This is a genomic window from uncultured Maricaulis sp. (assembly GCF_947259345.1).
GTDB lineage: Bacteria > Pseudomonadota > Alphaproteobacteria > Caulobacterales > Maricaulaceae > Maricaulis.
In genome coordinates this window covers 1-56,537 of record NZ_CAMYLS010000020.1, presented here as the reverse complement: position 1 = coordinate 56,537, position 56,537 = coordinate 1, and the positions used below count along the sequence as shown (strand labels likewise).

Below are 56,537 nucleotides of genomic sequence, written 5' to 3'. Positions count from 1 at the left end.
GCCGTCGAATAGGCCGCCTGTCCCGCCGGCGCGACAATCCCGAAAATACTGGAAACATTGACGATATGCGCCTCGTCAACCGCCCGCAGGCGAGGCAGGAAAGCGCGGGTCATTCGGATGACGCCGTAGAGATTGATGTCGAGAAGGCGTTCGAAATCGGCCATGTCGACCTCCTCGAACAGCCCGCCCAGTGCAATACCGGCATTATTGATCAGGAGATGGATGGGTTCACCGGCCGCTTCGACGGCTTTGGCGAGCCCCGTGATGGCCGCCGCATCCGCCATATCCACGACATGCGTTGCGACAGCATGACCCGACTGGCGCAGGGGCTCGGCCACCGCCTCCAGGCCTTCGGCATTGATATCGGCAAGGATGAGATGCGCCCCGCGTGCCGCAAGTTCCGCCGCCAGCGCCGCGCCAATCCCGCTCGCTGCACCGGTGACCAGGGCCGTGCGCCCGGCATACCCAAAACGCCCGCTCATTCCGCCGCCGCCTTCATGGCTTCATCGGAAACCGGATCCGGTGCCCGCGAGAAGTTCATGTAACCATCCTCGAGCTTTCCGAAGCGGATGGTGAGCATGTCCTGGACATAGTTCTGATAGGTCTTCCAGGGCGCGCGATCGCCCTGTTTGGGCAGGTGCGCGATGGCGCGCTGGACGTAGCCGGACGAGAAATTCAACAAGGGTTCCGGCGTGATATCATCCGGCACTTGCGGCACCGCGATATCGGTGCCGGTCTTTTTCATATGGTTGAGCATGCGGCAAACGCGTTCGCAGGTCAGATCCACTTTCAGCGTCCAGGACGCATTGGTATAGCCGAACGCCAGCGCCAGATTGGGCACCTCGCCCAGCATCATGCCGCGATAGGTATAGAGGTCAGCCGGGTCGACCCCCTCACCATCGAGCGAGATTTGCGCTGCACCGGCCAGCTGCATTTCCAGACCGGTCGCCGGGACGATGATGTCCGCCTCGATATGCTCGCCTGAGGCCAGCTGGATGCCGGTCTCGGTGAAGCGCTCGATCTGGTCAGTGACGATGTCCGCCTTGCCCGATTTCAGCGCCTGGAAAAAGTCGCCATCCGGCGCCAGGCAGAAACGCTGGTCCCAGGGGTTGTAACTGGGCGTGAAATGCTTCTCGACGTCGAAGCCCTCGCCCAGCTCGTCCTTCACCGCCTTGATCACCGCCTTCTTCACAAAGCCCGGCCAGCGCTGGGAGAGCTGGTAAACATAGATGGCCAGGCCGATATTCTTGATCCGCGCCAGAAGGTAGGCGAGCTTCGCGGGCAAGGCCTTGCGCAGGGTCTCCGCGATCGCATCGCGGGAGGGGCGCGCGGCGATATAGGTCGGTGAGCGCTGCAGCATCGTCACGTGGCCCGCGGTCTCGGCCATGGCGGGAACCAGGGTCACCGCGGTCGCGCCGGAGCCGATGATCACCACTTTCTTGCCGGCATAATCCAGTTCGCTGTCCCAGTGCTGGGGATGCGCGATCGCGCCCTTGAAGTCCTCATAGCCGGCGAATTCCGGCAGATAGCCTTGCGAATAGCGGTAATAGCCGGAACACAGCATGACGAAGCGCGCGGTGAAAACCTGCTCTGCCCCGTTTGCATCCTTCGCCGTGACCTGCCAACGCGCCGTGGCGCTGTCCCAATTGGCCGAGACCACCGTGTGACCAAAATGGATATGGCGGTCGATCCCGTTCTCGCTGGCCGTATCGCGCACATATTGGCGGATCGACGGCCCATCCGCGAAGGCTTTGCCGCCGGTCCAGGGACGGAAGGCATAGCCGAATGTGTACATGTCGCTATCCGATCGGATACCGGGATAGCGAAACAAGTCCCAGGTCCCGCCGATCGCATCACGTGCCTCGAGAATGGCATAGCTGCGGCCGGGACAGCGCGTCTGCAGGTGATAGGCCGCGCCAATACCGGACAGGCCAGCCCCGACTATCAGGACATCAAGATCGTGATCGGACATGCTTCCTCCGTACCGCATCTTCGGCCGACCCGAAAAGTGAACACCGTTTTCTTTTTGGCGCAAGTGGCGCGTGTCGCCCGGTCAGCGGAAGTCAGGCCCGTCCCCTGCACGGCCGAGCGCCTGCGCGCGCAGGGCTCCAGCCCAAAACAATCCACCCAGTCCGACGAGGACATCATCGGCCCGGCAAAGGCGGCGCGCAGCGTTCAGCGTTGCCCCCGCATCCTCGCAAACCGCCAGAATCTCGATTTCCGGCCGCAGGACGCTGACACGCTCGGCCAGCGCGTGCGGCGCGACGCCGTTATGGCCAGCCCCGACAATGACGCGTGCAAAAAGCGGCAGAATGCGCGACAGCATGCCGTCAACATCCTTGCTCGCCGACATGCCCAGCAAAAGCAGGGCCTTGTGGAGATCAAGCATCTCACCGGCGGCCGCAATCGCCGCCTCGACAGCGGCCGGGGTGTGGCCAACATCGATCAGAATCGGTGGCTCACCGGGCAGGACTTCCAGCCGTCCCGCACACCGCGCCCGGGCTAGGGCAAAGGTGGCGAGGCCTGGCCAGGCTTCGTCCGCGATATCGGGCCGCACGGCCCGGGCCAGTTCCAAAGCCAGCAGCGCATTATCGGCTTGGCGGGGCCCGTGCAGTGTCAGGCTCAGATCGAGGGCACCCAGGCGCGCATGATGCGTTGATATCCGATGGCCGGACAGAGAGTCGTCGCGCCGCATTGGCGCATAGTCGGCCAGGGCCTCGACCAGCGTGCGCCCGTCCGACGCACAGGCGCCCTCCAGCTCAGCACGCACATCACCGAAGCCTTGGCCCAGGAAGACCTGCGCGCCGGGCGGCGCCGCGTCCAGCTTGTCCAGCGCAATCGCCGCCCGCGTTTCGCCCAGCAGGGCTGTGTGTTCAAGATCAAGGCTGACGATCGCTGTCACCGGCGCCTGCAAGAGCCGACAGGGATCATAACGCCCGCCAATTCCCGCCTCGATCACGAGCCGGGTGCAGCCTGCTCCGTCGAAGAGACAAAGCGCGGTCACAAACCAGGCTTCGAACTCGCCGAACTGCTCCTCGGGGTGATCAGCACGATCGGCCTCTATCGCGGCAGCCACACGGGCCTCGGCCGCCACCAATGGCGCATCCTCGACCGGAACACCGTTGAGGCAGAAACGCTCATTGAAAGCAAAGAGGTGCGGGGAGGTAAATGTCCCGACACTCTCGCCGGCCTCACACAACAGCGCCGTTAGCAGGCTGGCCGTGCTGCCCTTGCCATTGCTGCCGGTGATCACGACCGAGCGCCGGCCCAAGGCGGGCAGATCCAGACCCAGGCGTCCGGCCAGACGCGCCGTGCGGGTCAGACCGGTACCGGCCCCGAAACGCGGCAGGTCCAGCGTGGTTCGCTTCATGGCGCAACGCTCAGGGCACGGGCAAAGATGTCGGCCCAGATCTGCCGGGCGAGCGCCGCCTCGCCGAGCGCCTCCAGCGACGCAAAGCTTGGATTGGCATTGACCTCGAGCATGAGCGGCGCACCGCCTTCAGGCCGGAAAAGATCGACTCCGGCAACGTCCAGACCGAGCGCTTCGGTCGCGGCGATGGCGAGGCGGGCCAGATCGGCCTCCACCTGCTCGGTGAAATCAACAGGATGACCGCCCGTCGCCAGATTGCGCCGACCGGGCAGTTCGAGCCACGCGCCCTCGTCCGATATCGCCTGCGCGCGCAGGCCGGCGCGTTCGAGTGCGCCGTCAAAATGGCTCCGAGGCACCGGGCTCAGCGCCTCGCGCGCCAGGTCCGCATTCAACCGCTCGAACACGGCCTGCCAGGTCTCACCCGCCGCTCCGGCCAGCCCGCCCTCGGCCTTTCGGTACTGGAAGCGCGCCTGGCCACCGACGACCAGGACCCGGTATTCCGGCGCATCGACAACCGGCTGCACGACAATCTGGTCGTGCCGCCGCGCGGCGCGCTCGAGATAGTCGGCCAGCGCGACATGATCGGCGACCCTCTCAGCAAAATCCCCATGCGCGCCACGATTGGGTTTGACGAAGAGCGGGAAATCCAGCCGATCCGCACGCGCCAGCAGGTCCTCGCCCTCCCGACCTGGCGCCCGAAGGTGACGCCGCGCACTCTCCAGGAAGACCAGGTCGGTGGGAATGCTGGCCAGCCCAACCGCTTCCAGCGCGGCGTGGGTGAAGGCCTTGTCGCGGGCGATCGTGTAGCCACTGGCCGGATTGGTCGGATAGGCACAGATGGCGCCACTGCCCGACAGGACACGGCGCCCGTCATGCTCGACGGCAAAGAGATAGCCCGCGCCATCATCCAGATCGACAAACTCCCAGCCCCGCTCTTCGCAGACTTGCGCCACCAGACGGGCATTGAAAGGCCGGGAATCGGGTGGGGAGGGTGACGCCATGCAGCTTTGTACCGAGCCGACCGGACTGCGCCTAGCCTGTGCATTCGGCCTCGCCTGCGTGCCGGATCACGCTGCACCGCCGCAAAATGCATGGATGAAATACATACCGAAGGGTCGATTTTGTCGCGAACTTCCCTAACTGATGGCGCAGTTCATATCGCGAGGATCACCGCATGTCTGCCACTGACGCTCTTTTCCGCCCCTTCTCCCTGGGCTCGCTCACCCTGCCCAACCGGATCGTCATGGCGCCGATGACGCGGTCGAAAAGCCCGGCCGGCGTGCCCGGTCAGCCGGTCGTCGATTATTATCGCCGCCGGGCCGAGAACGCGGTCGGGCTCATCATCACGGAAGGCACGACGGTTGATCGTCCGGGCGCCAGCTTCGATCCGGCCATACCGAATTTTCATCAGCCGGACTCACTGGCCGGTTGGGCGCGCGTCGTGGAGGCTGTCCACGCCGCCGGCGGCAAGATCGCCCCGCAGCTCTGGCATGTCGGCCTGGCGCGCAAGCCGGGCACTGGCCCGCACCCGGAGGCCAAGTCTGATAGCCCGTCCGGCATCGTCCCCGGTGGCAAACAGGTCGGCGAAGCCATGAGCGCCGAGGATATTGCCGACACGATCTCCGCTTTCGCCAAGGCCGCCAAGGCGGCGGCCGAAATCGGCTTTGACGCCATCGAGCTGCACGGTGCCCACGGCTATCTGCTCGATCAATTCTTCTGGGAAGGCATGAACCAGCGCGATGACCGTTTCGGCGGCGGGCTGGTCGAGCGCACCACCATCGTCCAGGAAATCGTCAAGGCCGTCCGCGCGGAAATCCCCGCCGACCTGCCGCTCATCCTGCGCTACTCGCAGTGGAAGCAGCAGGACTATAATGCCCGCCTCGCGGAAACGCCGGACGCACTGGGCGAATTCCTCGGCCCGCTTTCGGACGCCGGCGTCGACATCTTCCACGCCTCGACCCGCCGTTTCTGGATCCCGGAATTCGAGGGCTCCGACCTCAACCTCGCCGGCTGGACCCAGAAACTCACCGGCAAGCCGGCCATCACGGTCGGCTCGGTCGGTCTGAACTCGGACTTCATCGGCGCCTTCATGGGCGAGAATTCACCCGCCTCGTCACTCGACGGACTGATCGAACGCCTTGAACGCAACGAGTTCGATCTCGTCGCCGTCGGCCGCGCCCTCATCTCCGACCCGGAATGGGCCGCCAAGGTCCGCGATGGCCGCTTCGACGAGCTGGAAGATTTCAGCGCAGAGAAACTGAAGGAATTGGTGTGATCGAGGAGCGCGCCGCGTCCAACCACACATTGCATAAGATATTCGGAGAATATCACCCAAAAATTTCAACTATATGATGCATCCAGAACAACAAAGGGCCGCTCTCGCCCGAACACAACAATCTGCCTTTAATCGATCGCGCAATAGATTGGCATGCTCCGCGTGTTTTGCAGGTTGGCACGATGAACGAAGATGTTCTCCAGAAAATCAAGCGCGCCCTCGCTGAGAAGGGCGGCGTGGATATCGGCCATTTCCAATGGATCAACCTTGACATGGTCAAGGACGAGGTGGGCGAGCGGTGGATCAGCATCCGCAAGAAAATCTACAGCGCAGCTGCCAACCACCTGGAAAAGCGGCTGGGGCCGGGTGACGTCCTCCTGCGGTGCCGTGGGGGGTTTATACTTGTCTATGCGGATCTGACTGGAGACGCCGCGGTGGCCCAAACCGCGTCCCTGGCGGAGAGCGTGAACCGCTTTTTCCTTGGTGATCGCATTCTGCGAAATCTCGACATTCTCGCCAAAACGACAAGGCTTGATGCGACTGAACTTAGCGATTTTCTTAAGCGAAGTGACCTGCAGGATTCGACCGAGCCGTCACGGGAATCGGCCGTCGACACTGCAGAGCCTGCACAGACGGAGGGCGAAAAATCCGGCTGGCAAGCATTCAGGTCCGGGACCTCATCCCCCAATGAAGTCATCGCGCGTGACCGTCGGCTGGAGGAAAGACCAGCAGCGGCCGCGAGCAAAGAGGGGTCCATTGCCCAGTCCAGTCATGTGACAGTCGGCGCCATTATCGACGCGACCGGTGAAATCAAAACCTTCGACAGCCTGGCGTTTGAGGTGCCCGAGCCGATCTGGGATGACATCATCTTCAAGCCCTGCTGGGACGTGAAGTTCAATCACCTCACGGCAAGCTTCTGCCTGCCACGCCGGATCCATAAGGGTGACACGCTTTACGGCTTGCAGACTTTGCTCGGCAATCGCGATCGAGCCATCCTGCACAGTATGGATCATGCTGTTGCGGTCACTGCACAACGTGGGTTTCTCAAGCAATCTGCGGCCGGACGGAAGTGTGCGGTGGTCATACCGGTGCAGTATGAAACAGTCATCGGCACCCAGGACCGCATCCGCTATTTCTCTATCCTTCAGAAGGTACCACAGCGGGCCCGCAAGTATTTTTACCTAAGGATCGACAATATTCCGGACGGCGCGCCAATCGGTCAGATGGAAGAATTATTCAGGTCCATGCGCATTTTCGGGTCCAACCTCCTGGCCAAGATTCCGCCCGGTACAATCCAGCTTGACCGTTTCGACAATTGCTCGATCGCAATCTACTCGACCTCGCTTGAGCGGGAATGGGCCCGGGCCGGCCTGCCTGATCACATTGCGCGGAAACTCGCCGAACAGGCTGTCTCGATAAGCCGAAAATCCAAACGGGGCGCCCTCACCCAGGTCGATACACTGGGCGAGCTGAATTTCGGGCTTGATGCTGGCTACGAAATATTCACTGGCGCGGTCATCGGGACCGATCGCCCGCTACCATGCCCGCTCTTGCCCGTGACACTGGACGACATCACGAGAGCAGCCCGATCAGCTGCCTGACTGCCAAGGTCGCGAGTGGAATGACAGAAAAAATGGTGCCCGGGGGCGGAATTGAACCACCGACACGCGGATTTTCAATCCGCTGCTCTACCCCTGAGCTACCCGGGCACCGTGTCGAACAACTGCCGCGGCAGTCAATCGAGAGCGCGGTTTATAGGTCGGGCATGGATGCGTGTCCATCGCCCTTTTCAGCAAAATCACAACCGGTGGCAGTCACCATCGCACCATGGCCCCGCGCGTGCCCCTACTGATCTTCTTCGCTGGCGGGATTGTCCTCGGCGACGTCGGCGGGCTCGCCGGGAATGGCGTAGGCACCGCTGACCCATTTGCCCAGATCGACATCCGCGCAGCGCTTGGAACAGAAGGGTTTGAACGCGGGGTCAGCCGGCTGGCGGCAAATCGGACATTTCATCTTGTGTCTCCTTTGCGGGAGCGGATTGGCAGGACGCGGATCAGGCGCGCGATACGCGGCACTCATCGCGCTCAAGATCAGCCTGTTCAACCAGTTCGAAACGCGGACCGATCCGGTCCGCCAGAGCGGCGCGCCAGGCGATGGCATCGCCGTCGAGCCAGGCAAACACCTCGCTCGGGACGGCCAAGCGCAGCTTGCGCGACCGGTCATGACGGGCCTCGCCTTCCAGGCGTCGCAGGGCGGCCAGCGCAGCCGTCTCGATGGTGAGACGGCCATCGGCTTCCAGCATGATTTCCGACAGGGTGCGCCCGCGGCGCTGACGGGCAACCTCGCCAATGCAAAATTGCGAGAGCGGGGCGACATCGACCTTGGCGCGATCACGGCGGAAAGCGCCGCGCAGGGTTTGTTCGACCGCCTTGCGGTCCGGCTGGCCACGCATGTGCACGAAATCGATCGCCAGCAGGCCGCCAATCCCGCGCATACGGGCCTGGCGGGCCGCTTCCTTGGCGGCTGAATTATTCAGCTGGACGGCGAGCTGGGCGGCATTGCCCTGGCCCTTGCGGCCATCAGCATCGACATCAAACGTCGTCATCGCCCGCGTGGTCTCGATATAGAGCGAACCACCGCCCGGGATCGCGACCTGTGGCACCAGAGCTTCATCAAAGGCCGCAGCGAGATCATGATCGGTCTCGTCCGCCCACACCGCTTCGGCATCGCCGAACACGCGGACCAAGCGCTGGGCAATGATCTCGGCCGGCTCAAGGCATTCAGGCGCGTCACCGGGCTCGACCTCGACCAGCCCCAGATTGGGGCCCTTCTCGGCATAGGCCTCACGCGCCACCCGGACACCGATCGCGGCGCCTTCGTGCAGGCCCTTGGGACGACCGGACTTGCCAAAGGGCAGGAAGCCCTCTTCGCCGACGCCCAGATCGACAAAGGCGGCATTGAGCGCCGGCTCGACGCGTTTGACCCGGCCGCGGAAAACCTCGCCCTCGATCGCGCGCTGCCCGGCTTCCGACCAGCGTTCAAGGTGCAGCTCGACAATGCGGCCGTTTTCGGCCACCGCCGCGCGGGTCTCACCGATATTTTCCTCGATCAGGACCTGACGATTCATGACGTCTCTGCCTCGCCCATGCGTGCGGTGACCGGATAGCCCAGCCCTGTCAGCATGTTGGCGGTTTCGTAAAGCGGCAACCCCACCACACCGGTGAAGGAGCCGATCAGATTGATGACGAAACAGCCGGCCCGGCCCTGGATGGCGTAACCGCCGGCCTTGCCCTGCCATTCGCCGGAGGCGAGATAAGCCGCGATTTCCGGCTCGGACAAGCGCTTGAACTTGACCCGTGTCTCGACCACCCGCGCCGCGAAACGGCCATCAGGTGCCCGCGCCGCGATCCCGGTGAAAACCCGGTGATTGCGTCCTGACAGCAAGGCCAGACAGTGCCGTGCCTCGGCCTCATCCTCGGTCTTGGGCAAGATGCGACGTCCAACGCCGACCACCGTGTCGGCGGCCAGCACATAGGCATCCTCGGCACCGGGATGAGCCATGGCCTTTTCCTGCGCCAGGCGCAGGGCCAGAGGCCCGGGCAGCTCGCCGGGGATTTCGTGCTCGTCGATGTGAGTGGGTTCGACCGCGTCAGGGGTCAGTCCCGCCCCGCTCAACAAGTCGAAGCGTCGGGGCGAGGCACTGGCCAGGATGAGGCGCGGGCGGGGATGTGCCGTGTCGGCAAGCGTCATCGCGTCACCACGCCGGCCCTCATACTTACTTGAAGCGATAGGTGATCCGGCCCTTGGTCAGATCATAGGGCGTCATCTCGACCAGCACCTTGTCGCCGGCGAGAACGCGGATACGGTTCTTGCGCATCTTGCCCGCCGTATGGGCAATGATTTCATGTTCATTCTCGAGTTTGACCCGGAAGGTCGCATTCGGAAGCAGTTCCGTGACTTCGCCCGGGAACTCCAACAACTCTTCTTTCGCCATGCGGCTCCTCGTTTCCGGCCCTGTGCAGGCACAAAAATTGGGGTGTAACGTCCGACTCGCCGAGCGAGCGGCGCACCGGAGCGCGCTGTATACTCCCTCTCGCCAGCAAAAGTCGAGACGTCAGGCGCTTTTTGGGGTGGGTTCCCACTGCGCGACCCGCGCAGCGATGGCATCACGGGTTTCACGATAGGCCGCAATCTTCATGTCGCGATTGCCGCCAGTCTCGCTGGGATCGGGAATCGGCCAGGCCTGGAACTCGGCCCCGGTCCGCGCGGCATACTCCTTGGCCATGCGGTCAGCGGCGGTGGAAAGCGACACAATCAGGTCGGCCGGAGGCTCACCGACACCATTCAGGGCAATGGGAGAGAAATCTTCCAGATCGACCTTCTTTTCCAGCATGACCGAGACCATGAAAGGGTCGACGAAAGCCGCCGGTATCACACCGCAGGAGCGCGCGGTCGCGTCGCTCCCGAAACGCAGGCGCCAGAGCGCCTCGCCCATGGGCGAGCGAATTGCATTGCGGCCGCAGACAAAGAGCACCGAAGGCAGGCTCATGATGCGGCCCGCCGGTGCAGGGCACAGATCAGCGTGAAAAGACGCCTCGCCGTGTCGAAATCGACATCAATCTTGCCGGTCAGGCGCTCACGCAGCAGGGTCGACCCCTCATTGTGCACGCCGCGCCGCGCCATATCGATGGCCTCGATCCGCTCCAGCGGCGCATCGCGAACAGCCTCGTAATAGCTTTCGCAGATCAGGAAATAATCCTTGATGATCCGGCGCAGCGGCCCCAGCGCAAAGACAAAGCCGCGCACAGGCGTGTCGTCTTCCTGGCGGACATCAAAGACCAGTCGGTCATGCTCGATCGCCAGTCGCAGCGCATAGGGGCCATCAGCCTCGCCATCCGGCCGGAAACGATTGCCCTCCAGCAGATCCGCGATCGCGACGCGGCGCTCGTGATCCGCATTGACGTCGCCCGGCCCCATGCTGGCACCGTCGAGGTCGATACTGACAATCCTGTCTCCGGATTCGCTCATGGCGCGGGTGTCTCTCCGTCGGCTGCATCGACATCCGTGTCGAGGGCATGTTCCGGTCGGGCCGATGCCCGCCAGGGGCGGGACAGGTCGACCAGGACCACATCCAGGCATTCGACATCAAGGCGCAGCTCGCCGCCACCGGAAAATGTGCAAATCACCTGTCCGGACGGCATTTCGCCCGGTTCGAAGTGCATGGAGAGGAGATTGACCACAGCATCCCCGGCGCCCTGGCGGATATTGGCCGAGCGCGCCGCTGTAACCTGACCGATCTGGACCCCGCTCCGCACCCGGCGGTCACGCCGCCCCGCTTCCCAGCAAAACCGGTTGAAGGCCATCGTGAAAGCACGCTCGCGGCGCGAATAGGCGAAATCTCCCAACAGGGCGACCGCATCCTGGAGCGCGGCAGAGACCGCCTGCAAGTCCTGCGCGTCCAGCGCAGTCAGTCGCAAGGGAGAAACCATCATCCGTCGTCCTGTCTCAGGCCCCGTCGGGCAAGCGTTCGATGCGGGCGCCACAGCCCGAAAGCTTTGCCTCAAGCCGTTCAAAGCCCCGATCGAGATGATAGACCCGGTTGACCACGGTTTCGCCCTCGGCGGCAAGACCGGCAATGACTAGGCTGACTGAAGCCCGCAAATCCGTCGCCATGACCGGCGCACCACGCAGGCGCTCGACCCCGCGCACGACCGCTTCATTGCCATGCACCGTAATGTCGGCGCCCAGGCGCGCGAGTTCCGGCGCATGCATGAAACGGTTTTCGAAGATCGTCTCGCGAATGACCGAGGACCCGTTGGCCAGCGCCATCAGCGCCATGAATTGCGCCTGGGCGTCGGTCGGAAAGCCCGGGAAGGGCTGGGTTTCGATATCGACGCTGTCCAGTCGGCTGCCATTGCGGGCGACGCGCACGCCATCATCCACCGCCTCGACCGTCACGCCCGCCTCGTGCATGGACGACCAAAGCGCCTTGTTGTGGGCGAGCACCGCGCCTTCCAGCACCGTATCGCCGCCGGCCGCGGCGACCGCCAACGCGTAGGTGGCTGTCTCGATCCGGTCGGCCACGACCTTGTGGGTTACACCGGACAGGCGCGCTTGACCCTGGATGCGAATGGTCGAGGTCCCCGCGCCTTCGATAGTAGCGCCCATCGCCGTCAGGCAATCGGCTAGGTCAACGATCTCCGGCTCACGCGCGGCATTCTCGATGACAGTCTCGCCACGCGCCAGGGCGGCCGCGAGCATGGCATGTTCGGTTGCGCCGACCGAGGCAAAGGGCAAATCAATTTCCGCGCCGACCAGACCACCGGATGGCGCCTTCGCGGTGACATAGCCCTCGGCAATCTCGATCTCCGCCCCCAGCGCCTTGAGCGCCTTGAGATGCAGGTCCACGGGTCGAGCGCCAATGGCACAACCGCCCGGCAAGGAGACGCGGGCATGGCCCTCACGCGCCACCAGCGGCCCCAGCACATTGAAGCTGGCGCGCATTTTCCGGACCAGGTCATAGGGGGCATAGGTATCGCCGATGGACGCCGCATGCAGACGCAGCTGAGCCGGCTCCGCTTCGCAAATCTCGACGCCCAGCTTTTCCAGCAGATGCCCGAGGAAGCGGCTGTCGGCGAGCCGCGGCATCCGGGTCAGGACGAGCGGTTCATCCGTCAGCAGCGCGGCCGCCATCAGTTTCAGCGCCGAGTTCTTGGCGCCGCTGATATCGATTCGACCTTCAAGACGCGCGCCGCCCTGAATGACAATCCGGTCCATGAGACCTCCTTAAAACCCTGATGCGCTTGGCATGACGAAAACAGATCGCCATCCCAGTATCCGATCCGGGCGGCATTATGACGGGTCGGTGGACTTTTCTGAGGCGTTTTGTGCAGCCGCGCTGTCATTTTCCGCCACCGCGTCCTCCGGCTTCCGGGCGGCCACCTTGCGACGGCGCAGATTGGCACGCAGCGCCTCGGCCAGGCGCGCTTCCCGGCTGTTCGGCGCGGGTTGGACGCGTTTCTTGCGTGGCGGCTTGGCGGGGGGATCTGTGGGCGTGTTCATGCAATTGGTCATGTCGAACGCTGCACATCACGTCAAGACACTCTTGGCGTGGCGACGGGCTTGCGTTATATGCCCGGCTCTCGCTCGCCGAAAGGCGACCCGGCGCCGCTATAGCTCAGGGGTAGAGCGTTCCCTTGGTAAGGGAGAGGTCGAGTGTTCAATTCACTCTAGCGGCACCATTTTCCGACAGCGCCTTGAACGACACCCCTTCGGGGACAGGACTTGTGGTCACGGCCCGGTCTGTTATTGGCTTTAGCAACAGGTCGCGCTGGCACCATCCGGCGCACTGGGCCGGCGCACTGGGGAAGACGGGGGACGACGTGCGAGTTTTCCAATCGGACTGGATCAGGGCCGGCGGCGCCCTTGCGGTCGCCATGTCCGCAGCGGCCGGTATTGTCGGCGCGCAGACCACCGCCGAAGTCGCGCCCGCCGACGATGCTGTCGTCTACAGCATTCTTCACATGACCGAACGCATGGCGGACCGGCAGGCATGCCCGCTTGATCTGGGTGAGGCCCGCGCCAGAATCGAGCAACACCACGCGACATCCGGCCTGACGCTCGAATACAGCCCGCTTGCCGACGGCCCCGACGTCCTGCTTCATGAATTCTCCGCCGAGCACACCGCAATTGATACCAGCCCCACAGGCCGTTGCGCCTGGACAATCCAGATCAGCTATCAGGGCCGGTCACTCGTCCATCACGCGGAAACCGAACCCGCAGACCTGCCGCTAGGCCCGGCGGGAATCACCGCAGAAACCGGCAGTCTGATCTCGGCACCGGCCCGATGAGCGCCTTCTTTGCCGAACAGGCGGCTTGGCGAGAGGGCCGGCTTACGGTCGGTGACGGGCATGAATTGCATTGGGAATGCTGCGGCAATCCTGACGGTATTCCGCTGGTTTTCCTGCATGGCGGACCGGGCTCGGGTGTCTCCGCCAAATTCCGGCGCATGTTCGATCCAGCGGTGTACAATCTTGTCCTGTTCGATCAGCGCGGCGCAGGGCGCTCAACACCTCACCTTTCGCTGGTTGGCAATACCACCCAGGACCTGGTCACCGACATCGAGGCCTTGCGCGCCCATCTCGGTATCGCGCGCTGGATGGTGTTCGGGCCGTCCTGGGGTTCCACCCTCGCCCTTGTCTACGCCCAGACCCATCCTGAGGCCGTCAGTGCCTTGGTGGTGGAAGCGGTTTTCACCGCGCGGCCGGACGAATTGAGCTGGTGGCACGGGCCGGACGGAGCGCGCCGCTTTTTCCCCGATGCCTTCGCCGATTTCATCGCCCCGGTCCCGACTGCCCTGCGAGACGACCATGCAGCGATCGCGCGCTGGAATATCGACGCGATGAAGGCCGAGATCGCGGCTGGCATGCCGCATCTCGCCGATCTTGAAAACCCGGCGACCCCGCTGGAAACCCTGCGCCGCTCAGCGCTGTATCGCTGGACCGAGTATGAGGATCGGATGTCCTATCTCGACAATCCGGCCGAGACCGTACGCGCCGGCCTGAGCGCGCGGGGCCGGGACTTCGTCGCGGCGCATTCGCTCATCGAGGCCCATTATTTCAGCCATGCCTGCTTTCTCGAGCCGAACCAGATTTTTGACCAGGCAAGCCGACTCGCCGACATCCCGATGGGCATCCTCCACTCACGCTACGACATGATCTGCCCGGCCCGTGTCGCCTTCGATCTGGCACTAGCGTGCCCGCATGCCGATTTCCGCCTGGTGCCGATCAATGGACATGGCATGACCGAGGCCACCCAGGCAGAGCTCAACCAGCTCATGGCTGCAGTGACAGCGTCGATCCCGGGCTAGGCGTCCGGCGCGACCGGGCACCAGGCATGAATGGCGATGGCGACGCTTCCCCCGGTGAAGTCACCGCCATTGGCGGTGAGGACAATCGGGGTATCCGCATAAATGGCCGTCGGACCGATGACGCCGATATTGCTCGCCCCGGCGGCCACGCCGAGCGAGCCGCCAAACTTGCTGGCGTCTCCGGCAATGCCGCAGTCAAAGGACGAGGCCCCCGTGATCGCCTCGCGGGTGCGAACCGAGACGCCGAACACCACAGACCGGGCGGGTATGACGATTGTCGAGTCAACGCTGCTTCCGGTCAGGCCTTCGACCACCTCATCGCCCAGCCAGGCCAGAATGGCGCCACCGGTCACGCCCTCGGCAAGGCGCTGCTCGGTCGGCGCCGCCCGCCAGCGCGATCCGAGCTCGTCCCAGTGCACATCGCAGGCCTCATCCCGGACATGGACCTGCCAACCGTCCTGCGGGCTGTAGGCCTGCCAGCTGCCATCGCGAAACACGGCGATATCGCCGGCACCAAAACCTGACCAGTCGTCGCCGCTCGCGCCCGCCGGAATCAACCAGCTGGCGCCCTCTCCCGGCTCGGCCGGTTGCGCCGCCAGTGTACGACTTTCCACAACGGTCCGGACCAGTGCATCCAGGCGCAGCAGCGCCTCATTCACGGTGACATGTTTTTGCGCCTGGGCCGGTTGGACGAGAGGTAGTTGAAGGGTCGGACTGGTCTGGGACATGGGTTATCTCCTCGCTGGCTCTCCAGTCTGTGGCAAGATGGGGGCGTGAGGATTGCACTGTGCACTGTCCACGCTTCAGGCGGCCACTTGACGCGCGGACTGTGCGCGCATTTTCTCCGCCGCAGAACGATAACGAGATGATCGAGGACATTCGGGCATGACCGACTCTATCCGCAGCCTCGCCGGGGATTTCCCGTCGCAATCGCCCGACAGCTGGGCCTCTCTGGCCGAGAAGGCCCTGCGCGGCGCGGATTTCGCGGAGACACTGGGGCGCTCGACGGTCGACGGCATCGAGCGCGGTCCGGTTTTCTTCAATCGGCCAGACGCGGCGCATGCGGTCGATTCGACACCGCGCGACCTCTTCTTGCCCTGGGGCATCCGACAGACCCTCGTCGAGGCCACGCCCGAGACGGCCAATGTGGCCGCACTTGATGACCTGATGGGTGGCGTTTCCGAGATCGAGCTCCGACTCGACCCGAGCGGCGCGCACGGTCTCAAAGCCAATGAAATCGATCTGCTGGACGCGGCGCTCAAGGGGGTCGATCTCACCCTGGCCCCGATCCATCTGGACAGTGTCGGCGGTCAGGGCCATCACGCCCATCTCTTGCTCACACTCTTCGCCCGACGCCGCATCGACGGCGAAGCGGTCAGTGGCGGGCTTGGTTTACACCCGGTGGAGCGGGCGGCACGCCAAGGCATCGCGCTGGACGATCAATGCTTTCCGAAGGCTGCAGAACTGACCGAACTGGCCCAGGCCGCCTTTCCCAATCTGAAAATCTTCCGCTGCGAATCCGCTCACATGTTCGAGGCCGGGGCCAGCGAGGCCCAGGAATTGGCGATCATGGCCGCCTCCGCCGTGACCTATATGCGGCTGATGATGGAAACCGGTCTGGATGCCAATTCCGCCGCCCGTGCAATTGAGGCCCGGATGGCAGCGGATGCCGATATCCATCTGACCATCGCCAAGCTGCGCGCCGCCCGTCGCATCTTTGCCCGCATCGCCGAGAGCTTCGGGGCTACGGGAGAGGCCCGTCGCCTGACACTGCACGCCACCACGGCCGGGCGCATGCTGTCAGCGAGCGATGCCTGGACCAATCTGATCCGCAATGCCTGCGCCGGCTTTGCCGCCGCCGCCGGCGGCGCCGATGCGATCACGGTCCGCCCCATGACCGATGCCATTGGTCGCCCGACCCGCTTCGCGCGCCGCGTCGCCCGCAATCTCCACATCCTGCTGGCCGAGGAGAGCCATCTCGGAAAGGTCACCGACCCCGCGGCTGGCTCCTATCTGCACGAAACCCTGTCCGATGCGCTCGCCAACAAGGCCTGGGCGCTCTTCCAGGAGATCGAGCACCGAGGCGGACTGGTCGAGGCCTTTGCGTCGGGCTGGCTGCAAGGCGAGATCGCCACATCGCGCGCCGCCTATCTCACCCGCATCGAAAGCGGCCAGACGCCCATTCTCGGCGTCACGCAATACAAGGATCCCGATCCGAGACCGGTGGAAACAGAGGGCGAGTGGCCCGACCTCGATGCGGCGGAGGAGGCGCTGACCGCGACGCGTTTCGCCGCCGGCTTCGAGTCCGCGAAGGAGGCCGCCCAATGACCCGTCCGACCGACGCGACAGCACCGGATTTCACCACCATCGAGCTGGGCGACGCCCGCAGCCCCGGCGCCGGCTCCCGCGAACCCTGGACGCCCGCCGAGGGCATCCCAGTCCAGTCGCAATACCGGGCCGAGGACAGCCACGACATCGATTTCCTGGGCAGCGTGCCCGGCGCCCCGCCCTTTGTGCGCGGCCCCTACCCCACCATGTATGGCCAGCGTCCCTGGACGATCCGGCAGTATGCCGGTTTCTCCACGGCCGAGGATTCCAACGCCTTCTATCGCCGCAATCTGGCGGCCGGGCAGAAAGGCCTCTCGGTTGCCTTCGACCTGGCCACGCACCGGGGCTATGACAGTGACCATCCGCGTGTCGCCGGGGATGTCGGCATGGCCGGCGTGGCCATCGACTCGATCTACGACACCCGCACCCTGTTTGACGGCATTCCGCTGGACCAGATGTCGGTCTCAATGACGATGAATGGCGCCGTCCTGCCGATCATGGCGCTCTACATCGTCGCGGCCGAAGAACAGGGCGTACAGCCGGAACGACTCTCGGGGACAATCCAGAACGACATCCTCAAGGAGTTCATGGTCCGCAACACCTATATCTATCCGCCGGCGCCCTCGATGCGGATCATTTCGGACATTTTCGAGTATACCTCGCAGCACATGCCGCGCTTCAATTCGATCTCGATCTCCGGCTATCACATGCAGGAGGCGGGCGCTCCGGCGGATCTGGAGCTGGCCTATACGATCGCTGACGGGCTGGAATACATCCAGACCGGGATGGATGCCGGCCTCGACGTCGATAGCTTCGCGCCCCGGCTCTCCTTCTTCTTCGGCATCGGCATGAATGTCTTCATGGAGATCGCCAAGCTGCGGGCCGCGCGCCTCCTGTGGGCCAAGCTCGTGAAAGAGCGCTTCAACCCGAAGTCCGACAAGTCGATCTGCCTGCGTACCCATTGCCAGACCTCCGGCTGGTCGCTGGCCGCCCAGGACGTGTTCAACAATGTCGGCCGCACGGCCCTGGAGGCCATCGCGGCGGTGGACGGGCACACCCAGTCCCTGCACACCAATTCCCTCGATGAAGCCCTCGCCCTGCCGACCGATTTCTCGGCCCGTATCGCCCGCAACACCCAGCTCCTGCTGGCCGGAGAGGCGCATCTTTGCGACGCCATCGATCCCTGGGGCGGCAGCCACTATATCGAACGCCTCACCCATGACCTCGCCGCCAAGGCGCTGGACCATATCGCCGAGGTCGACGAACTTGGCGGGATGGCCAAGGCCATCGAGGCCGGCATTCCCAAGCTGCGCATCGAGGAAGCCGCCGCCCGCACCCAGGCCATGATCGACAGCGGCCGCCAGACCATCACCGGGGTCAATAAATTCCGCCTCGATGAAGAAGAGGATGTGCCTGTCCTCAAGGTCGACAATTATCTCGTCCGCAAGCAGCAGATCGAGAAGCTGGAGCGGCTGCGCGCGGAGCGGGATCCGAAGGGGCTGAAAACCGCGCTGGACGCCCTCGCCGAAGCGGCGCGCTCCGGCGACGGCAATCTGCTCGCTCTCTCGGTCGATGCAGCCCGGGCCAAGGCCACGGTTGGCGAAATCTCCGACGCCATGGAAACCGCCTTCAATCGCCACGTCGCCAAGATCAAGACGGTCAAGGGCGTCTATGGCGAGGTCGCCGGGGATGATGACCGGGTGAAGAAAGCCCGCTCCCTCGCCGAAGCCTTCGAAGCGCGCTTTGGCGAAAAACCGAAAATCCTGATCGCCAAGCTGGGCCAGGACGGCCATGACCGCGGTCAGAAGGTCGTCGCTTCCGCCTATGCCGATCTGGGCTGGGAGGTTGTCGTCGGCCCGCTCTTCCAGACACCGGAAGAAGCCGCTGCCCTCGCCGTCTCGGAGAAGGTCCACGCGGCGGCCGCCTCCTCGCTCGCCGCCGGGCACCTCACCCTCGTCCCGGAGCTGCGCAATGCCCTGTCCGAACAGGGCCGCGAGGACATTCTGGTCATCGTCGGCGGCGTCATCCCGCCGGACGACGAGCCGGTCCTGCGCCAGATGGGCGCCGCTGCGGTTTTCCCGCCCGGCACCGTCATCGCCGACAGCGCCCTGGTCCTGCTGGAACGAATGGGAATGGAGCCGGAAGCCGCCGAGTGAGCACGCGTCGGCGTTTCAGGGTATCGTGACCACGTGGAAGTCGCGATCGTCCTCACCCAGCCGCTGCAGCACTACGCGAAACTCGCCCTCTGGCAACATCAGCGTTGCGGCCCGTGCGCCCGGCTCGATCAGTATCTGGTCCGTCGGGATCGCGTCCGGGCCATCCCCGACCCGAAAGGCCTGCAACAGGCGCAGCTCTGCCTCGGATTCGGCCGGCAACAGGTACAGAACGCCCTCGCGACCAAGCAGGTCGACAAACCAGTGTGGGCGGCTCTGAATGTCATCATAATCGGGGTGGAAAACAATTACATCCAGGAATGGCGTACCGAACAACGCGCCATTGGCGCGGCGAAATACTGTCGGCTCGATCAGTGGATAACGATTGGAAATGGCGTTCCACACCCGCTGCATCGAGGCCCAGCCAGCAACCGGGTCGCCGCGCAGTTGGTCAATCGTCAAAGGATCTTCGCCCAGCATTTCGGCCAGGTGCGTCCCCATGAACACCGTCTCCCGACCCGCCGTATTTTCCGAATGATGGCCCATGCCGACATGCACGAGAACGCGCGCATCCGGGTCATCCGCGAGCGCTGAAGCCAGGTTCTCGGCTTGCATTCTCTCCCGGTGGCGAGCGTAGCCGCGACCATCGCATTCCGGACGACAGTCCTGCGCCCGCGTGATTTCATAGGCGACCAGTTCCATTCCGGAGCCGTGGGCGAACTCCACCGCATCAGCGAAAACCGGATCATTGATATAGTGCCCAGAATTCCTTGCCAGATAACCGTCCGCGGTAATTTGGATCGCTGTTTCGCTATGAAACGTCTCCGCCGCAAAATGCGTAAACCCATCGTCACGCAAGGCCCGGAGCAAAGCGTTCATGAAAGCGCGCTGCCGCGAATTTCCGTGCGCCTCATTGATCATCACAATGCGATGTGAGCGCGCCAGTTCCCGTAGCGTTTCGGTCGCGGGCGAAGGTGTCAGCCGCCCCAACTCAGCCTGGTCGGACCCATTTTGCCCGACAACGTCGTAATCCGGAGACTGCGCAAAATCAGCCAGTGCGCCATCGGCATCGCCGACATAGGCGCGAAACGTGCCGCGAAGCTGGTGCCACCCCCAGGCCTCGTCCTCTGTCGGCTGATATGCATCGATCAGGGCAACCGCGTCCAAGTAACGACCTCCGCCGAGCCCGACACGGTAGGCCTGGTCCCAGACCTCCAAAAGGTTGGTCTCGTTTTCAGCAATCCGCTCTTCAACAAATAGCGCTGCCGTCAGGACAACCAAGCCAAAGACTGAAACCACAGCTTCCTCCAACTCAACTCTTGGCCAGAGAATAACAATCTATAATTGCGGTCAACTCAGGCGCGTTCATCCACGCGTCAGACGGGCTGTGACAGGGTTCTGCATGAACCCTGTCCATGGAGCCCGCCTACGGCATTTCGATCTCGCCCAGTTCCCGATCCGCCTCACCGGCGGATTGGAGCATGAGACGATAGCGACCCGCCGGCAGCATCAATGTGACCGGACCGGTCTCGCCTTCCCGTACCAGGTACTGGTCCATCGGAATGGCACCATCCCCCTCGTCCGCGACGAAGGCCTGGACAAGGAATGGACCGGTGACCGGCAGGCTCTCGGCGGCGACAATGTGGGGCGAACGGTATCCATCCATTGCCATCCAGTCCGGACGGCCGCCCGGGCCAAGTTGCAAGAAAGGGTGCACGACCAGCATGTCGACCGTGCGCTGGAATGTGTCGCTGAACCAGCCGCCATTCGTGTCGCGGAACGTGGTGGGACGTGTGATGTCAAAATGTTCAGCCAGACCGACCGGGACGGGCGGGTTGTAGCCGCTACCATAGATCGTGCCCTGTTGTTGATCGACCGTCAGCGGGTCGATCCCGGTCAGGGCCGTGAGCTCGGCTGCCATCCAGCCTTCCAGGACGCCGTCGCCATTTTCGTCGCCGGTTTCGTCAAGATGCTGATAACCGACAAAGACCACGACCCGGCTGTCCGGATTGGCATCCAGGAAAGCGGCAAGATTGGTCGCCTGCGCGCGCTCCCGGGCCCGGATCTGGGCCGCCTGGTCACACTCGCCGCTACAGCGTTGCTCCATGGTGACTTCGTATCGCACCAGGCCCAGACCCATCGCCATCGCCGAGCGAACCAGGTCGCCGAACACCGGCTCCATTGAATAGAATCCCGTATTCCGGGTCGGATATCCCAGTGAAACCGCCTCTTCGACCTGCTCGGGACGACCGAAGGTTTCCGCGGCAAAGTGTGTAAATCCATCATCGGCCAGCCGACGCAACAGACGCGTCGCGAAAGCACGGTGCCGGGCGTCATTATGGGCTTCATTGATGATCACGACTTGTCGCCCGGTCGCGGCCTCGGCAATGGCGTCCACGGCATCGACCGGAAACAGACTTGCCAGAACCGGGTCCAGCGCTTCGCCGGGTTCCACCGGCTCCCAGCCCTCCGTCATGCCGTATCCGAGAAAATGCCGCCCCGTCATGGAATAGACTGATCGCTCGAACTGCGCGACGATCTGGCTGGCGACTTCCGGCGGGAAATTGGCCGGTGCCTCGATAAGGTCGAGCGCGTCCAGATATCGGCCGTCGCGCAAAGCCTGCGAATAGGACAACTCGCCCTGTGCCTCGGCAGTAGCGCTCAGGGCCATAGCCGCCAAGACAGCGCAGAACATAGGTCTGATTTTCATGAAACCCCCTCAAAACAAGCTGCTCGCGATGCGTGTTCAACCTCACAAAACACGCACACCCGCCTGCCGCGTTCAAGTCATTCATGCGCGAGACAGCCAAAGCATGGCACAGTGCGCAGGTCTCAACAGCGAGGTTACGACATGAAGCGCACCCTGGTTACCCTGGCCATGCTGAGTCTCGCCGCCTGCGCGTCCGCGCCAACCACGTATGGCCCGGCCAATGGCAGTGATCGCGGCTGGTCACAGACGCGTATCGAGCAGGACCGTTTCCGGATCCGCTTCGAAGCCGGTTCGGACATGGCGTTTGACGAGGTGGAATTGATGGCGTTGCGCCGGGCTGCCGAGGTCACGCTGGAACAGGGTGGCGAGTGGTTCCTTGTCACCAGCCGCAATGCCGAGGGCAATGATCGCAATCCGGTGGGTGTCTCGACCGGCATCGGGATTTCGACGGGCTCGCGCGGATATTCGTCCCGCGGGGTCGGTATCGGTCTGAATTTCGACGCCTCGGCCGGCGAGAAATCGGTCTCGCTGGAAGTCCTGGTCCGCTCGGGCCCGCGCCCTCAGGATGTTCGCGTCTATGATGCGCGCGAAATCCTCGCCAATGCCGCAGGCCGCTGACGCCGCTCAAGCCTCCGGCAGCAAACCCAGCTCGCGCTGTTTCTTCTTGGACAGACCGGCGGCGATGATGGCATGCGAGCGCTCGAGATAGGCCTGCAGGTCATCCTCCGTGAGCGCGCCAGGGGCGTGAGACTGAATCCAGGTCATGCCCCGCGATGCAAGGTAAGGGGCCGGGCGAAGCCCGTCCTGCTCCTTGAGAATTTCGAAGGAGAGCGGCGTTACCTTGAAGGAAATGCCCGCATGGTCGCGATCGGACCAACCGGCGACGGCGAACACCTTGCCGCCGACTTTCCAGACATCCGCGCCGCCCCATTGTACGACGTGTGAGGTCGCGGTCAGGCCGTTGCAGAAACGGTTGAATTCGTCCCGATCCATACCCGGATCAGCCTGCCAGCGCCTTCGCCTGCCCGACCCAGTCATCGCGACGAATGCGCCCGCGACCATTTATCTTGTCGTCCCAGCGATCAATGTCCTCATCCGTCCAGGCCGCAATCTGGCTCACCGAGGTGACACCCTCCGCGTTCAGGGCGGTCGCCGCTTTCGGCCCCAATCCCTTGATCACACTCAAATCATCAGAAGACGCCTCATTCGCGCCCGACTTGGAAGCGGCCTTCCCTTTCGGCTTCGCCGTTGAGGCCGGCTTCGCCTTGGGCTTGGGCTTGCCTGGTGCGGACTTTGCGGGAGGCGCCTCGACCGGAGCCGTCTCGGGAATAGTCGACAGCTCTGGTGCCGGGGCAGCTTCAGCACTCGCGTTGCGAACGACGCTTTCGGCCTCTCCCAGCCGACGTGCCAGATTTTCATTCTCCTGGCGCAGTCGGGCATTCTCGGCGATGGCGGCGTCGGCTTCGGCGCTGCGAGCATCACCGGACCAGAGCTGGTAACCAACGAAAACGCCGAATCCGACGGCCAGCACCAGCAAAATCCCCATTTCCCAGATCAGGTAAAACATGCTTCAGCCCTCAAGCGGCGCAATTGCGAATGATATGGCGCTGTCCTGGCGATCCACCAGCACAACGGAGATGCGTGTATTCTCGGTGACCACACCGCTAACCAGATTGGTCACTTCCGCGACCCGCGCCGAATCGAGCTCGGCATCATTCGACTGGCGGCGAATGGACACGGTCATGGCCGCGTCATCCGGACAGGTCGCGAACATGCGCCCGACCCGGCGCAGGGCCACCGAGGTGAAGGGGCTCGGCGTGGAACCGGCCCGTTCAAAACGCAAGGTCTCAGTGCCCTGGGCGGCCAGAATGACTGCCGAACAGGCGGCCACATCCTCGACCCGGACGACGGCGGGCGCCCCGGATGGCGTGACCACACTGGCAGCCCTGAACGGCACCGGCATGGCGGCGAGCGCCTGGCTGACCGATTGCGCGACTTGCGGGTTGGGCGCGTCACCGACCAGGGCGCCCTGCTCACCGCGCAAAACAACGGCGCCGCGCTCGAGCCGGGCGAGCTGTCCGAGCAGACGCTTGGCCGCCTCTTCCCAGTCCGGTGAGGCCGAGCCCCCGGGGACAAGTGTTAGATCGGTGTCTGCGCCCTGCGGAAAATTCGCGGCCGCGTAACTGGCGATGGCGTCGCGGGCGCCGGCGTCCGTCGCATCGCCACGCACAAGGACGCGGCCATTCATCGCCACATCCGCGCGGAAAACAAAGCCGGACTGGAGGCGGGCTTCGATGGTCTCATCAATGACACGCGTCACACCGCCCGCAACCACACCGCCGCTCCAGGTAGACGACAGCACCGTGTCGAGGGCGTCGGCTCGCGCTTCATCGTCCGGCGCGGCACCGGTCAGGATGGCGCGTTGACCGTCCATCCGGACGCTGGCCCAGTCATGCCCGCGCAGCGTTAGCGCGTCACGGGCGCCCGATGCCAGGCGTGATTCGATGGCGCCAACCGAGAAGGGCCCGAAAGAAAACAGGATCACGGCAGCGAACAAGACGATTCCGGCCACCATCAGCAGCGTTTTTCGTATGCGGGGTGTCATGGCGAGGTCGAACATGATTCATCCATAGAGTGTGGCCAGACATCACCGGAAAAAGGCGGATTGAAGGCCAACGTCCACTCGGGAAATAACATTAAAGGTCAGGCACCTCCATAGGGCAAGCAGCGCCTGGTGATACAAAAAGGGCCGGAGCTTGCGCTCCGGCCCTTCGAGCATTCGGTGAGGAAGTGCCTAGTTGCGCAGGCGCAAGGTCAGACCATAGGTCCGCGGCGTACCGAGGAAGCCGTTGAACGAGCCGGACTGGAACGGTCCATCAAAGCCGACCTGGATATATTCCTCGTCCAGAAGATTGCGGCCCCACATCTCCAGCGACCAGGAGTCGCTCTCGCTGCTGATTCCGACGCGACCATTGAACAGGGCGTAGGCATCCTGAACCTTTTCCGGGTCCAGATCGGAACCGGTGTTCTGTTCGGACATCCAGCGGCCATCCAGGTGTGCCAACCAGTTCATGCCATTCTCGAACTGGCCCTCATAGGTGATGGCACCCGAAGCGTACCATTCCGGCGCCAGGGAGAAGTTCTGGCCCGACAGACGATCAACATCCGGCGTGCCGGTCGGTGCGAACGTGTCATAGGTTGCGTCCGCATAGGTCACGCCACCCTGAACCGTCAGGCCCGGCATGCTTTCCGGAAGCCACAGGATTTCAGCCTCCGCGCCGCGCGTCTGCGCGCCGTCAATGGTCGTAACAAAGAAGGCAATACCGTTGAAAGTATTCAGCTGGTAGGTGCCGAAATCGGACTGGAACAGGTAGAAGTTGGCGAGGATGGTATCATTCGCCCACTCCGTCTTGATACCCAGCTCGAAGCTGTCGACCGTCTCCGGTTCGAACGAAGCCGGATAGGACTCCGGATTGCTCAGCACATTGGTGAAGTTGACAGGATCAGAGCCGGCCTGCGTGAAGCGGTCGAGGTTGAAACCACCCGCCTTGTAGCCGCGCGAATACGTCCCGTAGACGAGCAGGTCGTCGTTGAAACGATGCGAGAGCGAGAGCAGGCCCGACATCTCATTCTCTTCGATCGACTGCGTGTGGTCGATCATCGAGTAGACATCACGGCTTTGCGGCAGACAGGTGAACGTCCCCAGCTGCGCCAGCGAAGCCGCAGGCAGGCTCGTGGCCCCGGAGAATGCCGCCAGAAGCGCCTGCGCACCCGGCGTGGTGAAGTCGAGCGCCGGCCCGAAGGCATGCTCCCAAACCGCACAGGCCGGGCTCACGCTATCGCCGAAATCGAAGGTCGCCGACTTGTCGGTGCTAGTATGACGAAGACCGAAGGTCAGGTCCGTGCTGTCCGTCATGTGCCACGTATTGTGGGTGAAGAAGGACAGGCTTTCCGAACCCTGATTGTACTGGTCGCCATTGACGTTCCAGGCACCGGCCGGAATGCCCTGACCCGGCGCCAGGCCGACAAAACCGGGAACCGGATTGCCGAGGAAGGCAGACAAGCCTGCCAGGCCATTGGCCAGATCGGTGACCGTGGTCGCGGACGCGCCACTGGAGGCCAGCAATGACAGGAAAGGCTCGAAATGAGCGCCGGTGCGAATACTGTCGCGGCGGATAAGCGTTTCATCCGAAAAGTAGGTCCCGACCATCCAGTCGAGGCTCTCGGTCGAACCGGCGAGGCGCGCCTCAAACGTAGTGGTGTCAAACTCGACCGTATTGTCGTCTGCAAGGCGATACACAATGTCCGCGCCGGTGAAGTCGGTGTCCTGGGCGGAGGCCAGCTGGAAATTGCGGTCAGACGCGATGATGGTGAGATCGAAATTATCGAACGCCCAGTTCAGCTCGCCCTGGAAGCCCGAATCTTCGATTTCCTGGGTCGTCGGGCGGTTGGAGTCGATCTGGCGGGAGAAGGGATCCTCTGAGCCCGGCAGCGGGCGGGCGCCCGGAACCAGTGCATTGATGATCGGCGATGTCGCACCCGACACCAGGCTCGGCGCACCACAGCAATCCTCGTCACGCTGGGTGTAATCAGCACCAAGGAGCAAGGTCACATTGTCGCTGATTTCAAACAGCAGCTGACCATTCAGGGTGTAAAAGTCCTGATTGGCGTCTTCAGTCTCTGTACGCGGCCCACCATGCGTGTTCACCGACTGGTAGCCGTCACGCTGGCGCTGAGCGACATAAACGCGGGCTGCGACGCTGTCGGACAGGCCGCCGGTCATGCCGCCGGAAAGCCCCCAGCCATCGGCGCCACCGCCGGAGACAGAGGCTTCGGCATGCGCGCCGAATTCGAACTCGGGCTGCTTGGTGCGCACATTGATGATGCCGGCAGACGTATTGGCGCCGAACAGGGTGCCTTGTGGTCCACGCAGGACTTCAATCGCCTGCAGCTCGCCAAGATCACCGAAGCCGATGCCGTTGCGGGACCGCGGCACGCCATTGATGACGATGCCGACGGACGATTCCAGACCCGGATTGTCACCGACGGTGCCGATGCCGCGAATACGGGCGGTGGTCGAAAATTCGTTGGTCGTCGACGTCACGTTCAGGCCCGGCGCGATGACGGCAAGGTCCTTGATGTCGCTGACGCCGGCATTGGACAGCAGCTCTTCACTGTAAGCGGTCACGGCGACCGGCACGTCCTGAATGCCCTCTTCGCGTTTCTGAGCCGTCACGGTGATCACGTCCACCGACCGGGCTTCCTGGGCAAAGGCTGATGCCCCGGAAATGGCGATCGCTGAAGCAGCGGCGAATAAAATTGTGCGTTTGGCGGATGACATTCTCTAACTTCCTCCCGTTGGGACGACGATCTTTGCGCCATTCCCTTTTTGATGCGGCAAATGGGACGCTCGCCCATCATGCAATGGCAATCTGATCGAATTGCCCCTTTGGGTGAAGCACATTTGCTGTATCGCCCACACGAAAAACCGCACCGAAGGTTCGAAAAGCCGCGCTTTTTGCCGTTCTGTTGCTACAGAGACACAACTATGACCTGCCGGTGTGACATGCGAGACTAGATCGCGCCGGGTTGCGCCAAGAGGATGAACGGAGAGTGTTTGTGATCAGACCGATAACAGGATTTCTTGCCGTGCTCGCCTTCGCAGGCGCAGCATGGAGCCAAAGCGATACGCCTCTTCAAGCGGAAACCGTATTTCAACTTGAAGCGGCTTCGGAGCCTCAATTCGCACCGGACGGGTCTGTGATCGCCTATGTGCGACGCACAAACGATGCTGCGAGCGACCAAACCCGATCTTCGATCTGGTTCATTCTGCCCGACGGCAACGGTCACCACGCTCTCATGGAAGACGCGACCGCGACCGGCATGCCACGCTGGTCACCGGACAGCCACTACCTGGCTTACACACGTGCCGGAGACAGTGGTGTCGACCTGCACGTTCGCGACCGCCAAGGCGTGGATCGGCGGGTTACCGAACTTCCCGGCGCCCCGGGTGGCCTCGCCTGGTCTCGCGATGGTCGCTACCTCGCCTATTCGGTCTTCCGGACCCAGCCCGGACCGGCCGCCGCCGCCTTGCCCGTCGCGCCGGAGGGCGCCGAGCGCGCGCCGGCCGCTGCGATTGAGAACCGGCTCCTTTTCCGCCTCGACGGGGCTGGCCCCATCCCTCCGGGCACGCAATATTTCTACCGGGTCGAGCTTGAGACCGGCGACATCACCGCGCTCAGCCAGGATGCACTCGGCGGGTCCGGAGATTTCGCATTCAGCCATGACGGCGAGGCGCTCATCTTCTCCGCCGACCGGCGCCAACAGCTGGGCGAGCTTCCACCCGACAACGAATTGCATCGCCTGGACATCACCACCGGGGCGGTCACGCAACTGACCGATCGCCGCGGGCCCGACACATCTCCGCGCCCTTCGCCGGACGGGCGCTGGATCGCCTATCTGGGTTTCGATGACGAACAAATGGGCTATCACAATACCGAGCTCTACCTGCGCGCAACAGAGACCGGCGAGACCCGCTCACTGACCGCATCACTCGATCGTTCCGTGGGCGATCCGCAATGGGCCTCTGACAGTCGCAGCATCTATGTCCAGTTCGATGATCGCGGGACCACGCGCGTGGCACAGGTCAGTCTCGATGGCGAGCTGACCATTGTTGCGGACGGCCTGATCGGCGCCACTTTCGGCCGCCCCTATACGGGCGGTGACTACTCTGTCTCTCAAAGCGGAGCGGTCGCCTTCACGCTGGGCTCACCACAAATGCCAGCCGAATTGGCGGTCACCGGAACCGGCGGCGAAACCGTCCGGCTGACCGATCTCAATAGCGATGTCCTGGCTGGTGTTGATCTGTCGCCGGCCGAAGCGATCAGCTGGGCCTCACCGGCCGACGGTCGCGAGATCCACGGCTGGGTGCTCTACCCGCCCGATTTCGACCCGGAGCAGACCTGGCCGATGATCCTGGAAATCCATGGCGGCCCCTTCACCGCCTACGGCCCGACCTTCTCGGCCGAGCTGCAGCTCATGGCGGCAGCGGGATATGTTGTCGTCTACACCAATCCACGCGGCTCAACGAGCTATGGCTATGACTTCGCCAATCTCATCCACCATGCCTATCCGGGCGAGGATTATGATGACTTGATGGGCGCGGTCGATCACATGCTGGAGCGCGGCTTCATCGACCCCGACCGGCTTTTCGTGACCGGCGGCTCGGGTGGCGGCTTGCTGACCGCCTGGATCGTCGGCAATACGGACCGCTTCGCGGCGGCGGCCTCGGTCAAGCCGGTGATCAACTGGTCGAGTTTTGTGCTCTATTCCGACCTGCCGCAATTCTTCTACCGCTACTGGTTCGCCAGTGCGCCGTGGGAAGATCCTGACGAGTATTGGCGCCGGTCGCCGCTCTCTCTGGTGGGCAATGTCACAACCCCGACCCTGATGATGGTCGGCGGGGCCGATATCCGGACCCCGCGCGCCGAGACGGAGCAATACTACTCCGCACTCCACCTGAACGGCGTGCCGACCCGCCTCGTCATCATTCCGGAGAGCTTCCACGGCATATCCAACTCACGGCCCAGCCGCCTGCTGACCAAGGTCGCGGAAATCCTGCGCTGGTTCGAGGAATATGACCCCGGCCCGTCGGAGAATGGGGAATCCGAGTGAGCCAGGTCGACCTGCCCGCCATCAAGGGCCCCGGTCCATTTCGTCCGCAAGGCCTCGCCCCAGAAAGCCTGCGGCTTGACCGCTCATCTGCCGGAACACGTCAAACCGCTCAGCGCCGTTGAGAATGCCGCGCAGGGCGTGACCCTTGATCCGCGCGGCAAGGTCATCGCCGGCCCGGCCGTGGGCGGTTCAGGCCTCTATGCTTGGACGCGCACCGACCGCTTCACGCCACCGTGCGAGATTATCGAGGCCATCGGGCAGAGGCAGCTTAATCCAGCGGGTGAAGTCCACGAAGACATAGGCGGCAATATCCGCAGCCGAGAACGCCTCACCAGCCAGATAGGCAGCCTCACCCAGGCGCGCATCGAGGTCCTTGAGGCAGGCGGTCGCACGCGCCCGGCCGCGCTCGACGAGTGCTGGCACCTGGGCGTAGCGATTCGGCCCTGTAACAGACGAATCCTTGAAGAACTCGGACTGGTTTCGCAACGCCTCGGCGACACCCGTCAGGCCCTCGCCCTCGACCCGGGCCGTCCACTCCGCCACCAGTGCTTTCTCGATCGGCGTGCGGCCCAACAGCGGCGGATCGGGATAGACCTCCTCAAAATAGCGAGCGATAGAGCCATTATCGCTGAGCACGGTACCATCATCGAGCTCCAGAGCCGGTACGGTGCAACGCGGATTGATCGAGCGGTAGGGTTCCTCGAATTGCGCCTTGGCGCCGAGATCGACCTGCTCCATCTGAACGGCGACCCCCTTCTCGGCCATCAGGATACGGGCGCGGCGGGGGCTGGGGGCAGCGGTGTAATCATAGAATTTCATGATAAACTCCTAGCGGAAGGCGGGCGGATGATCGTCGGCGACAGCGAGGCGGCGTTCCAGCTCGCGCCCCAGCGCGACCAGATTGCCCTCCTCGAACAACGGCGCCCAGAGACTGGTGGTCTGGGGCACGCGATGGGTCGCGGCATTCTCGCTGACCGGATCACCGAAAATCGACCGGGTCGGGACCTGATTATAGCCCGATTTGAAGGCCAGTTGCGGATGGCCGGTATAATTGGTGATCACCAGGAGCGCATTGGCGAAATTCGGGCCAATCATCGCGTCCAGACCGTCCATCACCCCGTCCATCATCTCCATGACCTCGCGACGAAACCGGTCGACATTGATCAGATCGACCGCGGAGATGAAGCGGGCGCGGCGCCAGGTATTCGGCCAGGCCGCCGGGTCCTGCCAGACCAGACTGTCATCCTCCCCGGACAGGGTGAGATGCTCGAAGGCCGCCGCTGATTCCGCCTCCACTACGGCGAACAGGCCATCATAGGGCAGTGCCGGCAGCTCGATCTCGACCAGCTCCACGCCGGCGTCCCGGGCCGCCTCGAGCGCAGCACGGTCGGCATCCGTGCCGGCGTCAAACCAGGCCGGATTATAGCCGACCCGCATCCCGGCGACGGAGCGTCCGGCATCAATCTCCAACCCCATCCCGAGCGAACCGGCATCGGCGGCGTCATAGCCGTTCAACGCGGCCAGGACATAGCCGGTATCTTCCACAGAGCGGCAAATCGGGCCGATCTTGTCGAGAGACCAGCAAAGCGCCATCGCCCCATGGCGCGACACGCGCCCGAAGGTTGGGCGCAGGCCGGTTGTGCCACAACGATTAGACGGTGAAACAATCGACCCGAGGGTTTCAGTCCCGATCCCGAAGGCCACCAGACCCGCGGCGGTCGCCGAGGCAGAGCCTGCGCTGGAGCCGGAAGACCCCTCCTCCAGATTCCACGGATTGCGGGTAATCCCGCCAAACCAGCGATCGCCGTAGGCAATCGCGCCATTGGTGGTCTTGCCCAGCAGGACAGCGCCGGCCTCGCGCAATTTGGTCGTCGCGGTCGCGTCAATCTCGGCCACCCGGTCCTGAAAGGGCGTGGCCCCCCAGGTCGCGCGGACACCTGCGACATCGATGATGTCCTTCATGCCATAGGGAATGCCGTGCAGTGGCCCCCGATCCTCACCAGCAGCCAGTTCGCGATCAGCCGCATCCGCCTGGGCACGGGCAATTTCCGGCGTGACGGTGACGAAACATTCCAGCCTCGCCCCATGCGCCGCAATCCGGTCGAGATAGATATCGGTCAGTCGGCGCGACGTAAGGGCCCCGCTGCGCAGCCACTGCCCCTGCTTCCAGACCGGTGCGAAGGCAATTTCGGCCGGATCTGACGGCAAGGGGCCTGCCGCGTCGGCGGACGGCGTGACCCGGCTTTCCGGGTCACGATAGGTGCGCGAGCGCAAGCGCGGATCGAAGACAGTCGCGGGCGACAGCGTGTTGGGCTTGGCGTGCGCACGCTGACGCGTCATGCGATCAATCCAGCCATCAATCTCGGCGACGACCATTTCCCGCTCGGCATCGGTATAGCTGATATCAAACAGGGATTCGGCACATTGCAACGTCTCGCTGGTCACGGCGGGCGTACTGCCCCCTGCCGCACCGGCACCCTCCTGCCGGGCCAGCGCCGGGCCGGCTGCACCGGCTGTGACAACGGCGACGGCGCCGCCCTTCAACAGGTCCCTGCGCGATGTCTTGATGCCGGACATGATCTCCCCCTTCATGCTGATTTGCGTCAGAAGGTGCGGCGCGCCGGACCCGACTTCAATAGCTTGCCCGACGAATGAGGCGCGTTTCCCCTCAAAATTGCCGCAATCCGAGCCATTTCGCTTCACAATTGCAAATTAACCATGGTGTCAGAGCCAATCCGGCTTGGTCGCAAAAGGGGGAGGCCATGCCCTTAGATCAAAACGTTATTGAGGCTGATCTGGAACTTCGTCCCGATCTCGCCGAATTCCGCGAAACCCGGGCGCCTGGCGCCTTGATCCAATTGGGCCGCGCCCGGGCGATCGCGCGTGCTCGTCGCGAAGACCTGCTGAAATTCCGTCGCACCTGGGGTGGCGCCGTCGAGGATACAGCCGGTACCGACAAACCGGCCGTCAAGCCCATTGACCGCGCTGCCATCTATCCCAGCTCGCACATCCTGCACTTCTCCGTGCTGGCGACCCTGGTCCTGTTTGAGGGTCTGGCGAATGCCTATTTCTTCTCCAAGGGCTCGGATCTTGGCCTGCTCGGTGGCTGGCTGCAGGCGATCACCGTCTCCTTCACCAATGTCATCGCCGCCTTCTTCCTGGTCGGTTTCATCGGTCTGCGTCACATGTCCAATCGCAATCGCCCGATCATCTCCGGCCTGGCTGCGGCGGGTGTGGCCGTTGGCATCGCCCTGCTCATCCTGCTCAATCTGACCGCGGCCCATTTCCGCGACCTGCTCGAACTGAACGCGGCCACCCTGGCCCTCGGCGGTGCCGAGATGACAGGAACCGTGCTCACGCCAGTCGTCGAGGCCCGGACCAATCCGTTCGGCCTGCAGACGCTGGAAGCCTTGCTGCTCTTCGTTCTGGGCACGACTTTTGCCGCGATTGCGGCCTTCAAAGGTCGCACCTTCGATGATGCCATCCCGGGCTATGGCGGCGTCACCCGTCGCCTGGAAACGGCCTCACGCGACCTGGAAAAAGCATTGGAGGCGGGCTGGAAAGACGCCAAAAAGCTCTCGCAGCCTGAACTGGAAGAATTGGTCGAAGCCAAAAATCTGCTCGATGATATCTGTCAGGACTTGGCCGGTCCGAGCGGGCGCCGCTAAGGTGATCCGCGCGGGCCGGGCTGGCCCGCGCGCTCACGGGGAGCGACGGAGGGGGCAATGTCCGGACGCGACGCCATAGGCCTGCTGAACCTGGCAATCATTGCCGCGGTTCTCGGCGGCATCACTTATCTCTACCTCACGCTGACACCGGAGGAGTATGACAGCCAGACCCTGTGCCTAGCCGACTCCTTCCCGCCCCATCGGGCGGTCGTCATCGACAAGACCGATCTCTACTCGCCGGAACAGGCTGCAGGGATTGAAGACCTGATCCTGTCCCAGCGCGATTCCCTCGCCGTCGGCGAGCGCCTCTCCCTCTACGAGCTCAATGAGAGCGGGCAATTGCGCAATACCAACAGCTTCTCCCTGTGCAATCCGGGCGCCGGCGAGCAGGTCAATCCGCTCTATCGCAACCCTGAACGCGTCCAGGCGCGCTATGAAGCGCTCTTTGCCGAGCCACTGGACCGCGCCCTTGCCGACCTGGTCTTGCCCAAGGATGCGCCGTCGAGTCCGATCATCGAAGCCCTGGCCCGCCTCGCCCAGGACCCGACTTTCGACACCACCGTGCCAGGCCGCCGCATCGTTCTGATCTCGGATATGCTGCAGAATTCCGACATCTTCTCGGTCTATGGCCGCCGGCGAGGCGCGCTGGAAGACCGCATCCCACCCGCCGATACGGTCGCGAGGGCCATTCGGGATACCTATGGCGACAGCCTGCGCGGGGTATATCTGGAGATTCAGCTCATCCCCCGCGACAGCTGGGAGGCGGAGCAGCATGGTGCGCTCCAGGATTATTGGAGCGAAATTTTCCGGCGGCTCGGCATGGCGGTGATCTGGTCCGACATCTGACGTCCACCCGGCCGCCGCCCCACCCGGTTATCCACAGGCAATGCCTGCCCTGCATAGAATATGCATTTATGCGCCCGGCGACCCACTCCACAATATGTTGTGTTGATCGCGACGATACACGCAACTGATGGGGCTCGCCATGGCGGTTTTCGCCGAAGATCGGGATGAAGAAACCGGCGCGACAGCGCCACGTTCGCTCGCCCCGCCGCCGCAGGCCTCCCTGCTTGACCGCGATGTGGTCTCCCTGTGTGCCCGCCAACGCCATCTGCTCGAGTTCGCTTTCCGTCTGGCCGATAATGGTCACACCCATGTCGGCGACGTGATTGCCCTGTCCCGTTACACATTGCTGGACCTCGCCGACGGTGAGGCCGATCTTGTTGACGGGCTGGAACGGATTCTGGGACATCTCGGGCTCACGCTCGATCAGCCCGCCCCCGGCTGGACGGCGCCGCTGCCGGATGTGATTGACGTCCAGCTGGACTGAGTTTGGTCGCAATCGGCTTTGCCTTTCCGGCAAAGGCCCCTATCTCCTGACGAGGTCCCGTCAGTCAGGTAGAGCCCATGATCACTGTCCATCATCTCAACAATTCCCGCTCCCAACGCATTCTCTGGCTGTTGGAGGAGATCGGGCTTGAGTATGAGATTCGCAAATATGAGCGCGACACGACCACGATGCGCGCGCCGAAGGAATTGCGGGACATCCATCCGCTGGGCAAGTCACCGGTCATTACCGATGGCGACCTCGTCATCGCGGAGTCAGGTGCCATTGTCGAATACCTGGTCGACACCTATGCACCGGGCCTGAAGCCCGAAGCCGGGACAGCGGCCCATCGCGAGTATGTCTACTGGATGCATTTCGCCGAAGGCTCTCTGATGACGCCGCTCCTGGTGAAGCTCTTGACCGGACAGATCGAGAAATCAAAGGCGCCCTTCTTTGCCAAACCGATCATCAAACAGGTCGCCAACCGCCTGCGCGACGGGTTTGTCGACCCGGAATTGTCGTCGCTGTTCACCTTCATCGAATCCCATCTGGACCGCCGTGAGTGGATTGCCGGCGATGCATTCACCGGCGCGGACATCCAGCTCACCTTCCCGCTTGAAGCGGCCGTGGCCCGCGGCGGGCTGGACAGCCGCTATCCCAACCTCACGGCCTATGTCGCCCGCATGCATGCCCGCCCGGCCTACCAGGCCGCAATCGAGCGTGGTGGTGCCTATGGCATTGTCGGCAGCTAGACGGTCAGATCAGCGGTTGCGGATGCGTATGCCGATCTGGAACACGGCACCGGAATAGCTGCGCAGGTCGATATTGGACTCATTGTCGACATAACCCGCCTCGCCGTAGAGCGTGACCTGATCCGTCAGGCCATGCTCGACACGGCCGGTGGCGCGCCAGCGCGTATCCTCACGATCAAACATCTGGACCGCCGAGAAAGGCCCGTCATAACTGCGCTGGGAGGCCTCCAGACGGAGCTCACCGCGCGTATTTTCTCCCAGCGGCTGCCAGGTGCGGGCGCGCAGGGCGGTTTCCGAGAAACTGAAGCGGTCTGCATCAGCACTCGATGATGTGAAGAAGCCGGCCAGGTACCAGCCGGAGCGCCGGTTCTCGCCATAGCCATATTGCTCGATCCCGACCCGCCACTGGCGCTGGTCCAGACCCGCCACCACCTGATCACCGAAATCATATTGATTGGCGCGCAGGCGCAGCACGGTTTCGCGATTGGCCGCCGGCCGGTAGCGCATCTGCCCCTCCGCCTGAAAACGGGTGTAGTGACGATCGCTGTCGCGGTTCAGTACCGACGCCTCTGCGATCGCGCGCATCTGCCAATGCTCGCCTACCGGCGCCCAGTACTGGACACGTGGCGTGAAGAGGATGGAATTGAGATCGTCCCGGTCTTCATAACGACGCAGGCGGGCCTGCTGTTCGAAGCGCCAGACCCGTCCCTCACCGACCGGTTTGACAATACGCAGCCAGTTATTGCTGTCGAAGCCGGTCTCGAGGTCAAACGCGCCTTGCGGCTCCAGCACGTCCTGGTCGATGAACGGATCGGATCGCTCAACGGCATTGTCGGAACTGAACTCGATCCGGCTCTGCTGGGCTGTCGCCGCAGCCGGTAGCAGGATCAGGGCGCTCACGCCCGCCAGGAGGGTGGTCAAATGATGAGGCATGGCAGATCCCCCGAGATGCCGTATGGTTGCTTGGAGCATATCGCCGTGGCCGGAGTTTCACCATCGCCTCGGCGCCTTAATCTTGATATTTTCAAGTCTTAGGGTGGTTTCCGGGCCGAAATTGGGCGCGATCATTCAGTTGGCAGTCATACCGGCAAACCGGTCGCGGGACAGGAGTGTACATGGCAGGCAAGGATCGCCAGAACCGGTCGGGCGCCAGCAAGACGGCCCGGCCCGCCGACTTCTTCCGGTCCGTCGTCAGCGCCCCCAAGGGGATCAGCATCAAGCGCGACCGCTCGGTGACGGACGGCTTCCTGATCAGCTTTCTGGCCCTGACCATTTTGGCGCTCTCGGCCGCGGCCTGGGCGAATGCACAATGGCCGGGCAGCGTACCGACCGATCTCATCTTCTTCACGGCAGATCGCTTCAATGCGGTGCTCCCCATCCGCATCTTCCTGGTCATCTTCTTCATTGTCTACGCGGCCTATGCGCATGGTCCGATCCTGGCCCGGCTCAAACTCGGCTTCAGCTTCCTGATCAAGCTCGCCATGGTGGCGGCCATTGTCGATGGCGCGGCGCTCCTGTCCTGGCAGCAAGCCGACGCCGTCTGGCCGGTCCATGTCCAGCAAATCCTGGTCGGCCTTTCCGGCCTGGCGATCTTTCCCCATACCGTGCTCAACCAGGCCCGCCTGCCCGGCCCTTGCGGATCGCCGGTGCGCCGACGTGGCCGCTATTATGAATACTGGATGGTCAGCATCGCCGCCCTGGTCGCCGCTATCGGCGCCGTGGTCGCGATCACCCTTTATGATGCCGAAGTCGAGCAGTTGAGAAATCTCGCCCTGCTGGGCGGTATGGGCCCCGGCGTTTTCCTGGCGCAGCAATTCTTCACCGTCCAGCTGGCCGCGGTGGGAACGGTAAGAAACGCCCTGTCACGCCGACGCGCCTACTCGCCCCCGGTCGCGGTACTGATCCCGGCCCACAATGAATCCCACCTTATCGCCCAGACCATTGACGCCATCGACGAGGCCGCGGCCCATTATGACGGCCCGGTGCGTATCCTGTTGATGGAGAATTGCTCCAGCGACGACACCGCCGAGATTGCCCGCCAGGCCATTGGCAAATGCCGTTGCGCCCGTGGTGAGGTCATTGAAAGCATCATCCCGGGCAAGGCCAAGGCGCTCAATCATGGTCTCGAACTGATCAGCGAAGACTATGTCGTGCGCATTGACGCCGACACCCAGATCGATCCGAAATCCCTGCGCTTGGCCATGCGCCATTTCGCGAGCAAGACCGTCGGCGTGGTCGGCGGGCTGCCCCTGCCTCTCAAGAAAACCGGTCTTCTCGACAAATTCCGCACGATCGAAGTGCTTAACCGGCACGGTTTCTTCCAGGTCGCCTTGGGCGCCTTTAACGGGATTTTGGGCATTCCCGGAATGTTCTGCATCTATCGCCGCGAGGTGCTGATGGAGGCGGGTGGCATCGTCGAGGAGATGAATGGCGAGGACACCGACATCGTCCTGCGCATGACCAATCTGGGCTATCGCGCCGTGTCCGATCCGCGCGTCAAATTCCGCACCGAAGTGCCCGACAGCATGGATTTCCTGCGCGAACAGCGCACCCGCTGGTTCCGCAGCCTGTATCATGTCTCCGCGCATAATCGCGGCATGCTCTTCCAGGGCAATCTGATCACCGGCGCCGTGGTCCTGCCCTTCACCCTGATCAATGGGGCGCGCCGGGCGATGATGGCCCCGCTGGCGATTTATGGCGCGGTACTCTTCTTCCTGTATGGGGGCATTTACGATCACCCGCACCTGACCACGGTGCTGGCCGTCATGTTCGGCATGCCTTTCATCATGGCCTGTGCAGTGGTCGCCTTCTGGCGTCGCCCGGACCTGATCCTCTACATGCCCGCCTACATGGCCTTCCGCCTGCTGCGATCCTACTACACCCTCGGCGCGACGCTGACCCTCGTTTACCCAGGCTCGGCGAAAGAGCGACGCTTCGACCCGCCCAAACCGCTCGCGGTTCCGGACGGGGAGCGCATTGAACGGGTCGAAAAACCGCCGGTCATTGCAAAATAGGCCAAGGCCGTGGCCGGGTGTTCTCAGCTCACCGGCTAGTCCAGCGTCAGGACCGCGCCTTCATCATGCACGACCGAAACCTGTTCCTGGCCGATCGGCGAGGCCATCAGCGAGGGCGGCGTGCCCAGCGCGTGGGCGACCAGTCCGGGAATATCGACAACCCGACCCGGCTGCCCCGGCCCAGGACGCGCCAGGGTGGCGGTCACAGCCTGCAAAATCCCGACATTGGCGACCGCGCGGATTTCTGCGCTGTTGACGCGGCGTGTATCCCGCATGACCAGGCGATCACCCTCAACGCCGATTGGCAGCATGACATTGGATGGTGCGTGATTGATCGCAATAAACGGCTCGACTGCATCATTGGCCCGACCGGCGGTGGGGTCGACATAGTCGAAATCGATCACCGCGGTCAGCGGCACAAAGCTGGCGACAACTTCGGAACCCAATTCCAGCGCGGCCAGGCGTTCCCGGCCTTCCAGGCCTGACGGGAAACGCAGGGCCACCCGGTCGCGGAAGAGATGCGGGAGCCCGGCCAGGCCAGCCAGCGGCTCGGAGACCTCATCATAGAGAAATCCTGATTCCGGCAGCAGCTGAACCGGGTAGCGGCGCGCCGTGATGGTGCAGCCCCCCGCCTCGCGATGGCGCTGGACCGAGACGCGCAAGTCATTGCGCAGATTCTGGACCTCATGCGGCAGGTTCAGCGTGAACATGTTGAGGCGACCGGTTTCCATATGTCGGCTATCAATCAGCACACCATTGAGCTCGGTATGGACGAGATTGGTGAAATCCCCGGGGCCTTCCGGCAGGCGGATGGCCAGGCGCAGACGGTCCGGCACACGGCCATCCGGCAAGCTCGCCAGGCCGTAGCCGATATCCCAGCTGCGCGCCTCGGCGATGCGCTGGATGGACGTGTCCACCCCGATATCGCCAAAGCGGGTCATCAGCGCGTCGTCATGGGATTCAACGAACTGAGATGGGGACACGAAAGCCGTGCGCGCCAGCGGCAGCATGTCGGAGGTGATGAAATCTGCGACATCCATGCGCTCCGCCTCGGTCAGACCGAGATGGACGAAGTCTCCCTGGCGCCACAGCGTCGCCGCACCGCCATGCTCGTCATTGCCGAAGCGCTCGAAACCGCTGGCCGCCAGCTGGGTATCAGACCCCAGCAGGATCAGGCCACGCGTGGCAAGGCGATAGCGGTCCAGCGACTCCAGATCCATGAACTTCACCTGATAGCCGCGCTGCGTCATGCGCGCGCCCAAACGCATCGCCAGGGGCACGAAGTCCGCTTCGCTGGTGGCCGGGACAGCAATGGTGACCTCGGCCGGCAGCAGGCTGACCACATCGCGCAGGGACGACACGGCGCTGCGCAGATCCATTTCGATGCCCGAGCGCGAATCCAGGGTCACGACAGCACCAATGGAACGGTCATTGTGGCAAAGCGCGTCAGGCAAATCGCCATGAAGCTGGATGCCGACATTCAGCTCCTGGCCATGTAACGCGCTTTCCGGCAGGGCGACCACCCAGCGAAATTCCCGTGTGCCCGGCACCAGGACGCGTTCCAGGACGCGCTCGCCATTCACGACGACACGCATGGCCGCAATGGCGCTTTCGGACAGGTCCTGCGTGCCCTGCAGGACGAGGCGCACCTGGCTGACAGGTGTATCGCGAACCGTCGGCAGGCTGATGCTGGCGTAAGAGGGATATCCGGAAATGAACAGGCCGTCGCTCTCGCCGATATCGGCCAGCGTCACCGCGGCCGGCTGTTCAGGCTCAGCGTCGGCACGTCCGGAAATGAGCGTGTCGAACAGGTCGGTGACGAACAGACCAAAACTGCCGCGGCCAGCATTGAGCGCGCCAGAATTGAACAAGGTGATCACGCTTCCCAGGGCGATGATGATGAGTATGTAGGAAAACCAGGGTTTTCGCTTCTGCTTGACCGTCGTCGTTGCCATCGGATCCCCCGTCGACCGATCCCTCGCTGGATCATTGGCCGGGTTGAAGTGTGTCCCTCGAATCCGACGCCCCCCAGCGTTGGAATGGTTAAGGGGTAATTCTTCATTGCGACCAAAGCGGGACGGATTGCGAAGAAATCTGGATCAATCAGGGCCAAAAATGGGCAGAACAAAACGAGCGGGCTACCTTGGGTAGCCCGCTCGATACAAACAGGTTTTGCGAAGTGGCCAGGCGTTACTCGCCGCGGAAATCGACATCCAGTTCGGCCGCAAGATAGACCAGTGCCGCATAGGCCGCGACATTCTGGGCCAGCTCGTCCGGATCGATCTTGTCCAGCGTGTCATCCGGCGTGTGGTGCAGGTCAAAATAATCGGACCCGTTCTGGTTCAGGCGCACGGTCGGCACACCCTGCATGGCCAGCGGAATGATGTCGGGTCCACCGCCCGGCACGTCGGAGCCACCGCGGATGATGCCCAGGGGCGCAATCACGTCGCCGATGGCATCGATGGCCGGATTTGCCTCGTCCGAGACATTCGAAACCAGCTGCCAGATCGTGCGGGCCCCGAAATCGGACTCGGTCGCCAGGACATGATTGGCGATCTCGTCGGCATGTTGTTCGGCATAGGCGCGCGCGCCCAGAAGACCGACCTCCTCGGCCCCGAACATGACGACCCGGATGGTCCGGCGCGGACGCTCGGGCAATTGCGCGATCAAGGCGGCAGCCGCCGTGGTGATGGCCACGCCTGCCCCGTCATCGACGGCGCCGGTGCCTTCATCCCAGCTGTCCAGATGGCCGCCGATCAGGACGATCTCGTCCGGCAGTTCCCGGCCGATCAGGTCGAGCACGACATTGCCGCTGGTGACTTCGCCGCGCCAACCGGCGGTCGAGCGGATCCGCATCTCGATCGCCTGACCGGAATTATGCAAGCGTCGCAGATGATCGGCATCCGGATTGGAAATCGCGATCACCGGGATCTCGGCCCATTCGCCATTGTTCGAGCTCATCATGCCGGTGTGCGGCATGCGATGACTGTCCGAGCCGACGGATCGCACCACAAGGGCGTCCGCCCCGCCGCGCTCGGCATGCTGCCAACCAATGCGGCGACGCTGATTGGCCGGACCATAGCCTGCGCCAGTCTGGCTCGGCACCATGGCTTCGCCGTCGACAAAGGCGATCTTGCCGTCCAGGGCGCCATCCTCGATGGCAGTCAGGGCATCAATGTTGCGGAAATAGACAATCTCGGCATCCACGGCGCCGAGGCGCGGCGAGCGCCCCGATCCGCCCAGAGCCGAGCCATAGAGCGCCTGTTCATACGGCGCGGTCATGACGATTTCGAGCTCACCGCGAGTCCAGAATGGCATGGTGAAACCTTCGACGGAAACGCGGTCGAAACCGAGCTCCTCCCCCAGCGCGACACCCCAGTCCCGGCCCCGGGCTTCGGCTTCCGACCCTGCAAGGCGAGGACCGACCTGCGTGGTCAGAGATTCGACAATCTCATACCCCAGATCACTGTCGAGCGCGGCGTCGATCAAGGCCTGCGCGGTCTCCACCTGCTCCGCCGAAGGCAGGACAGTGTCCTGCGCCAGTGTTTCCGCAGACAGAAAGACTGTCATTCCAAGCGCGATAATTGATTTCATGAAGTCCTCCCGACACATTCGGGCGACACTATGAAGACCGCAGCGCGCCGCGCAAGCCACGCCCGTGTGCGGTCGCGATGCAAATATCAGTCGGAGGTCAGATCATGCCCGATACGCTCACCCGCAAATTCTCTGGTCGCACGCGCGATCTCGGCGGATTCGAGGTCCGGCGCGTCTTGCCGTACGCGAAGCAGCGCATGGTCGGACCTTTCATCTTCTTCGACCAGATGGGCCCGGCCGAGTTCGCGCCCGGTGACGGCATTGATGTACGGCCACACCCGCATATCGGCCTGGCCACCGTAACCTATCTCTTCGACGGCGCGCTGCAGCATCGCGACAGTCTGGGCGAGGACCTGGTCATCCGGCCGGGCGATGTGAACTGGATGACCGCCGGCCACGGCGTGGTCCATTCCGAGCGCACCCCCGCCCCGGAACGCGCGGCCGGACACAAGATGTATGGCATCCAGACCTGGGTTGCGCTGCCGGAAGACAAGCAGGACATGACGCCGGCCTTTTTCCATCATCCCGCCGACAGCCTGCCCGAATTCGAGAAAGGCGGCGCCCGCTTCCGCCTGATTCTCGGAACGGCCTGGGGCCGGGAAGCGCCGGTCGCTGTCTTCTCACCGATTTTCTACCTGCATGGCGAAATGCCCGCCGGCAGCGAAGTCGCGTTCGACATCGCGCACGAGGAACGCGCTTTCTATGTCGTCGAGGGCCGGGTGAGACTGGGCGATGACATGATCGAACCCGGTGCGATGGCCGTCCTGGCCCCGGATGAGACGCCGGATCTGCTCGCCGAACAGGACAGCCGTATCATGCTGTGTGGCGGTCGTTCGCTCGGCCCGCGCGTCATCGACTGGAATTTCGTCGGCCCGGACCGCGAAACGATTGACGCCGCCCGCAAAGACTGGACCGAAGCCGCTCGATCCGGCTTCCCGGCCAGCGGACGTTTCCGCCTGCCCGAAGGCGAAAGCGAGCACATCCCGCTGCCTGAATGACCCACGCGGCTATTCGTAAACCAGCGATCGGGAACCGGACTCCAACTCAACGCGATAGAGCCGTTCGCGGTCATCGAGCCCTGTCACTGTCAAAAAGACGGACTGGCCATCGGGATGGATGTCGAAAGCGCCGAAAACTTCGCCCTGGTTGGCATGAAGCACCGTGTCAGTGACGCCGTCATCGTGTAGCTGGACCAGGGCGTAATCCGTGTCGACTGACTGGATGGCATAGACTTGGCCTGTCGGCCCGACATTGGGGAGACGGAGGCGGCCGGTCGCAGGCGCTTCGCCCAACACGGTTTCCGTCCCGTCGGTCACGGAGACCCGAACGATCCGCGAAGGTGTCGCGTCGTCTGACCGGTCGAAGATCAGGCCCGACCCGTCCGGCATCCATTTGGGATGGAAGTCCCGGGCCGGACCTGTCGTGAGCTGTCGCGCCTCGGTCGCGCCGCGATCGAGAAGCCAGACATGAGGCCCCTGGGTCATCCGCACAAAAGCGATCTGGTCTCCATTCGGACTGACCTGGCTGTGCATTTCGCGCTCGGGGGTCCGGGTCAAAGCCGTGACCGCACCGTCGCTCAGACGAACCTCGTACACATCCCAGACATCGCGCATCCCGCGCGGCCCGCCGATGAAAACGATGCTGTCCCCTTCAGACGACCAGACCGGATTCACCGACCAGCCCTGACCGCTTGGCTGAGGCGTTGTCTCGCCTGTTGCCAGGTCGGTCACAAGGATGTCCGAAGTCCCCGCCTCCAGGTCAAAGCGGAAATGCGCAACCTGGTCACCACCGGGTGATACCCGCGGATGCGACTGCGCCCCTGCAACGCCCTGCACACTCAGCAGAGCGGCCAGGATCATCGCGCCATACACGGCGCGAACATAAAAAATCGGCTTCACGAGGTCTTGCTCCCGCTAAAGCCCGAGCCAGGGTTCAGACTAATCATGACGGGCACTCCACACGCCTAAACTTTCCGTCATTCCGGAATATCGAGCGCCCGACCGGTGGTAAGATAGGTGGCAAAGCTGGCCAGCCAGTGCCCGCCGGCATAATCGTCACCCGTGACCGAGGCGATGCCACTCGCCGCATGCTGAGCAGCCGTCGCGAGCAGGCTGGCCCGACGCGGGTCTTCGGCCGGCAAGGCGTACGCGATCGCCTCGAGATTCCAGGCCCGCGACAGGTTCACACCATCAAGATGGACCAGCTTGCCGTCCGAGGCGTCCAGTACGACGCCCGGCTCCAGCCAGTCCGCCGAGCCGTCGGTGGGAATGTCCGGCAGAAAGGCGGAGAGCCAGTCGGCATAGGCGTCCGCGTCCATCACACGGCGCATCAGGTCGGCTTCCATCAGGCAGGGCGACAGGAAATCCTCGCCCGACGGCTCATAGCCGATCGGGCAGTCCCGATCGTCGCGGTGAAAGCGCAGACTGGTTTCGACCAAGAGCGCTTCCAGCTCGGTGTCGCCGGCGGTGCGGGCCCAGTCGAGGGCGAGGGCAAAGCCGAAGGCGGACTGGTTGTGGGTCCCGATGCGGATCGGATAGGCCAGATTAGGCAGCCATGTGCGGTAGCGATCCGCAACAACGGCCTCCAGCGGCACCAGCGCCGCCGCCCAGCGCTCGGCGCGCGGATCATCCCATTCGCGCAGCTCGGCGGATAACTGAAGCAGCCAGGCAAGCCCGTAGGGGCGCTCATAGGACGCCCGGCCTTCCGCCTCGAAATAGGCCACTTCGCCCGCGATCGCGTCCGGGTTGAGATGGGCCTCCAGCGCAGCTGTCGCGGCGGCATCTGCGCCAGCATCGAGACCACCGCGGAGCAGGCGTACGATCAACCAATGTCCGTGTACGGCCGAGTGCCAGTCGAAACAGCCATAGAAGGCCGGATGCAGCTCACGCGGCGTGCGGGCGTCTGAGTCGGACTGCAGCACATGCGAAATCTTGTTCGGGTATTCGCGATCAACACAGTCCAGGGCGAGCTGGAGAAAGTGGGCCTCGCGCGCAGGCTCCGGCCTTTGCGACTGGGCCTCGGCGATGTTGCTGCAAAGAAAAGCAAAATTCGCAATTACTAGAAAAAATGTTCGCGATAACATGCACTTCCCCTCCGTTTATTGCGTTTGCAAACCGTGCCTTTTTGGCTTTTCTGGTCTTTGTCGATCTGCTACCGGCCCCATACCATGAGTGTTTGGCGGGACTGGCAAGTGACTTGCGTCCGTCGACGATACAGGCCCGCCCCTGCCCCGTTTCGAGGCGTCCGGCGGGCGAACAGGCGTCCTGCCTGACGACGCGGGAAAAAGCGTCGCGGGTACACTGGGGGTAAGGAAAAACATGTCCAAGTCCGAAGGTCTTGATGGCGGTCTCGCGGCACTGGGTGTCCAGGCCGGAACAATCAATCTCAACTGGAATGAGGCGCGACTCTACCAGGAAGCCGTTCAGCGCGGCGAAGCCGAAGTCGCCGAAGGTGGTGCTCTCGTCGTCAAAACGGGCGCCCATACCGGCCGCTCCGCCAAGGACAAGTTCACGGTCCGCGACGATGCCACCGAGAGCCAAGTCTGGTGGGATAATAACGCAGCCATCTCGCCGGAGCATTTCGATGCCCTGTGGGAAGACTTCCGGGCCCACATGTCAGGCAAGGAACTCTTCGTCCAGCAACTCTTCGGCGGTGCCGATCTCGATCACCGTCTGCCGGTCCGTGTCGTCAATGAGCTGGCCTGGCACTCCCTTTTCATCCGCCATCTCCTGCGCGTGCCGGCGGCCGAGGAATATGCCGGCTTTGAAGCCGAGTTCACCATCATCAACCTGCCCAGCTTCAAGGCCGACCCGTCGCGCCATGGCTGCCGCTCCGAGACCGTGATCGGGGTCGATTTCGAGCGCCGCATGGTGCTGATCGGTGGCACATCCTATGCCGGCGAGACCAAGAAATCGGTCTTCACCATTCTCAACTACCTGCTGCCGGCCAAGGGCATCATGCCGATGCATTGCTCGGTCAACGCCAAGGAAGACGGCAGTGATGCCGCGATCTTCTTTGGCCTGTCAGGCACGGGCAAGACGACGCTCTCGGCCGATGCCAGCCGCACGCTCGTGGGCGATGACGAGCATGGCTGGTCGGAGAATGGCCTGTTCAATTTCGAGGGCGGTTGCTACGCCAAGATGATCCGCCTGTCTGCCGAGGCCGAGCCGGAGATCCATGCCACCACCAAGATGTGGGGCACGGTGCTGGAAAACGTCGTCATGGACCCGGAGACCCGGGTGCTGGACCTTGATGATGACAGCCTCGCGGAAAATAGCCGTGGCGCCTACCCGCTCTCGGCCATTCCCAATGCCTCGGAGACCGGTCGCTGCGGTCATCCCAAGAATGTCGTCATGCTCACCTGCGACGCTTTCGGCATCATGCCGCCGATCGCCAAGCTGAGCCCGGCCCAGGCGATGTACCACTTCCTGTCCGGCTATACCGCCAAGGTCGCCGGCACCGAGAAAGGCGTGACAGAACCGTCCGCAACCTTCTCGACCTGTTTCGGTGCGCCTTTCATGCCGCGTCATCCGTCCGAGTATGGGGCGCTGCTGCGCGAACTGATCGCCGAGCACGATGTCGATTGCTGGCTGGTCAATACCGGCTGGACCGGCGGCGCCTATGGCACCGGCAACCGCATGCCGATCAAGGCCACCCGCGCCCTGCTCAACGCCGCCCTGGACGGCTCGCTCAATGGCGCGGCTTTCCGCGAGGACCCGAATTTCGGCTTCATGGTACCGATCGCTGTGGACGGTGTGGATTCCGGTATTCTCGACCCGCGCTCGACCTGGTCCGACAAGGCCGCCTATGACGCCCGGGCCGCCTCGCTGGTCGCCATGTTCAACGATAACTTCAAGACCTTCGAAGCCCATGTCGCACCCTATGTGCGCGCGGCCGCTCCGAAAGTGCGCGAGCTGACTGCGGCTGAATAGTACCGCGCTCATCGCAGCAGAACAAAGCCCCGGCCGGATGGTCGGGGCTTTTTCTTGTCTGGTCGCGGGAAGGTGCACGAGCCCGAGGCTGCCGATCATCCTCATTCCCGCCGCTAGATACCGTCATCCCGGCGAAGGCCGGGACCCAGACTCGCAGTCCCGATTTGGCCAAGCCGGGCTTCAGCGTACGACGCAGACTGGATCCTGACTTTCGTCAGGATGACGGTGGATTGGGGCGTCTTCTTTGTGTCGAGGGAAGCGTTCAATGCGGGGAGCCAGGCGCGCCCAACAAGACACGCTCCCCGCGACCTGAGGTCACCCCCGCTTCGGCGCCAGCCTGTGTCCCAGCCAGGCCATCGGCAGGAAGACGGCCAGCCCTGCCGCCCACATCCAGAGCGGGCTGGGGACGAAAATGAGATTGCTCAATCCGGCAAACAGCAGGCCGCCGCCCGCCATCATCGAAAGAGCCAGATGATGGGAACGGGCCACGGCGCTGGTCACCCAGCCGGCCGCGACAGCACCGCCAGCCCAGGCCGCGACAACCGCCAGGCGATTGATGTCCGGCACCCCGGCCATCGCCGCCCGCATGGCGTCAGCATCGCTCATATCGTCCGGCAGCAACCCGTCCGGCAATGGGAACGCCACATGGCCGGCGGCTTCGAGCAGGCCGGTCACAATGCCGCCCACGACAACGCCCGCCAGAACGGACAGGATGATACGGATCATGACAGGCTCCCGACCTCGGCCCGCTCCTGCGTGATGCGCGGCGGGGCCAACAGCCGCCAAGATTGCCCCAGCACGATCACCGCGACCAGCGGCCGGACTGTGGACAAAATCATGCCCGCCCGTGTGACCTTTAACACCCGATTACAGAATTTCTGCCAAAAAGGGTTTGACGGCGCGAAATTTTTGCGCACTTCTTGTCATCGAGTTTTGCAGGTGCAGCAATTGTGCTGTCACCCGCCTGCCGAAGGACTTGTCGATATGGCCCACGCCATGGACATGATCAGCCGCCGCCAGCCAACCCTTTCAGGGTCGGGCATGACCGGCTGCGTCATCCTCGGCGGCCTCGGTACCACCACCATGATTACCACGACGACCTCCTGGATCAGGGGAGCGGCCAACGTGGCGTAGCGGTACCAGACACACCGCAACACACCGAACCCGCTCCCCGACCGGCGAGCGGGTTTTTTCATGCCTGAATTCCAGCCCGAACCCTCAACCCAACCGACCACACATCTCACATCGACCCGACCCGAAGGATCCGACCCATGGCCTTGCCAGACCAACCCCAGCCAGAACGCCCCCAACGACCGCTCAAGCTTTGCGTACTCAAATTCGGAAGCTCCGTCCTGTTCACGCCCGACGACTATGCCCGCGCCGCCCACGAGATTTATCGCCATGTCCGCGCCGGCGAGAAAGTCGTCGCCGTCGTCTCGGCGCTGGATGGCGAGACCGATGCCCTGTTCGGCGTCGGCAATGATGTCGGCCAGGGTTGCTCCGACGCCTTGCTGGCTCGCCTGGTCCGCTGCGGCGAGCTGAAATCAGCGGCGCTGATGGGGTTGGCGCTCGAGCGCTCTGGCATTCCGTCCGCCGTTGTCGATCCGCATGAAATGGACTTGCGGGCCGAGGGTGAAGCGCTGGACGCCAATCTGACCGGTCTGGACAAGGCGCGGGTCCTGGCGCGCTTCGAAAAGGTTGATGTGATTGTCGCGCCGGGCTTCTTCGGCGAAGGCGCGGACGGGCCGGTTACCCTGGGTCGGGGCGGCACGGATCTGACAGCGGTGGAGTTCGCGCATTGGCTGGGCGCCGACCGGGTTCGCCTGATCAAGGATGTCGATGGGGTTTATACCGATGATCCGGCCAAGGTCGCCAATGCCAAACGGCTCGACCAGCTCGATTATGACGAGGCGGCCAAGGTCAGCCGCGGTCTGGTCCAGGACAAGGCCATCACGCGGGCCAAGGAACAGAATGTGGTCATCGAAGTCGCCGCACTCGGCCGCCCGTATGCCACCCGGATTGCCGCCGTCGACAAACGCGCCGGCGATGGGCTGGAGGCGCGGCCGCTCAAGGTCGCAGTCCTCGGCCATGGCGCGGTCGGCGCCGGTGTCTGCGCGCACCTTCTGGCGCATCCCGGCCGCTTCGCGCTCAACCCCGTTCTTGTTCGCGATCCGGACCAGCACCGCGCCGGGGCACCCGTCGCCCTCGCCTTCACCGCCGACCCGGCCGAAGCGCTGGCCAATGATCCCGATATTGTGGTCGAAACGATTGGCGGGACGGGACTGGCACGCGCCCTCTCACAAAGCGTTCTGCGCGAAGGAGCCCATCTGGTCACCGCCAACAAGGCCGTGATGGCGCTCGATTTCGAACGCCTGCACGAGCTGGCCGAAGAGAATGGCCGTTCGCTGCGCTATTCCGCCACGATTGGCGGCGGTGTTCCCATCCTCGAACTGGTCGATCTGCTCGCCGCCAATGACACCCTGCTTTCGGTCGAGGGCGTGCTGAACGGGACCTGCAATTTCGTCCTCGGCCAGCTGGGCCGGGGTGTCCCCCTCGCCGAGGCGGTCGCGGAAGCCCAGCGCCTGGGCTTTGCCGAGGCCGATCCCAGCGCCGATGTGGACGGCTATGACGCCGCCGACAAGCTGGCCATCCTGGTACGCCACGCCTTCGGAGTCGCCCTTCATCCCGACCAGATCAGTCGCGAAAGCCTCAACGACCTGTCTGCCGAACGCATCGCCGCCGTCAACGAGCAGGGGCTCGTCTTCAAACAAGTGGCCCGATGCAGCACAACCGCGGACGGGCGGGTCGAGGCTCGGGTCGAGATCCAGGCCCTGGCACCGGATCATCCGTTGGCGGGCCTGGTGAATGAAGGCAATGGTGCCCTGTTCGACCTGCCATCAGGCCGGGTCAGCGTGTTCGGCAAGGGCGCCGGCCGCTGGCCGACGGCGGAGGCGGTGTTCGCCGACATCATGGATATCCAGCGCGACACCATCCTGCCGCCGTCGGACGCATCGCGCGTGCCGGAGAATCCGCTTAGCCATATTCGCCGTATGTCCTCGAGGACCGTGGCATGAGCAAACCCCCATCGCTGGCACGCGCAAGCGCGCCAGCCAGTATCGGCAATGTCGGCGTCGGGTTTGACGTGCTCGGCCTCGCCTTCGACGCCGTGCGCGATACGGTCACGGCGCGCCGCGAGGACGCGCCCGGCATCCAGCTGGGCCATGTCTCCGGACTGGTCGAGAGCTTGCCGTCCGAGGTCGAGGGCAATTGCGCCCTGGCCGCGGCCGATGCCGTGCTTCAGGCGGCAGGGGCGCCCTGCGGCCTGACCATTGATATTCACAAGGGCGTGCCGCTGAGCGCAGGCATGGGCGGGTCCGCCGCGTCCGCCGTCGCTGCTGCGGGTGCCGTCAACGCCCTGCTGGGCTCACCCTTCAGCCTGTCCGAGCTTCTGCCCCTGGCCATGGAAGGCGAGAGAGTTTCTGCCGATCCACCGCCCTGGGACAATGTGATGGCGGCCCTGATGGGCGGACTTGTCGTCGCTGGCCGGATTGACCCGCCACTGATCCGGCGCCTGCCCCTGCCGGCCGGCGTGGCCTGCATTCTCTTTCATCCCGACCGCAAGGTGGAGACCCAACGCGCCCGCGAACTCCTCGCCCCGACCATCGACAAGAATATTGCCGTCGAGCATGCCCGCAACATGGCCAGCTTCGTCGCCGGCTGCGCGATCAATGATCTCGACCTGGTCCGCGCCGGCCTGCGCGACGTCTTCATCGAGCCGCAGCGGCGCCCGCTCCTGCCCGAGCTCGAGCCGGTCCAGGCTGCTGCCCTCGCCGCCGGCGCACTGGGCTGCTCCTTCTCGGGTTCCGGCCCCTCGGTCTTCGCCTGGGCGCTGGCAAGCGACCTGCCCGCCGTCGAGCGCGCCATGGCTGAGGCTTTCCGCGCCGCCAAGTGCGACGCCAACGCCTATGACGCGCCCATCGATTCCGCCGGGCTGCGTGTGGAGTCGGTGGAATGAGATATCGCTCGACACGCAGCGAAGCGCCGACGGTTCTCGCGGACGCCGCGCTGCGCGCCGGTGTCGCGCCGGATGGCGGGCTCTACATGCCGGAGCAATTGCCGCGCTTCAGCGTCGCGGATTTCAGCGAGACGCCGGATCTGCCCGGTCTGGCCGCCAAACTCCTCGCCCCCTTCTTTGCCGACACGCCCGTCCAAACCGCCATGGCGGATATCTGCGCCGACGCGTTCAACTTTCCCTGCCCGCGCGTCCGCCCGGACGCCCGCGAAGACGCGCCCGACATTCTCGAACTCTTCCACGGCCCGACCGGCGCCTTCAAGGATTTCGGCGCCCGCTTCCTCTTTCGCGCTTTCGGGGCGCTGGGTCAGACCTCGGACCGCCCAGCCACTGTGCTGGTCGCGACCTCGGGCGATACCGGCGGCGCGGTCGGCTGCGCGGCAGAAGGTGTCGCCGGAACACGCGCGGTTATCCTGTTTCCCGCCGGGCGGATCTCCGCCTTTCAGGAGCACCAGCTATGCTGCTGGCAAGCCCCGGTCGAAGCGGCCCGCATCGAAGGTGATTTCGATGCCTGCCAGGCGCTGGTCAAAACCGCCTTCGCCGACCCGGAACTCAGCCGCGCTCATAACCTGACCTCGGCCAATTCGATCAGTATCGGCCGCTTCCTGCCGCAAATGACCTATTGGGCCCGTGCCGCCCTCGATGTGTATGCCGAAACCGGCGAGCCCCCCGGCCTCATCATCCCGACGGGCAATCTGGGCAATGCCTTCGCGGCCGTGCTGGCCCGCACCTGCGGCCTGCCGATCGGCCCGATCGTGTTGGCGACCAATGCCAATACCACGCTGGCCGACTGGTTCCGGTCAGGACGCTATGAAGGGCGCCCCTCCATCGCCACGCTCGCCAATGCCATGGATGTCGGCGCGCCGAGCAATTTCGAACGTCTGGCGGCCCTGGAAGACAGCCAGATCGAAAGCGTGGTCTCGGTTGACGATAAACACATCAAGACGCGCATGAAGACGGTTTTCGACGAAACCGGCTATATCGCCTGTCCGCATACCGCGACAGCACTGGAAGCGTTCGAGCGGCTCGACCCCGACCCGCGCCAGTCGCGCCGTTGGATCGTCGGCGCGACGGCCCATCCGGGCAAGTTCGCCGATATTGTCGAGGCCGTCATCGGTCAGCCCGTCGATTTGCCGGCAACCTTGCGCGCCGTGCTGGAGCGCCCGGTCCGCTGCCACGACATCGCGCCGGACAAGGCCGCGCTGGCAAACCTGCTCGGCGGCAAGGCGCACGATCGCGTCGACTGAATGGACACCCGGTGGTCCGGCCACCCACCCGGGCGCACCGGGTCGGGCATGAACCGGCCTTGCGAGGGACTACCTGTACGGCCGGCTGGATGGTGAACCCGGACCACCGGATGACTGTGGCGCCTCTACCCGCATCGCGCGAGCGCGCTGCGGACCACCGCCCGGGTCTCTCAATGTGGGCGACTGCGCTTGATACCCAGTAGATTTCAAAACGATATGGCGCTGTAATACGGCCAGCCATCCCCCGTTCGGGGGAGCGGTGCGGCCGACCTTATCGCGTAGGGTTCGATCCGGTCAGGCCATGAGGGTCCGGTGGCTCAGGCGACAGCTGCGCGCCAACGAATCGAGGGGGGAAAGATGAAAACCGGGCTTGCGCTGTCGGCTCCGACTTTCCGCCTCTCTCTGATCCTGTTGATCGGACTGACGGCGCTCGCAATGCTCGGATGGCTGGCCATTCGCCCGCTCGAGCCCGGCGGTCCGATCCGGCCGCTTTTCGCCCAGCCCTTCAGCTTCTGGCCGCAAGTCGGGGTCGGTTTCGGATCACTCGTCCTGTCCGGCTGGGTCTGGGCCCTGAGGCCGCGCGATTTGGCAACGCGCCTGTTTGCCTTCTCGGGCCTGGCCACGCTGACCTTCACCTTCGCCGCCGCCGCGCTCGACATCCAGGGTGCGCCGCTGGCGGACAGCACCTTCTACGCGATCCTGATGCTGAATGCCGGCGGGGCCTCGGCCTTTGGCATCATCTTTATCGCCCTCTTCCTGGTCTATCCGGGCAATCTGCGCCTGGGCCGCACCGCAGCCCTGGTCATCGGCGGCGCGTTCGCCCTGTGGACCCTGCTCGCCCTGCTGGGCCATCTCCCGCCCGCCCTGGCCAGCGTGCACCTGATCACCACACTGGAGATGATCGGGATCGTGGTCGCAGTCGGTCTGCAATACCTCACCACAAGACGCGACCCGACCACCCATGCCATCGCCGTCTGGTTTGGCCTCGCTGTCCTGTTCGGCGCCGGCGGTTTCATCACGCTTAATGCCGTGCCCAATACGCTCGGCTTTGCGCCCCTTCTCCGGGCGGAATATGCTTTCTGTTTCTTTGGCCTGATCTATCTCGGTGTGGCCGCAGGCCTGCGCCGCTATCGGCTCTTCGAGCTCGGCGACTGGGCGTTCCGCATCCTGTTCTACGCCGCCGGCACCGGCCTTCTCCTTGCCCTGGACGCGGCCCTGATCTTCCTTCTGCCAATCGGGCCGGGCTCCGCTTTCGGCCTCTCCCTCCTTCTGGTCGCCTTCACCTACCTGCCGCTGCGCGATGCCCTGTCCCGCCGCTTCATGCCGCGCAGCCGACTGCGCGAGGATGAATTGTTCGGAGCCGTGGTCGGCGTCGCCCTGGAACCGGTTCGCGCCAAACGCGCAGAGCGCTGGTCACGATTGCTCGGGGAGACATTCAATACCCTGGAGACGCGGGTCGATCCGACCCCGTTGGCGCGGCCGGAAATCGCCGAGGAAGGCCTCTCCCTGCGCCTGCCGGCCCTGACCGGTATTCCCTCCCTCACCCTGCGCTATCCCTGGGGCGGACGCGGCCTGTTCGGGCCGGCCCAACTGCGTCTGGCGCGCCGCTTGATTGATCTCATGGCCCATGCCGAAGCCAGCCGCGATGCCTATGATCGGGGCGTTGCCGAGGAACGCGGACGCATTGCCCGGGATATGCATGACAATATTGGCGCGCAATTGCTCGGCGCGCTCCACTCCGCCGATGGTGACCGCAAGGATCTGATGATCCGGGAGACGCTCACCGATCTGCGCGACATCATCAATAATGCCGCAACACCCGGTCTTGATCTCGAGGAGACCCTGGCCGAATTGCGCGTCGAGACGGCCGACCGGCTGAGCGCCGTCGGGATCGAGCTCGACTGGTCAATGGAGATCGGTCAGGCCCCTGACCTCACGACCGGCGGCACGCACGCCCTGCGCTCCATTATCCGCGAGGCGGTCAGCAATACGATCAAGCATTCCGGAGCCCGTTGCCTGACGGTCAGCGCGACCCGTGAAGCGGGTCAGGCCGAGCTGGTCATCATGGATGACGGCAAGGGGATCGTCGCCCAAACCGGCCGCGAGGGGCACGGGCTCGCCAATATGCAAAGTCGCTCCCGGAGCCTGAAGGGAAGGCTCGAGATGAGTTCGGACGAGACCGGCACCCGCATCCGGCTGACCTTTCCGCTGGCGGCGGCCGCTGCCGGAACCGACGCTTCGAAAGGGCCCTCATGACCCGTATCCTCATCGTTGAAGATGTCACAGAGACCCGTCGCTGGCTGGGCGAGATCGCTCACGCGGCCTTCCCTGACTGCACGATAAGCGAGGCCGACAGCATGCGCACCGGGCTGGCTGAAGCCGCTCGCACGGATTGCGACATCGCCCTCATTGATCTCGGCCTGCCTGACGGCTCGGGCCTGGAAGTCCTGCGCAGCCTGCGCCTGGTCAATCCGGACGCCATCCCGATCGTCACCACGGTGATGGGCGATGACGCCCATATCGTCGCCGCCCTGTCAGCCGGCGCCCAGGGCTATCTCCTCAAGGAACATCCGGCCGAAATGCTGACCCGGCAACTGGTCCAGCTGGCCGACGGCACACCGGCCCTCTCTCCCTCGATCGCGCGCCGGATCATGGAACATTTCCGCTTCACCGGCCCGGCCGCGGACCCGGAAGAAGACCTGACCAATCGCGAAAAGGAAGTGCTCGGCCTGATCGGCCGCGGCCTGCGCAACAGCGATGTCGCCAAGGCGCTGGAACTGGCCGAAAGCACCGTCGCCAGCCATATCAAGTCGATCTATCGCAAGCTGGGGATATCGTCCCGCGCCGAGGCCAGCTGGCACGCGACGCGAATGGGACTGACGACGGGGGAGACTTAGCGCAACGACCTCCGCCTGGCGCTCGAGAGGCGCAAAAAAACCCTGCGCCGAAAGCACAGGGTTTTCTTTGGGTGCGGGGGTAGGATTTGAACCTACGACCTTCAGGTTATGAGCCTGACGAGCTACCGGACTGCTCCACCCCGCATCAGGGTGTTCCGGCGCGGTGTGTGCCGGGAGCGCGTGTGTAAGCTGACATCCGTGTACGGTCAACAGCATAGCTGCGCTTGGCGCGCATTCAAAAGCAGGGTTTAACTCGGGCCATGACACAGTCCCAGAATACGACCAGCAAGATCGCAGAGACGGCACTGGGCGACTGGCATGCCGGGCGCCATGAACACGCTATCGATGCGGTCGAGAAAGCCACCCTCACGGGCGATGAAGCGGCCATGAGCCTCCTTCTTCAATTTGCCCGGCAGCCGGAAGCCCCGGACACGCTCCTGGCCCGCACCCGACAAGCCCTGGAGGACGCGCCATCGAGCGTCATGCGCAATCGGCATCGCGCCTTTTACCGTGTTGCAGGCCTTGGCGCTGACGCCGGCGACTGGGGCGGCGCCCTTGCCCAGCGCCTGGAAGCCGCCAATGACGGCGACTGGGTAGCACTGACTGAACTCGGGCTGCTGGCTGTGATGACGGGAGACAATGAGACAGGGCTTGCCTGGCTGGAAAAAGCGGGCCGGGCCGGGTCCGGTCTCGCCATCGCGGCGCTCATGCGTGAATCCCTTGAAGCGGGCCAGCGCTTTGCCTGTCTGGATACGCTCGGACCGGGTCTGGCTGCATCCGGTCACCCCATGGCCGGTGGCCTGATGAATCGCTGTGCGCAATTGCCGCCCGCGCCGGCGAGCACCTTGTCGCCTCCGCCAGCAGATGCCGCAGCCGCCTTGGCCCGGATCCATGACGCCATTTCGGCACCGCCCCCGGAGCCGGACCGCCTGAACGCCTCGCCCCGCATCGAACGCTGGACACGGAACATCGCGCCCAGTGCCTGCGACTATCTCACAGTCGGTGCCGCGCCGCTTCTGAAGCCGGCCCAGATCATCAATCCCGAATCCGGCAATCTCGGGCATGCCAGCTATCGCAACTCGCTTACCGCGGCGATGCCCGACCAGGCGATGGATATGGTCACCTGGGCGATCAAGACCCAGATGGCCTCACTGGCCGGCACGACACCGCGCCATGGCGAGGCCCTCGCCGTCATCGTCTATCGACCCGGAGAGGAGTATCGCGCTCATTATGACTTCATCCTCGATTCCGACGGATATGCGGCCGAAGACATCCGCCGCCGGGGACAACGAGTCGCGACCTCGCTGGTTCGTCTCAACGAGGAATTCACCGGTGGCGACACGGTCTTTCCGCGTCTCAGTGTGCGCTGGACAGGCCAGCGTGGCGATGCGCTGAGCTTCGACAATGTTGACCCTCTCGGTGAGCTTCACAAAGCCAGCCTCCATGCCGGCGAGCCGGTGAAAGAGGGGGTCAAGGTGCTTGCCAGCCTGTGGCTGCGCGAGCGCGTTTGAGGACAGCCGGACTCACAGGCCGCGTCGCAGTCCATGCGCACGCGGCGGCGGCAAAGGTGATGCGTGTGTCCGTTGATTTCCTGTATTGGCCGGGGCCACCGCGCTCCTTTTGGATACCTCGGACAGCCCCCTCGCCGTCCTAAAT

The 56,537-nt window shown here is 63.9% G+C and carries 50 protein-coding genes and 3 tRNA genes (1 of these 53 running past the window's edge); 23 read left to right on the top strand and 30 right to left on the bottom strand.

Annotation, left to right across the window (positions count from 1 at the left end; all coding sequences use genetic code 11):
* The 4 genes from Q0X62_RS09655 to Q0X62_RS09640 form a co-directional block, all read right to left on the bottom strand.
* Positions 1 to 482: the 5' portion of an SDR family oxidoreductase gene (locus tag Q0X62_RS09655; protein WP_297734693.1), read on the bottom strand. The gene continues 373 nt to the left of window position 1, outside the view; the window shows 482 of its 855 coding nt (coding positions 1-482); its start codon is at positions 480 to 482; its stop codon lies beyond the left edge, outside the window.
* Positions 479 to 1,972 carry an NAD(P)/FAD-dependent oxidoreductase gene (locus tag Q0X62_RS09650; protein WP_297734691.1) on the bottom strand — a complete coding sequence of 498 codons (1,494 nt, stop codon included), beginning with the start codon at positions 1,970 to 1,972 and terminating at the stop codon, positions 479 to 481. The genes Q0X62_RS09655 and Q0X62_RS09650 overlap by 4 nt, the downstream gene beginning before the upstream one ends.
* An 81-nt stretch (positions 1,973 to 2,053) precedes the next feature.
* A complete protein-coding gene (locus Q0X62_RS09645) occupies positions 2,054 to 3,370 on the bottom strand; it encodes a cyanophycin synthetase (RefSeq protein WP_297734689.1) in 1,317 nt (438 codons plus the stop codon).
* Positions 3,367 to 4,371, bottom strand: a complete 1,005-nt coding sequence (locus Q0X62_RS09640) for a hypothetical protein (RefSeq protein WP_297734687.1) — start codon at positions 4,369 to 4,371, stop codon at positions 3,367 to 3,369. The genes Q0X62_RS09645 and Q0X62_RS09640 overlap by 4 nt, the downstream gene beginning before the upstream one ends.
* 173 nt (positions 4,372 to 4,544) lie before the next feature.
* On the opposite strand from Q0X62_RS09640, the gene Q0X62_RS09635 reads away from it, so the two are divergent.
* Together Q0X62_RS09635 and Q0X62_RS09630 are read left to right on the top strand one after the other, a co-directional pair.
* On the top strand, positions 4,545 to 5,645 hold the full coding sequence (locus Q0X62_RS09635; RefSeq protein ID WP_297734685.1) for an NADH:flavin oxidoreductase: 1,101 nt from the start codon (positions 4,545 to 4,547) through the stop codon (positions 5,643 to 5,645).
* A 182-nt stretch (positions 5,646 to 5,827) separates the two neighbouring features.
* A complete protein-coding gene (locus tag Q0X62_RS09630; protein WP_297734684.1) occupies positions 5,828 to 7,246 on the top strand; it encodes a hypothetical protein in 1,419 nt (472 codons plus the stop codon).
* A gap of 33 nt (positions 7,247 to 7,279) precedes the next feature.
* Here Q0X62_RS09630 and Q0X62_RS09625 read toward each other — a convergent pair.
* From Q0X62_RS09625 to Q0X62_RS09580, 10 genes are all read right to left on the bottom strand, one after another.
* A tRNA-Phe gene (locus Q0X62_RS09625) sits at positions 7,280 to 7,354 on the bottom strand.
* Between the two features lie 136 nt (positions 7,355 to 7,490).
* On the bottom strand, positions 7,491 to 7,658 hold the full coding sequence (gene yacG / locus Q0X62_RS09620) for a DNA gyrase inhibitor YacG (protein WP_297734682.1): 168 nt from the start codon (positions 7,656 to 7,658) through the stop codon (positions 7,491 to 7,493).
* Between the two features lie 40 nt (positions 7,659 to 7,698).
* Positions 7,699 to 8,772, bottom strand: coding sequence for a ribonuclease E/G (locus Q0X62_RS09615; protein WP_297734680.1), 1,074 nt, complete (start codon positions 8,770 to 8,772; stop codon positions 7,699 to 7,701).
* Positions 8,769 to 9,395: a Maf family nucleotide pyrophosphatase gene (locus Q0X62_RS09610; RefSeq protein WP_297734678.1), complete on the bottom strand. Its 627-nt coding sequence runs from the start codon at positions 9,393 to 9,395 to the stop codon at positions 8,769 to 8,771. The genes Q0X62_RS09615 and Q0X62_RS09610 overlap by 4 nt, the downstream gene beginning before the upstream one ends.
* 25 nt (positions 9,396 to 9,420) lie before the next feature.
* Complete coding sequence (gene infA / locus Q0X62_RS09605) at positions 9,421 to 9,639, bottom strand: translation initiation factor IF-1 (RefSeq protein ID WP_011643070.1); 219 nt, start codon at positions 9,637 to 9,639, stop codon at positions 9,421 to 9,423.
* Between the two features lie 120 nt (positions 9,640 to 9,759).
* Positions 9,760 to 10,194, bottom strand: coding sequence for a low molecular weight phosphatase family protein (locus tag Q0X62_RS09600; protein ID WP_297734675.1), 435 nt, complete (start codon positions 10,192 to 10,194; stop codon positions 9,760 to 9,762).
* On the bottom strand, positions 10,191 to 10,673 hold the full coding sequence (locus Q0X62_RS09595; RefSeq protein ID WP_297734673.1) for a UPF0262 family protein: 483 nt from the start codon (positions 10,671 to 10,673) through the stop codon (positions 10,191 to 10,193). The genes Q0X62_RS09600 and Q0X62_RS09595 overlap by 4 nt, the downstream gene beginning before the upstream one ends.
* On the bottom strand, positions 10,670 to 11,137 hold the full coding sequence (locus Q0X62_RS09590; RefSeq protein ID WP_297734671.1) for a DUF2948 family protein: 468 nt from the start codon (positions 11,135 to 11,137) through the stop codon (positions 10,670 to 10,672). Before Q0X62_RS09590 ends, Q0X62_RS09595 begins: the two co-directional genes overlap by 4 nt.
* Positions 11,138 to 11,150: 13 nt before the next feature.
* On the bottom strand, positions 11,151 to 12,422 hold the full coding sequence (gene murA / locus Q0X62_RS09585) for a UDP-N-acetylglucosamine 1-carboxyvinyltransferase (protein ID WP_297734669.1): 1,272 nt from the start codon (positions 12,420 to 12,422) through the stop codon (positions 11,151 to 11,153).
* Between the two features lie 75 nt (positions 12,423 to 12,497).
* On the bottom strand, positions 12,498 to 12,707 hold the full coding sequence (locus tag Q0X62_RS09580) for a hypothetical protein (RefSeq protein WP_297734667.1): 210 nt from the start codon (positions 12,705 to 12,707) through the stop codon (positions 12,498 to 12,500).
* Positions 12,708 to 12,811: 104 nt separating this feature from the next.
* Between Q0X62_RS09580 and Q0X62_RS09575 the strand changes: the two genes are divergently transcribed.
* The 3 genes from Q0X62_RS09575 (at position 12,812) to pip (ending at position 14,514) form a co-directional block, all read left to right on the top strand.
* Positions 12,812 to 12,886 (top strand) — tRNA-Thr (locus tag Q0X62_RS09575).
* Positions 12,887 to 13,027: 141 nt separating this feature from the next.
* Positions 13,028 to 13,495: a hypothetical protein gene (locus Q0X62_RS09570; protein WP_297734665.1), complete on the top strand. Its 468-nt coding sequence runs from the start codon at positions 13,028 to 13,030 to the stop codon at positions 13,493 to 13,495.
* A complete protein-coding gene (pip, locus tag Q0X62_RS09565; RefSeq protein WP_297734663.1) occupies positions 13,492 to 14,514 on the top strand; it encodes a prolyl aminopeptidase in 1,023 nt (340 codons plus the stop codon). Before Q0X62_RS09570 ends, pip begins: the two co-directional genes overlap by 4 nt.
* On the opposite strand, the gene Q0X62_RS09560 is transcribed toward pip, so the two are convergent.
* Positions 14,511 to 15,242 carry a DUF2793 domain-containing protein gene (locus Q0X62_RS09560; RefSeq protein ID WP_297734661.1) on the bottom strand — a complete coding sequence of 244 codons (732 nt, stop codon included), beginning with the start codon at positions 15,240 to 15,242 and terminating at the stop codon, positions 14,511 to 14,513. The genes pip and Q0X62_RS09560 overlap by 4 nt on opposite strands.
* 157 nt (positions 15,243 to 15,399) lie before the next feature.
* On the opposite strand from Q0X62_RS09560, the gene Q0X62_RS09555 reads away from it, so the two are divergent.
* Positions 15,400 to 16,842 (top strand): methylmalonyl-CoA mutase family protein, encoded by a 1,443-nt coding sequence (locus tag Q0X62_RS09555; protein ID WP_297734659.1) that lies wholly within the window; start codon positions 15,400 to 15,402, stop codon positions 16,840 to 16,842.
* On the top strand, positions 16,839 to 18,998 hold the full coding sequence (gene scpA / locus Q0X62_RS09550; RefSeq protein WP_297734656.1) for a methylmalonyl-CoA mutase: 2,160 nt from the start codon (positions 16,839 to 16,841) through the stop codon (positions 18,996 to 18,998). Before Q0X62_RS09555 ends, scpA begins: the two co-directional genes overlap by 4 nt.
* A gap of 15 nt (positions 18,999 to 19,013) precedes the next feature.
* Here the strand turns inward: scpA and Q0X62_RS09545 are convergent, their stop codons facing one another.
* Complete coding sequence (locus Q0X62_RS09545) at positions 19,014 to 20,306, bottom strand: hypothetical protein (protein ID WP_297734653.1); 1,293 nt, start codon at positions 20,304 to 20,306, stop codon at positions 19,014 to 19,016.
* 115 nt (positions 20,307 to 20,421) lie between these two features.
* The gene (locus Q0X62_RS09540) at positions 20,422 to 21,705 is read right to left on the bottom strand and encodes a hypothetical protein (RefSeq protein WP_297734648.1); all 1,284 of its coding nucleotides are present in this window, start codon (positions 21,703 to 21,705) and stop codon (positions 20,422 to 20,424) included.
* Positions 21,706 to 21,846: 141 nt separating this feature from the next.
* On the opposite strand from Q0X62_RS09540, the gene Q0X62_RS09535 reads away from it, so the two are divergent.
* On the top strand, positions 21,847 to 22,323 hold the full coding sequence (locus tag Q0X62_RS09535) for a hypothetical protein (protein WP_297734645.1): 477 nt from the start codon (positions 21,847 to 21,849) through the stop codon (positions 22,321 to 22,323).
* A gap of 6 nt (positions 22,324 to 22,329) precedes the next feature.
* On the opposite strand, the gene Q0X62_RS09530 is transcribed toward Q0X62_RS09535, so the two are convergent.
* From Q0X62_RS09530 to Q0X62_RS09515, 4 genes are all read right to left on the bottom strand, one after another.
* Positions 22,330 to 22,698 (bottom strand): MmcQ/YjbR family DNA-binding protein, encoded by a 369-nt coding sequence (locus Q0X62_RS09530; protein ID WP_297734642.1) that lies wholly within the window; start codon positions 22,696 to 22,698, stop codon positions 22,330 to 22,332.
* A 7-nt stretch (positions 22,699 to 22,705) separates the two neighbouring features.
* Complete coding sequence (locus tag Q0X62_RS09525) at positions 22,706 to 23,272, bottom strand: hypothetical protein (RefSeq protein WP_297734640.1); 567 nt, start codon at positions 23,270 to 23,272, stop codon at positions 22,706 to 22,708.
* Between the two features lie 3 nt (positions 23,273 to 23,275).
* Entirely contained in the window at positions 23,276 to 24,325 is a 1,050-nt protein-coding gene (locus Q0X62_RS09520; protein ID WP_297734637.1) for a hypothetical protein, read from the bottom strand.
* 174 nt (positions 24,326 to 24,499) lie between these two features.
* Entirely contained in the window at positions 24,500 to 27,046 is a 2,547-nt protein-coding gene (locus tag Q0X62_RS09515; protein WP_297734634.1) for a TonB-dependent receptor, read from the bottom strand.
* Between the two features lie 518 nt (positions 27,047 to 27,564).
* On the opposite strand from Q0X62_RS09515, the gene Q0X62_RS09510 reads away from it, so the two are divergent.
* Positions 27,565 to 29,379 (top strand): S9 family peptidase, encoded by a 1,815-nt coding sequence (locus tag Q0X62_RS09510; RefSeq protein WP_297734631.1) that lies wholly within the window; start codon positions 27,565 to 27,567, stop codon positions 29,377 to 29,379.
* A 189-nt stretch (positions 29,380 to 29,568) separates the two neighbouring features.
* On the opposite strand, the gene Q0X62_RS09505 is transcribed toward Q0X62_RS09510, so the two are convergent.
* The gene (locus Q0X62_RS09505) at positions 29,569 to 30,198 is read right to left on the bottom strand and encodes a glutathione S-transferase family protein (protein WP_297734628.1); all 630 of its coding nucleotides are present in this window, start codon (positions 30,196 to 30,198) and stop codon (positions 29,569 to 29,571) included.
* Positions 30,199 to 30,207: 9 nt separating this feature from the next.
* Complete coding sequence (locus Q0X62_RS09500) at positions 30,208 to 31,956, bottom strand: amidase (RefSeq protein ID WP_297734625.1); 1,749 nt, start codon at positions 31,954 to 31,956, stop codon at positions 30,208 to 30,210.
* 185 nt (positions 31,957 to 32,141) lie between these two features.
* On the opposite strand from Q0X62_RS09500, the gene Q0X62_RS09495 reads away from it, so the two are divergent.
* From Q0X62_RS09495 to Q0X62_RS09480, 4 genes are all read left to right on the top strand, one after another.
* Positions 32,142 to 33,047 (top strand): hypothetical protein, encoded by a 906-nt coding sequence (locus Q0X62_RS09495; RefSeq protein ID WP_297734623.1) that lies wholly within the window; start codon positions 32,142 to 32,144, stop codon positions 33,045 to 33,047.
* A 57-nt stretch (positions 33,048 to 33,104) separates the two neighbouring features.
* Entirely contained in the window at positions 33,105 to 33,893 is a 789-nt protein-coding gene (locus Q0X62_RS09490; protein ID WP_297734620.1) for a hypothetical protein, read from the top strand.
* 139 nt (positions 33,894 to 34,032) lie between these two features.
* Complete coding sequence (locus tag Q0X62_RS09485; protein ID WP_297734617.1) at positions 34,033 to 34,377, top strand: hypothetical protein; 345 nt, start codon at positions 34,033 to 34,035, stop codon at positions 34,375 to 34,377.
* Positions 34,378 to 34,454: 77 nt separating this feature from the next.
* Positions 34,455 to 35,126, top strand: coding sequence for a glutathione S-transferase (locus tag Q0X62_RS09480; RefSeq protein ID WP_297734614.1), 672 nt, complete (start codon positions 34,455 to 34,457; stop codon positions 35,124 to 35,126).
* Between the two features lie 9 nt (positions 35,127 to 35,135).
* Here the strand turns inward: Q0X62_RS09480 and Q0X62_RS09475 are convergent, their stop codons facing one another.
* Positions 35,136 to 36,059: a hypothetical protein gene (locus tag Q0X62_RS09475; RefSeq protein WP_297734611.1), complete on the bottom strand. Its 924-nt coding sequence runs from the start codon at positions 36,057 to 36,059 to the stop codon at positions 35,136 to 35,138.
* A gap of 182 nt (positions 36,060 to 36,241) precedes the next feature.
* On the opposite strand from Q0X62_RS09475, the gene Q0X62_RS09470 reads away from it, so the two are divergent.
* Entirely contained in the window at positions 36,242 to 38,140 is a 1,899-nt protein-coding gene (locus Q0X62_RS09470; RefSeq protein WP_297734608.1) for a glycosyltransferase family 2 protein, read from the top strand.
* 35 nt (positions 38,141 to 38,175) lie between these two features.
* Here Q0X62_RS09470 and Q0X62_RS09465 read toward each other — a convergent pair whose 3' ends face one another.
* Both Q0X62_RS09465 and Q0X62_RS09460 read right to left on the bottom strand, forming a co-directional pair.
* Positions 38,176 to 40,095, bottom strand: coding sequence for a hypothetical protein (locus tag Q0X62_RS09465; protein WP_297734605.1), 1,920 nt, complete (start codon positions 40,093 to 40,095; stop codon positions 38,176 to 38,178).
* Between the two features lie 235 nt (positions 40,096 to 40,330).
* Positions 40,331 to 41,710, bottom strand: coding sequence for a M20/M25/M40 family metallo-hydrolase (locus Q0X62_RS09460; RefSeq protein WP_366946137.1), 1,380 nt, complete (start codon positions 41,708 to 41,710; stop codon positions 40,331 to 40,333).
* Between the two features lie 128 nt (positions 41,711 to 41,838).
* Between Q0X62_RS09460 and Q0X62_RS09455 the strand changes: the two genes are divergently transcribed.
* The gene (locus Q0X62_RS09455) at positions 41,839 to 42,732 is read left to right on the top strand and encodes a pirin family protein (RefSeq protein WP_297734600.1); all 894 of its coding nucleotides are present in this window, start codon (positions 41,839 to 41,841) and stop codon (positions 42,730 to 42,732) included.
* A 9-nt stretch (positions 42,733 to 42,741) separates the two neighbouring features.
* Here the strand turns inward: Q0X62_RS09455 and Q0X62_RS09450 are convergent, their stop codons facing one another.
* Entirely contained in the window at positions 42,742 to 43,632 is an 891-nt protein-coding gene (locus Q0X62_RS09450) for a hypothetical protein (protein ID WP_297734597.1), read from the bottom strand.
* A gap of 77 nt (positions 43,633 to 43,709) precedes the next feature.
* Positions 43,710 to 44,816, bottom strand: a complete 1,107-nt coding sequence (locus Q0X62_RS09445) for a DUF2891 domain-containing protein (RefSeq protein ID WP_297734594.1) — start codon at positions 44,814 to 44,816, stop codon at positions 43,710 to 43,712.
* Positions 44,817 to 45,051: 235 nt separating this feature from the next.
* Between Q0X62_RS09445 and Q0X62_RS09440 the strand changes: the two genes are divergently transcribed.
* A complete protein-coding gene (locus Q0X62_RS09440; protein ID WP_297734592.1) occupies positions 45,052 to 46,665 on the top strand; it encodes a phosphoenolpyruvate carboxykinase in 1,614 nt (537 codons plus the stop codon).
* A 315-nt stretch (positions 46,666 to 46,980) separates the two neighbouring features.
* Here Q0X62_RS09440 and Q0X62_RS09435 read toward each other — a convergent pair whose 3' ends face one another.
* Positions 46,981 to 47,391: a hypothetical protein gene (locus Q0X62_RS09435; protein ID WP_297734589.1), complete on the bottom strand. Its 411-nt coding sequence runs from the start codon at positions 47,389 to 47,391 to the stop codon at positions 46,981 to 46,983.
* 111 nt (positions 47,392 to 47,502) lie between these two features.
* On the opposite strand from Q0X62_RS09435, the gene Q0X62_RS09430 reads away from it, so the two are divergent.
* From Q0X62_RS09430 to Q0X62_RS09405, 6 genes are all read left to right on the top strand, one after another.
* Complete coding sequence (locus tag Q0X62_RS09430) at positions 47,503 to 47,799, top strand: hypothetical protein (RefSeq protein WP_297734587.1); 297 nt, start codon at positions 47,503 to 47,505, stop codon at positions 47,797 to 47,799.
* 137 nt (positions 47,800 to 47,936) lie between these two features.
* Complete coding sequence (locus Q0X62_RS09425) at positions 47,937 to 49,739, top strand: homoserine dehydrogenase (protein ID WP_297734584.1); 1,803 nt, start codon at positions 47,937 to 47,939, stop codon at positions 49,737 to 49,739.
* A complete protein-coding gene (locus tag Q0X62_RS09420; RefSeq protein ID WP_297734581.1) occupies positions 49,736 to 50,680 on the top strand; it encodes a homoserine kinase in 945 nt (314 codons plus the stop codon). The genes Q0X62_RS09425 and Q0X62_RS09420 overlap by 4 nt, the downstream gene beginning before the upstream one ends.
* Entirely contained in the window at positions 50,677 to 51,984 is a 1,308-nt protein-coding gene (gene thrC / locus Q0X62_RS09415) for a threonine synthase (RefSeq protein ID WP_297734578.1), read from the top strand. The genes Q0X62_RS09420 and thrC overlap by 4 nt, the downstream gene beginning before the upstream one ends.
* A 357-nt stretch (positions 51,985 to 52,341) precedes the next feature.
* Positions 52,342 to 54,240 carry an ATP-binding protein gene (locus Q0X62_RS09410; protein ID WP_297734575.1) on the top strand — a complete coding sequence of 633 codons (1,899 nt, stop codon included), beginning with the start codon at positions 52,342 to 52,344 and terminating at the stop codon, positions 54,238 to 54,240.
* Positions 54,237 to 54,881, top strand: a complete 645-nt coding sequence (locus tag Q0X62_RS09405) for a response regulator transcription factor (RefSeq protein ID WP_297734572.1) — start codon at positions 54,237 to 54,239, stop codon at positions 54,879 to 54,881. The genes Q0X62_RS09410 and Q0X62_RS09405 overlap by 4 nt, the downstream gene beginning before the upstream one ends.
* Positions 54,882 to 54,949: 68 nt before the next feature.
* On the opposite strand, the gene Q0X62_RS09400 is transcribed toward Q0X62_RS09405, so the two are convergent.
* A tRNA-Met gene (locus Q0X62_RS09400) sits at positions 54,950 to 55,026 on the bottom strand.
* A 115-nt stretch (positions 55,027 to 55,141) separates the two neighbouring features.
* Here Q0X62_RS09400 and Q0X62_RS09395 point away from each other — a divergent pair.
* Positions 55,142 to 56,392, top strand: a complete 1,251-nt coding sequence (locus tag Q0X62_RS09395; protein WP_297734569.1) for a 2OG-Fe(II) oxygenase — start codon at positions 55,142 to 55,144, stop codon at positions 56,390 to 56,392.
* Positions 56,393 to 56,537 lie beyond the last annotated feature (145 nt).

Bases quoted from the DNA above. Each gene is read 5' to 3' on its own strand.
- Q0X62_RS09650 (WP_297734691.1), bottom strand. From the start codon at position 1,972: ATGTCCGATCACGATCTTGATGTCCTGATAGTCGGGGCTGGCCTGTCC.
- Q0X62_RS09645 (WP_297734689.1), bottom strand. From the start codon at position 3,370: ATGAAGCGAACCACGCTGGACCTGCCGCGTTTCGGGGCCGGTACCGGT.
- Q0X62_RS09640 (WP_297734687.1), bottom strand. From the start codon at position 4,371: ATGGCGTCACCCTCCCCACCCGATTCCCGGCCTTTCAATGCCCGTCTG.
- Q0X62_RS09635 (WP_297734685.1), top strand. From the start codon at position 4,545: ATGTCTGCCACTGACGCTCTTTTCCGCCCCTTCTCCCTGGGCTCGCTC.
- Q0X62_RS09630 (WP_297734684.1), top strand. From the start codon at position 5,828: ATGAACGAAGATGTTCTCCAGAAAATCAAGCGCGCCCTCGCTGAGAAG.
- yacG (WP_297734682.1), bottom strand. From the start codon at position 7,658: ATGAAATGTCCGATTTGCCGCCAGCCGGCTGACCCCGCGTTCAAACCC.
- Q0X62_RS09615 (WP_297734680.1), bottom strand. From the start codon at position 8,772: ATGAATCGTCAGGTCCTGATCGAGGAAAATATCGGTGAGACCCGCGCG.
- Q0X62_RS09610 (WP_297734678.1), bottom strand. From the start codon at position 9,395: ATGACGCTTGCCGACACGGCACATCCCCGCCCGCGCCTCATCCTGGCC.
- infA (WP_011643070.1), bottom strand. From the start codon at position 9,639: ATGGCGAAAGAAGAGTTGTTGGAGTTCCCGGGCGAAGTCACGGAACTG.
- Q0X62_RS09600 (WP_297734675.1), bottom strand. From the start codon at position 10,194: ATGAGCCTGCCTTCGGTGCTCTTTGTCTGCGGCCGCAATGCAATTCGC.
- Q0X62_RS09595 (WP_297734673.1), bottom strand. From the start codon at position 10,673: ATGAGCGAATCCGGAGACAGGATTGTCAGTATCGACCTCGACGGTGCC.
- Q0X62_RS09590 (WP_297734671.1), bottom strand. From the start codon at position 11,137: ATGATGGTTTCTCCCTTGCGACTGACTGCGCTGGACGCGCAGGACTTG.
- murA (WP_297734669.1), bottom strand. From the start codon at position 12,422: ATGGACCGGATTGTCATTCAGGGCGGCGCGCGTCTTGAAGGTCGAATC.
- Q0X62_RS09580 (WP_297734667.1), bottom strand. From the start codon at position 12,707: ATGAACACGCCCACAGATCCCCCCGCCAAGCCGCCACGCAAGAAACGC.
- pip (WP_297734663.1), top strand. From the start codon at position 13,492: ATGAGCGCCTTCTTTGCCGAACAGGCGGCTTGGCGAGAGGGCCGGCTT.
- Q0X62_RS09560 (WP_297734661.1), bottom strand. From the start codon at position 15,242: ATGTCCCAGACCAGTCCGACCCTTCAACTACCTCTCGTCCAACCGGCC.
- Q0X62_RS09555 (WP_297734659.1), top strand. From the start codon at position 15,400: ATGACCGACTCTATCCGCAGCCTCGCCGGGGATTTCCCGTCGCAATCG.
- scpA (WP_297734656.1), top strand. From the start codon at position 16,839: ATGACCCGTCCGACCGACGCGACAGCACCGGATTTCACCACCATCGAG.
- Q0X62_RS09540 (WP_297734648.1), bottom strand. From the start codon at position 21,705: ATGAAAATCAGACCTATGTTCTGCGCTGTCTTGGCGGCTATGGCCCTG.
- Q0X62_RS09535 (WP_297734645.1), top strand. From the start codon at position 21,847: ATGAAGCGCACCCTGGTTACCCTGGCCATGCTGAGTCTCGCCGCCTGC.
- Q0X62_RS09530 (WP_297734642.1), bottom strand. From the start codon at position 22,698: ATGGATCGGGACGAATTCAACCGTTTCTGCAACGGCCTGACCGCGACC.
- Q0X62_RS09525 (WP_297734640.1), bottom strand. From the start codon at position 23,272: ATGTTTTACCTGATCTGGGAAATGGGGATTTTGCTGGTGCTGGCCGTC.
- Q0X62_RS09520 (WP_297734637.1), bottom strand. From the start codon at position 24,325: ATGTTCGACCTCGCCATGACACCCCGCATACGAAAAACGCTGCTGATG.
- Q0X62_RS09515 (WP_297734634.1), bottom strand. From the start codon at position 27,046: ATGTCATCCGCCAAACGCACAATTTTATTCGCCGCTGCTTCAGCGATC.
- Q0X62_RS09510 (WP_297734631.1), top strand. From the start codon at position 27,565: ATGGAAGACGCGACCGCGACCGGCATGCCACGCTGGTCACCGGACAGC.
- Q0X62_RS09505 (WP_297734628.1), bottom strand. From the start codon at position 30,198: ATGAAATTCTATGATTACACCGCTGCCCCCAGCCCCCGCCGCGCCCGT.
- Q0X62_RS09500 (WP_297734625.1), bottom strand. From the start codon at position 31,956: ATGTCCGGCATCAAGACATCGCGCAGGGACCTGTTGAAGGGCGGCGCC.
- Q0X62_RS09495 (WP_297734623.1), top strand. From the start codon at position 32,142: ATGCCCTTAGATCAAAACGTTATTGAGGCTGATCTGGAACTTCGTCCC.
- Q0X62_RS09490 (WP_297734620.1), top strand. From the start codon at position 33,105: ATGTCCGGACGCGACGCCATAGGCCTGCTGAACCTGGCAATCATTGCC.
- Q0X62_RS09485 (WP_297734617.1), top strand. From the start codon at position 34,033: ATGGCGGTTTTCGCCGAAGATCGGGATGAAGAAACCGGCGCGACAGCG.
- Q0X62_RS09480 (WP_297734614.1), top strand. From the start codon at position 34,455: ATGATCACTGTCCATCATCTCAACAATTCCCGCTCCCAACGCATTCTC.
- Q0X62_RS09475 (WP_297734611.1), bottom strand. From the start codon at position 36,059: ATGCCTCATCATTTGACCACCCTCCTGGCGGGCGTGAGCGCCCTGATC.
- Q0X62_RS09470 (WP_297734608.1), top strand. From the start codon at position 36,242: ATGGCAGGCAAGGATCGCCAGAACCGGTCGGGCGCCAGCAAGACGGCC.
- Q0X62_RS09465 (WP_297734605.1), bottom strand. From the start codon at position 40,095: ATGGCAACGACGACGGTCAAGCAGAAGCGAAAACCCTGGTTTTCCTAC.
- Q0X62_RS09460 (WP_366946137.1), bottom strand. From the start codon at position 41,710: ATGACAGTCTTTCTGTCTGCGGAAACACTGGCGCAGGACACTGTCCTG.
- Q0X62_RS09455 (WP_297734600.1), top strand. From the start codon at position 41,839: ATGCCCGATACGCTCACCCGCAAATTCTCTGGTCGCACGCGCGATCTC.
- Q0X62_RS09445 (WP_297734594.1), bottom strand. From the start codon at position 44,816: ATGTTATCGCGAACATTTTTTCTAGTAATTGCGAATTTTGCTTTTCTT.
- Q0X62_RS09440 (WP_297734592.1), top strand. From the start codon at position 45,052: ATGTCCAAGTCCGAAGGTCTTGATGGCGGTCTCGCGGCACTGGGTGTC.
- Q0X62_RS09435 (WP_297734589.1), bottom strand. From the start codon at position 47,391: ATGATCCGTATCATCCTGTCCGTTCTGGCGGGCGTTGTCGTGGGCGGC.
- Q0X62_RS09430 (WP_297734587.1), top strand. From the start codon at position 47,503: ATGCCCGCCCGTGTGACCTTTAACACCCGATTACAGAATTTCTGCCAA.
- Q0X62_RS09425 (WP_297734584.1), top strand. From the start codon at position 47,937: ATGGCCTTGCCAGACCAACCCCAGCCAGAACGCCCCCAACGACCGCTC.
- Q0X62_RS09420 (WP_297734581.1), top strand. From the start codon at position 49,736: ATGAGCAAACCCCCATCGCTGGCACGCGCAAGCGCGCCAGCCAGTATC.
- thrC (WP_297734578.1), top strand. From the start codon at position 50,677: ATGAGATATCGCTCGACACGCAGCGAAGCGCCGACGGTTCTCGCGGAC.
- Q0X62_RS09410 (WP_297734575.1), top strand. From the start codon at position 52,342: ATGAAAACCGGGCTTGCGCTGTCGGCTCCGACTTTCCGCCTCTCTCTG.
- Q0X62_RS09405 (WP_297734572.1), top strand. From the start codon at position 54,237: ATGACCCGTATCCTCATCGTTGAAGATGTCACAGAGACCCGTCGCTGG.
- Q0X62_RS09395 (WP_297734569.1), top strand. From the start codon at position 55,142: ATGACACAGTCCCAGAATACGACCAGCAAGATCGCAGAGACGGCACTG.